At 65.8% G+C, this 50948-nt stretch carries 41 protein-coding genes, 2 tRNA genes and 1 riboswitch; of the genes, 30 read left to right on the top strand and 13 right to left on the bottom strand.

All coding sequences use genetic code 11. The annotated features are described in order from the left end of the window. Positions 1–575 precede the first annotated feature (575 nt). Positions 576–2204 carry a chaperonin GroEL gene (gene groL / locus O3684_RS07785; RefSeq protein ID WP_500062866.1) on the top strand — a complete coding sequence of 543 codons (1629 nt, stop codon included), beginning with the start codon at positions 576–578 and terminating at the stop codon, positions 2202–2204. Positions 2205–2339: 135 nt separating this feature from the next. Here the strand turns inward: groL and O3684_RS07780 are convergent, their stop codons facing one another. From O3684_RS07780 to O3684_RS07765, 4 genes are all read right to left on the bottom strand, one after another. Beyond that, the gene (locus tag O3684_RS07780; RefSeq protein WP_500066130.1) at positions 2340–2633 is read right to left on the bottom strand and encodes a WXG100 family type VII secretion target; all 294 of its coding nucleotides are present in this window, start codon (positions 2631–2633) and stop codon (positions 2340–2342) included. Between the two features lie 509 nt (positions 2634–3142). Further along, entirely contained in the window at positions 3143–4105 is a 963-nt protein-coding gene (locus O3684_RS07775) for an HD domain-containing protein (protein WP_500066128.1), read from the bottom strand. A gap of 176 nt (positions 4106–4281) precedes the next feature. Beyond that, positions 4282–5748: a sensor histidine kinase gene (locus O3684_RS07770; RefSeq protein WP_500066126.1), complete on the bottom strand. Its 1467-nt coding sequence runs from the start codon at positions 5746–5748 to the stop codon at positions 4282–4284. 1 nt (position 5749) lies between these two features. Then, on the bottom strand, positions 5750–6472 hold the full coding sequence (locus tag O3684_RS07765; RefSeq protein ID WP_500066124.1) for a response regulator transcription factor: 723 nt from the start codon (positions 6470–6472) through the stop codon (positions 5750–5752). 129 nt (positions 6473–6601) lie between these two features. On the opposite strand from O3684_RS07765, the gene O3684_RS07760 reads away from it, so the two are divergent. From O3684_RS07760 to O3684_RS07730, 7 genes are all read left to right on the top strand, one after another. Next, on the top strand, positions 6602–7102 hold the full coding sequence (locus O3684_RS07760; RefSeq protein WP_500066122.1) for a PH domain-containing protein: 501 nt from the start codon (positions 6602–6604) through the stop codon (positions 7100–7102). Next, positions 7099–8658, top strand: a complete 1560-nt coding sequence (locus O3684_RS07755) for a PH domain-containing protein (protein WP_500066120.1) — start codon at positions 7099–7101, stop codon at positions 8656–8658. The genes O3684_RS07760 and O3684_RS07755 overlap by 4 nt, the downstream gene beginning before the upstream one ends. Positions 8659–8683: 25 nt before the next feature. Next, a complete protein-coding gene (locus tag O3684_RS07750; RefSeq protein ID WP_500066118.1) occupies positions 8684–9571 on the top strand; it encodes a Rossmann-like and DUF2520 domain-containing protein in 888 nt (295 codons plus the stop codon). Positions 9572–9703: 132 nt separating this feature from the next. Further along, positions 9704–10654 (top strand): pantoate--beta-alanine ligase, encoded by a 951-nt coding sequence (gene panC / locus O3684_RS07745; protein ID WP_500066116.1) that lies wholly within the window; start codon positions 9704–9706, stop codon positions 10652–10654. Further along, positions 10651–11085: an aspartate 1-decarboxylase gene (panD, locus tag O3684_RS07740; protein WP_500066114.1), complete on the top strand. Its 435-nt coding sequence runs from the start codon at positions 10651–10653 to the stop codon at positions 11083–11085. Before panC ends, panD begins: the two co-directional genes overlap by 4 nt. Positions 11086–11464: 379 nt before the next feature. Then, positions 11465–12661 carry an ATP-binding protein gene (locus O3684_RS07735; RefSeq protein WP_500066112.1) on the top strand — a complete coding sequence of 399 codons (1197 nt, stop codon included), beginning with the start codon at positions 11465–11467 and terminating at the stop codon, positions 12659–12661. A 115-nt stretch (positions 12662–12776) separates the two neighbouring features. Continuing rightward, a complete protein-coding gene (locus O3684_RS07730; RefSeq protein WP_500066111.1) occupies positions 12777–14393 on the top strand; it encodes a lysine--tRNA ligase in 1617 nt (538 codons plus the stop codon). An 84-nt stretch (positions 14394–14477) separates the two neighbouring features. On the opposite strand, the gene O3684_RS07725 is transcribed toward O3684_RS07730, so the two are convergent. Then, complete coding sequence (locus O3684_RS07725) at positions 14478–15419, bottom strand: sugar-binding transcriptional regulator (RefSeq protein ID WP_500066134.1); 942 nt, start codon at positions 15417–15419, stop codon at positions 14478–14480. Positions 15420–15733: 314 nt separating this feature from the next. Between O3684_RS07725 and O3684_RS07720 the strand changes: the two genes are divergently transcribed. Continuing rightward, a complete protein-coding gene (locus O3684_RS07720) occupies positions 15734–16519 on the top strand; it encodes an MIP/aquaporin family protein (protein ID WP_500062875.1) in 786 nt (261 codons plus the stop codon). Positions 16520–16671: 152 nt separating this feature from the next. Continuing rightward, complete coding sequence (gene glpK, locus O3684_RS07715) at positions 16672–18192, top strand: glycerol kinase GlpK (protein ID WP_500066109.1); 1521 nt, start codon at positions 16672–16674, stop codon at positions 18190–18192. 76 nt (positions 18193–18268) lie between these two features. Here the strand turns inward: glpK and O3684_RS07710 are convergent, their stop codons facing one another. Next, on the bottom strand, positions 18269–20551 hold the full coding sequence (locus tag O3684_RS07710; protein ID WP_500066107.1) for an FAD-dependent oxidoreductase: 2283 nt from the start codon (positions 20549–20551) through the stop codon (positions 18269–18271). Positions 20552–20642: 91 nt separating this feature from the next. Between O3684_RS07710 and O3684_RS07705 the strand changes: the two genes are divergently transcribed. Continuing rightward, entirely contained in the window at positions 20643–21236 is a 594-nt protein-coding gene (locus tag O3684_RS07705; RefSeq protein WP_500066105.1) for a TetR/AcrR family transcriptional regulator, read from the top strand. A 79-nt stretch (positions 21237–21315) separates the two neighbouring features. Next, complete coding sequence (locus O3684_RS07700; RefSeq protein ID WP_500066103.1) at positions 21316–21888, top strand: NYN domain-containing protein; 573 nt, start codon at positions 21316–21318, stop codon at positions 21886–21888. Positions 21889–21996: 108 nt separating this feature from the next. On the opposite strand, the gene O3684_RS07695 is transcribed toward O3684_RS07700, so the two are convergent. The 4 genes from O3684_RS07695 to O3684_RS07680 form a co-directional block, all read right to left on the bottom strand. Next, positions 21997–22722, bottom strand: a complete 726-nt coding sequence (locus O3684_RS07695; RefSeq protein WP_500062880.1) for a PspA/IM30 family protein — start codon at positions 22720–22722, stop codon at positions 21997–21999. Between the two features lie 135 nt (positions 22723–22857). After that, positions 22858–24492 (bottom strand): TPM domain-containing protein, encoded by a 1635-nt coding sequence (locus O3684_RS07690; protein WP_500066101.1) that lies wholly within the window; start codon positions 24490–24492, stop codon positions 22858–22860. 182 nt (positions 24493–24674) lie between these two features. Further along, positions 24675–26549, bottom strand: a complete 1875-nt coding sequence (locus O3684_RS07685; RefSeq protein ID WP_500066099.1) for a TPM domain-containing protein — start codon at positions 26547–26549, stop codon at positions 24675–24677. A 52-nt stretch (positions 26550–26601) separates the two neighbouring features. Beyond that, positions 26602–28722: a TPM domain-containing protein gene (locus O3684_RS07680; protein WP_500066097.1), complete on the bottom strand. Its 2121-nt coding sequence runs from the start codon at positions 28720–28722 to the stop codon at positions 26602–26604. Positions 28723–28926: 204 nt separating this feature from the next. Between O3684_RS07680 and O3684_RS07675 the strand changes: the two genes are divergently transcribed. The 4 genes from O3684_RS07675 (at position 28927) to O3684_RS07660 (ending at position 33154) form a co-directional block, all read left to right on the top strand. Beyond that, complete coding sequence (locus O3684_RS07675; protein ID WP_016460384.1) at positions 28927–29304, top strand: cold-shock protein; 378 nt, start codon at positions 28927–28929, stop codon at positions 29302–29304. After that, entirely contained in the window at positions 29297–30145 is an 849-nt protein-coding gene (locus tag O3684_RS07670; RefSeq protein ID WP_500066095.1) for a DUF3027 domain-containing protein, read from the top strand. Before O3684_RS07675 ends, O3684_RS07670 begins: the two co-directional genes overlap by 8 nt. 121 nt (positions 30146–30266) lie before the next feature. Then, the gene (locus tag O3684_RS07665) at positions 30267–31718 is read left to right on the top strand and encodes an NCS2 family permease (RefSeq protein WP_500066094.1); all 1452 of its coding nucleotides are present in this window, start codon (positions 30267–30269) and stop codon (positions 31716–31718) included. A 146-nt stretch (positions 31719–31864) separates the two neighbouring features. Next, positions 31865–33154: an MFS transporter gene (locus O3684_RS07660; protein WP_500066092.1), complete on the top strand. Its 1290-nt coding sequence runs from the start codon at positions 31865–31867 to the stop codon at positions 33152–33154. A gap of 18 nt (positions 33155–33172) precedes the next feature. On the opposite strand, the gene serC is transcribed toward O3684_RS07660, so the two are convergent. Further along, positions 33173–34291, bottom strand: coding sequence for a phosphoserine transaminase (serC, locus tag O3684_RS07655; protein WP_500066091.1), 1119 nt, complete (start codon positions 34289–34291; stop codon positions 33173–33175). A gap of 173 nt (positions 34292–34464) precedes the next feature. Between serC and O3684_RS07650 the strand changes: the two genes are divergently transcribed. The 7 genes from O3684_RS07650 (at position 34465) to O3684_RS07620 (ending at position 42960) form a co-directional block, all read left to right on the top strand. Next, on the top strand, positions 34465–35142 hold the full coding sequence (locus O3684_RS07650) for a metal-dependent transcriptional regulator (protein ID WP_500066090.1): 678 nt from the start codon (positions 34465–34467) through the stop codon (positions 35140–35142). A gap of 241 nt (positions 35143–35383) precedes the next feature. Further along, positions 35384–35520: riboswitch (cyclic di-AMP (ydaO/yuaA leader) on the top strand. Positions 35521–35522: 2 nt separating this feature from the next. Then, entirely contained in the window at positions 35523–36275 is a 753-nt protein-coding gene (locus O3684_RS07645) for a C40 family peptidase (protein WP_500066088.1), read from the top strand. Positions 36276–36408: 133 nt separating this feature from the next. After that, the gene (locus tag O3684_RS07640) at positions 36409–37341 is read left to right on the top strand and encodes a universal stress protein (protein WP_500062890.1); all 933 of its coding nucleotides are present in this window, start codon (positions 36409–36411) and stop codon (positions 37339–37341) included. A gap of 152 nt (positions 37342–37493) precedes the next feature. Further along, a tRNA-Arg gene (locus tag O3684_RS07635) sits at positions 37494–37566 on the top strand. A 16-nt stretch (positions 37567–37582) separates the two neighbouring features. Next, complete coding sequence (locus O3684_RS07630; protein WP_500066086.1) at positions 37583–38497, top strand: DMT family transporter; 915 nt, start codon at positions 37583–37585, stop codon at positions 38495–38497. A 28-nt stretch (positions 38498–38525) separates the two neighbouring features. Then, positions 38526–42746, top strand: a complete 4221-nt coding sequence (locus O3684_RS07625) for a PDDEXK-like endonuclease domain-containing protein (RefSeq protein WP_500066084.1) — start codon at positions 38526–38528, stop codon at positions 42744–42746. Next, positions 42739–42960 (top strand): toxin, encoded by a 222-nt coding sequence (locus O3684_RS07620; protein WP_500066082.1) that lies wholly within the window; start codon positions 42739–42741, stop codon positions 42958–42960. Before O3684_RS07625 ends, O3684_RS07620 begins: the two co-directional genes overlap by 8 nt. Before the next feature lie 269 nt (positions 42961–43229). On the opposite strand, the gene mscL is transcribed toward O3684_RS07620, so the two are convergent. Beyond that, on the bottom strand, positions 43230–43625 hold the full coding sequence (gene mscL / locus O3684_RS07615) for a large conductance mechanosensitive channel protein MscL (protein WP_500066081.1): 396 nt from the start codon (positions 43623–43625) through the stop codon (positions 43230–43232). A 290-nt stretch (positions 43626–43915) separates the two neighbouring features. Beyond that, positions 43916–44506, bottom strand: coding sequence for a 5-formyltetrahydrofolate cyclo-ligase (locus O3684_RS07610; RefSeq protein ID WP_500066079.1), 591 nt, complete (start codon positions 44504–44506; stop codon positions 43916–43918). 139 nt (positions 44507–44645) lie between these two features. Between O3684_RS07610 and O3684_RS07605 the strand changes: the two genes are divergently transcribed. From O3684_RS07605 to O3684_RS07575, 7 genes are all read left to right on the top strand, one after another. Then, entirely contained in the window at positions 44646–45569 is a 924-nt protein-coding gene (locus O3684_RS07605) for a UTP--glucose-1-phosphate uridylyltransferase (RefSeq protein ID WP_500066078.1), read from the top strand. Positions 45570–45574: 5 nt separating this feature from the next. Next, complete coding sequence (locus O3684_RS07600) at positions 45575–46801, top strand: molybdopterin molybdotransferase MoeA (RefSeq protein WP_500066077.1); 1227 nt, start codon at positions 45575–45577, stop codon at positions 46799–46801. Further along, complete coding sequence (locus O3684_RS07595) at positions 46798–47496, top strand: GNAT family N-acetyltransferase (protein WP_048676520.1); 699 nt, start codon at positions 46798–46800, stop codon at positions 47494–47496. The genes O3684_RS07600 and O3684_RS07595 overlap by 4 nt, the downstream gene beginning before the upstream one ends. A 191-nt stretch (positions 47497–47687) precedes the next feature. Then, positions 47688–48668, top strand: a complete 981-nt coding sequence (locus O3684_RS07590) for a hypothetical protein (RefSeq protein ID WP_500066075.1) — start codon at positions 47688–47690, stop codon at positions 48666–48668. A 252-nt stretch (positions 48669–48920) separates the two neighbouring features. Continuing rightward, positions 48921–50222: an ISL3 family transposase gene (locus O3684_RS07585; protein WP_500066132.1), complete on the top strand. Its 1302-nt coding sequence runs from the start codon at positions 48921–48923 to the stop codon at positions 50220–50222. Between the two features lie 130 nt (positions 50223–50352). Beyond that, a tRNA-Ala gene (locus O3684_RS07580) sits at positions 50353–50428 on the top strand. A gap of 218 nt (positions 50429–50646) precedes the next feature. After that, positions 50647–50948, top strand: a 302-nt coding sequence (locus tag O3684_RS07575) for an IS1/IS1595 family N-terminal zinc-binding domain-containing protein (RefSeq protein WP_500066074.1), incomplete at its 3' end; no start/stop codon positions are given.

Here is a 50948-nt window from a genome sequence, read left to right as displayed (position 1 = left end):
GGGAGAGTTTTGTACCGGGTGGGCCGTCGAGCCGGGCGGCTGGGAGAGTTATATGCCGGGTATGGTCCAGCGAGATCGTGCAGGATGAATTCCGGTTCGTCACGCACCTGGGGGAAATTCGTCGATGGTCCTCGCGCATGAGACGTGGAACTCTTGGGTAGCAGATCCGTGCTCCGCGCATCGGCTTCGACGAACTTCCTCGTATTCGATGGGGATGGGGCTCGATGGCGTGTCGTCGCTTCGTCCATATCGTCCTGCGCGCGGTCTGTGTGAGACCTTGTGAACGGACGTAGAGAGGGCCAAGTGTCGCCTCAGTCTGATGCCTCGATCGCGCCCTGATGGGGAGTGTTATGCATGCTTACCCTCGGCCTCATTGTCGCGCGTTACGCCCTGAGCGCATCCGGCTCAAGGTCCGTGACCTCGCCTTGCACTCTGAGGTGTAGAGTGCCAAAATCATAGTTAGCACTCCGACATGGAGAGTGATAAGACCACCGGTTCGATGAGGTCGCCTCACACAAGCGACCGTCCGTCGCGGGCATCGGACCCGATCCGCATCGCGGAAGGACATATTTTCAATGAGCAAGATCATCAAGTTTGATGAGGATGCCCGTCGCGGCATGGAGAACGGCCTCAACCTGCTGGCCGACACCGTCAAGGTGACGCTCGGCCCCAAGGGTCGCAACGTCGTGCTCGACAAGAAGTGGGGCGCCCCCACGATCACCAAGGATGGCGTTTCCGTCGCCAAGGAAATCGACCTGGACGATCCGTTCGAGCGCATCGGCGCCGAGCTGGTGAAGGAAGTTGCCAAGAAGACCGACGATGTCGCGGGTGACGGCACGACCACCGCGACCGTTCTGGCACAGGCACTGGTCCACGAGGGCCTGCGTAACGTTGCCGCCGGCTCCAACCCGATCGCCCTCAAGCGCGGCATCGACCAGGCCGTCGAGGCCATCGTCGCCCAGCTGCACGCCGACGCCAAGCCCGTCGAGACCACCGAGCAGATCGCTGCCACGGCCTCCATCTCCGCCAACGATCCCGCCATCGGCAAGCTCATTGCCGAGGCCTTCGAGAAGGTCGGCGCCGAGGGCGTCGTCACCGTCGAGGAGACCAACTCCTTCGACACCACCCTGGAGACCACAGAGGGTATGCGCTTCGACAAGGGCTACCTGTCGGCCTACTTCGTGACCGATCAGGAGCGTCAGGAAGCCGTCCTCGAGGACGCCTACGTCCTCCTCATGGACTCCAAGATCTCCAACGTCAAGGACATCGTCCCCGTCCTGGAGAAGGTCATGCAGACCGGCAAGCCCCTCGCGATCATCGCCGAGGACGTCGAGGGTGAAGCCCTCGCCACGCTGGTCGTCAACAAGATCCGCGGCACCTTCAAGTCCGTGGCCGTCAAGGCCCCCGGCTTCGGCGAGCGCCGCAAGGCGATGCTGCAGGACATGGCCATCCTGACGGGCGGCCAGGTCATCTCCGAGACCGTCGGCCTCTCCCTCGAGAACGCTGACCTCGAGCTGCTTGGCCGCGCCCGCAAGATCGTCGTCTCCAAGGATGAGACCACCATCGTCGAGGGCGCTGGCGACAAGGACATGCTGGATGCCCGCGTGCGCCAGATTCGCCAGGAGATCGAGAACACCGACTCCGACTACGACCGCGAGAAGCTGCAGGAGCGCCTCGCCAAGCTGGCTGGCGGCGTCGCCGTCATCAAGTCCGGCGCGGCCACCGAGGTCGAGCTCAAGGAGCGCAAGCATCGCATCGAGGACGCCGTTCGTAACGCTCGCGCGGCTTCCGAAGAGGGCCTGGTCGCCGGCGGCGGCGTCGCCCTGATCCAGGCCGCCGCCGTGGCGCTGCCCAAGCTCGACGCTCTCACCGGCGACGAGGCGACCGGCGTGAACATCGTGCGCCTGTCCGTCTCCGCTCCGCTCAAGCAGATCGCTGAGAACGCGGGCGTCGAGGGCGGCGTGGTCGCTGATCGCGTTGCCAACATGGAGCCCGGCCACGGCCTGAACGCCGCGACCGGCGAGTACACCGACCTCATGGCCGCCGGCATCTCCGACCCGGTCAAGGTCACCCGTTCCGCGCTGCAGAACGCTGCGTCGATCGCGGGCATGTTCCTGACGACCGAGGCCGTTGTTGCCGACAAGCCGGAGCCCCCGGCCGCCGGTGGCGACGATGCAGCTGCTGGCATGGGCGGCATGTACTGAGCCGCTCAGCGTTAAGCTGATCCGCCTGGGGGCGGGGCCTGTGAGGGTCCCGCCCCCAGGCGTCTGTCTACCAGCCCGAGGCATTGGCACGAGGCGTAGGAGCCTTGGCCGGAATTGCTGCCCCGAGCGGGCGGCTTAGGCTCCGGCGAAGAGGGCGGCGGAGTGTGCCTCCGCATCGGAGTAGGTGGCGGCGGCTGCCTGTAGTTGCGTGGAGATGCCGTCGAGGGCGTCGTGTGTCTGCGCTTGGACGGCTTGCCACTGCGTGATGGATGCTTGGAAGTTCACCTGAGCGCCGCCGGTCCATGAGTCCTGCAGCGCTAAGAGTTGGGCCATCATCGTATCGACCTCGGTGCGGATGGTGGATGCGGTTGCGCAAGCCTGGGCGGCTGCGGCGGAAATCTGTTCGGCGTCGACGGCGTATGCGGTCATGATGTCACTCCTTTGTGGGACCCCGGGTGGGTCCGTCAACATCGACGCTACGCGCGTGACAGCGCGTGATCCAGGCAGAATCAGAGCCCTGTGGATAACTGTCTGATAGGAAAAGTGCCTGTGGATAACCCCGAGGTATGCCTGTATCGATGACGGCTAAGTTGCCGAGGGCTTGGCTGCGGCGCCCGTGGGTGGCGGCGGGGCCTGCCCTCCGAAAAGTCGCATGCAATTCGATTCGGTGAAGTTTCAACAAAGTCTGGAAACGTTGCAATTCCAACGTTGTGAATTCAAGGTTTGAAATAGTCGTGGGGGAATTGCATGCGGAATTGGGTGTGGGCTCGGCAATGACGTGCGTGATGGCTGGGTGCGAGGCCTGGGCCGCCGCCCATGGGCGCTTCGAGCCTGAACATGCGTGGCAAAGTGATGGAGCCGCCCCCCGTGTGGAGAGGGCGGCTCCATTGGTCGACGCGTCAGACGACCTGAGCAAGTACGACCAGCCCGCGGCCTCGTCAGTCGGCGGTCGGAAGGTCCAGGGATTCGACGGCCGATTCGAGGGAGGAGGTGGTCTCCACGTCCTCGTCGGAATCCGTGTTTTCCTCGATCTTGCGAGGCAGAACACCGGTTGATGTGGCCTCGTCGTCCGGGGTGGCGACGGGCACGCGCTTCTTGATTGAGCGCCGCTTGATGATCAGGGTGCCGGTCGTGGTCGTGGAGTCTTCCACGACCTCGTCGGTGTCATCCGCGTCGTCGCTGTCGTCCGTGTCCTCGGTCTGGGCGGCCTGGCACAGTTGGGCTTTCTCGCGTTCGAGCCGGGTCAGTTCGACCTCGAGGTTCGCGCGGGCGGTGTCTTCCCAGGTGGAGCCGAGAGGGGATTGGTAGATCGTCTCGTAGCTGAGGAGCTTCTTGACGAGCGCCATGCGTGCTTTGACGAATTGCAGGTCGTCGAGTTCACTGAGTTCGGCGCGCAGTGAGCACCGCAGCTTCTTGTAGTCCTGGGGGCTGCACGACAGGCAGGCCAGGTCGGCGTCGACGAGTACCTGCGCGTCAAAATCGGTGCGTGGCGCGCGGTGACGCGTCAGGAAGGCGATGAGTTCGTCGACGCGGACGACGACCTCCTCGGGCACGCCGAGATTGGTGAGGCGGTTGTGCGCGTGATCGATGCAGCGGGTGGACGCGAAGTTCGCCTGGAAACCCCCGAGTTTGATCTCGAGGGCCTTGTTGAGGAAGGCTCCGTGGTACCACGCGGCGACGCGCAGGATGTCGGGATCGTGCGCGGACGAGGAAATTTCATCGATGTGGGTGAGCGTGTTCATGAGCCGACGCAGATTGTGCATCTGGCGTTCCGGCGCGCTCCAGCGCTGTGCGAGGTCGATGCCCTCGTGTTCGAGGTCCGACTGGCTCGCGGTTGCGCCGATTTGCTGCATGGCGTCAACGAAAGACGTCAGCAGCCACTGAGGTGCTTGAGCACCCATGGGCCACTCTCCTTGTTGAGGAATACCTGAGCCATGCTAGTGCGCTTTTGAGCGCAGGTCACGTTCGTTGGCAAAAAATCGGGGGAAATCCCGATCGTTTCGCATGAACTGTCGTGCTGGAAAACGCGAAAATTGAGCGGAAAACTCGGCGGTGTGAGTTCTGCTCGTTATGTCGTTCACGTCGTGGGGAGTTCGATGCGGACGGTGAGTCCGCCGCCTTTCGTCTTGGTGAGTGACGCGTTTCCCCTGTGGGCTGCGAGGATGCCCGAGACGATGGCGAGGCCGAGGCCGGATCCGCCGGATTTGCGGTTGCGTGAGCTGTCGGCACGGTAGAAGCGTTCGAAGACGCGTCCGCGGTCGGTTTCGTCGATGCCGGGCCCGTGGTCGCGCAGTTCGACGATGGCGGTGTCGCCGCTGCGTCCGAGGGCGATTTCGACGGGGGAGCCTTCGGGCGTGTATCGCACGATGTTGCCGATGAGGTTGGTGAAGACCTGTGAGAGCCGGTCGCGGTCGCCGGGGACGATGAGCGTCATGGGGGGTGTGCGTCCGCTGATGCCGGTAAGCCCGACTGTGCGCGTGGGGTCGAGTGCTTGGAGGTCGAAGACCGCGTTGTCGGCGAGTTTGACGAGGTCGATGTCGGTGATGTCGAGGGGGCGTCCCTCGTCGAGGCGAGCGAGGGTGAGGAGGTCTTCGACGAGGGTGGCCATGCGTGATGATTCGGAGGCGATGCGGCCCATGACTTCGTCGGTGCGTTCGGCGGGGACGCCGCCCATGGCGTAAAGCTCGCAGTATCCGGAGATGGCGGCCAGCGGGGTGCGTAGCTCGTGGGAGGCGTCGGAGACGAAGCGCTTGATTTTTTGTTCCGAGGCTTGGCGGGCTTCGAAGGATTGCTCGACCTGGGTGAGCATGGTGTTGAGCGAGAGGGCGAGGGAGCCGACTTCGGTGGTGACGGGGTGGGGGGTGACGCGCTTCGTGAGGTCTCCGGCGGCGATTTTGCCTGCGGTGGATTCGATGGAACGCAGGGGGAGGAGGGCGCGTCGCACGAGGACGCGGCCCGTCCATGCTCCGATCGCGACGATGATTGAGCCGGCGACCGCGAAGTAGGAGGCCGTCGTGCGCAGCGTGTGCTGCAGGTCGGATAGGGGCAGGGCGATGGTCATGTATCCGGAGAACTGCCCGGAGTCCTGGTCGTATACGGGCACGACGAGGGCGCGCCACCCGAGGCCAACTTTCGACGAGGAGACGGTGACGGGCAGGGTGCTGAACGAGGAGACGGGGGCCGAGGAGGTGTCGACGAGGTCGGGAAGGTTGGGTTTACCCGATACTTTGAGGGTGTCGTCGGAGTAGAAGTAGCGGTCGGTTCCGTCGGTGTTGCGGATGTGGATGTAGTAGAGGGTGGGGATGCCGCCTTGGCCGTCGCTGGAGAAGGTGGCTGTCGAGGCGGTGATCTGCAGCGTGTGGGCGGTTGCGATGAGCTGGTCGTCGATTTGGGAGGTGAGGTGGCGCTGCAACAGGCCGATCATGACCGTTCCGGATAGCGAGAGGCCGACGGCGAGTAGGGAGGTGATGAGCGTGACGAGCTGGGAGGAAAGGGGTTTGGAATCCCACCAGGCTTCGATGCGTTGGGCGAGGCCGGGGCGCACGTCAGTCCTCAGCGCGCAGGATGTAGCCGACGCCGCGCTTGGTGTGGATCAGTTCGCCGGAGGCTCCTTCGACGGCGAGCTTGCGTCGCAGGTAGGAGATGTAGGACTCGACGATGGCGACTTCGCCGTCCCAGTCGTATTCCCACACGTGGTCAAGGATCTGCATCTTGGAGACGACGCGTCCGGCGTTGATGACGAGGTAGCGTAGGAGCTTGAACTCGGTGGGGGACAGGTCGATGGGGACGCCGGCGCGTGTGACTTCGTGGGCGTCCTCGTCGATGACGAGGTCTCCGACGCGCAGGAGGGCATCGTCTTCTTCGGAGCCCATGGTGCGGCGCAGGATGGCGCGGATGCGGGCGACGACCTCTTCGAGGCCGAAGGGCTTGGTGACGTAGTCGTCGCCGCCGACGGTCAGGCCCTGAATCTTGTCGCGCATGTCGTCGCGCGCGGTGAGGAAGAGGACGGGGGTGGTGATTCCGGCGTCGCGCAGGCGCCGCGTGACGGTGAAGCCGTCCATGTCGGGCAGCATGACGTCGAGGACGATGAGGTCGGGGCGCGAGGCCTGGGCTTCGTGGAATGCGCCGCTGCCGTCTTCGGCGGTAACGACGTCGAAGCCGGCAAAGCGGAGGGAGGAGGCGAGGAGGTCGCGGATGTTAGGTTCGTCGTCGACGACGAGGAGTTTTGCTTCGGTTCCCGGGGTGCTCATACGACTAGTGTCGCCCATGTGTCTGAATGTTTCCTGTGAGGTAGATGGGAGCGATGGGTGCGACTCTGATGTGGTGTATCACCCGGGTTGATCTTGCGGGGATAAAGGGCTTGGAAAGGCACGGAAAAGATGTGCAAGAATTGAAGCATGTCATCCCGCAGCTCAGTGGACGTCCTCTCGCCCGAAGGCGTCGAATTCCAGCACGTGTCCACCAAACTCGCCACCCTGCGCCTCGGCAACGCCCTCGCGGCCTGCGGTGCCCTGTGCGGAGCGATCTCCGGCCTCGTCCTCATCGTCGACATCCCGGCGCTGTGGTGGCTCACGGCCGTGCCCGCCGCCATCGCACTGGTGTGCCTCTGGCTCGTGCCCGCCCAGGTGCGAGCACTGCGCTACGCATTGGCCGAGACGGACTTCGTGATCCGCCGCGGCGTTCTCAAGCGCTCGATGACCCTCGTGCCCTACGGACGCATCCAGTACGTCGACATCTATCAGGGTCCCGTGCTGCGCATCCTCGGCATCTCCACGATCAAGCTCTCGACGGCGAGCGCGCACACCGACGCGACGCTTGGCGGCGTGCCGGTCGCGGACGCGGCCCGCCTGCGCGACGTCCTGGCGGAGCGCGGCTCGGCGGAGCTGATGGGCCTATGAGCGCGGACCTCTCCTCCGACGGCATCGCCCCCGAGGACTGGAAGCCGCTTCACCCGCTCACCTACCTTCCGCGCGTGGTGGGAAGCGTCATGGGTGTCGTCGGTGCGGTGTCCCTGAGCAACGCCTCCGCGATCGGGCGCATGCTCAACGGTGAGACGCCGGCGTGGCTCGCAACCACCGGCATCTTCCTCGGTCTTGCGATGATTGCGGGCGTTGTTCTCGCCATCGCGGGCGCGTACTGCTACCTGTCGTGGACGAAGACCCGCTACGCGGTGAGCAACACGGCGATCTGGTACCGCGCCGGCATCCTCAAGCGCACGCAGCGCCACGCGAGGCTGACGCGCATCCAGACGATCAACGTGTCCTACTCGCTCGTGGGGCGCATCCTGGGTCTGGGCTATCTGGACATTGAGGTCGCGGGCGGTGGGGATTCGAGCATCAAGCTCGGTCTGCTCAATTCTCGTCGCCTCGAGGAGCTGCGCGCCCTCCTCCTTGCGCTCGCTTCGGGTGCGATTGACGAGGCCGTGGATCCGGCTGACCTTTCCCCGGCCTCGGCCCGCGTGGCGACGGCGAAAACACCGCTGGAGGCCCCCGAGCGCCCCGTGTTTAAGGTTGGGTTCGTCAAGCTCCTGGCGTCCATGTTGGCGACCATCGACAAAGCGATCGCCCTGTTCTTCGGCGTCTTCCTCCTGGGTCTCAACGGTTTCCTCGTGGGTGTCGTCGGGGTGACGTCGATCATGAGTTTCCTGGGCATCCTGGCGGGCGCGTTCAGCCTCCTGGCGGGCGTCTGGGCGCGTTTCGATCGAGAGTTCGGTTTCACCGCGGCGATCGCTGCCGATGGCGTGCGTATTAACCGCGGCCTGACGGCTCGCCGTCACGTGACGATCCCTCCGGGGCGCATCCACGCCATCGAGGTGACGCAGCCGCTGATCTGGCGACTGTTTGGCTGGTATCGCGTGGAGATCACGCAGGCCGGCAACGCGGCGCACACGTCGGACGAGAAGAACAAGGGCATGCAGGTCGATGTGGCCTCCGACGTGCTGCTTCCCGTCGGCAGCCGCACGGAGGTCATCCAGGCGATCGCGATGGCGATCCCGGACCTGGGGGTGGAGGATCCTGACGGCTTCCTTGAGTCCCTCCGCGTCGGCACGGGCGAGGATCGCTGGATGACACCGATCCCGCCCAGCGCGAGGATCCTGGATCCTTTGGTGCACAAGCGCCGCGCCTTCGGCCTCACCGACGCCGTGTTCGCGATCCGCGACGGCTTTTTCAACCTGCGTTTCTCGATCATCCCTCTGACGCGCATCCAGTCGGTGTCGCTGCATCAGGGCCCCATTCAGCGCTGGCGCCGCGTCGCCTCGGTGCGCGCCGCGCTGGTCCCCGGACCGGTGGCATCCATGGCCGAGCATGTCGAGGCGGGCCGCTGCCTGGAGCTGTGGTCGCAGCTGTCGCAGGCCTCGAAGGTCCGCCGCGAGGCCGAGGCTCCCGAGCGCTGGCTCTCCCGCGTCACCGCGATCGTCGAGGCGACCTCGCCGCGCGCGCAGGACGACAAGTAGAGCGGCGATCGGCGACAATGGAGCCATGAGCACCCCCGGACGCCTCGGAATCGGCATCATCGGCATGGGCCACGTCGGCCCCGTCATCGGCTCCGCCCTGCGCGCGGTCGGGCATCAGATCGTCGCCGTTTCAGCGTCATCGCAGGCCTCCCGCGAGCGCGCGGATGCGATGCTCCCCGGCGTTCCGATTGCGACGCCCGAGGAGGTCGTGCGCCGTTCCGAGGTGGTCATCGTGGCCGTTCCCGACGACCAGATCGGCCCCCTCGTGAGAGGCCTGGCCGACCTGGGGGCCTGGCAGAACGGGCACATCGTCATTCACCTGTCGGGTGCCTCCGGCGTCGGGCTGCTCGACGCCGCCGCGGGCTCGGGGGCAATCCCGCTGGCGATCCACCCGGCGATGACGTTCACGGGGACCAGCGTCGACGTGGCGCGCCTCGTCGGCACGCCCTTCGCGGTGACGGCGGCGGCCCCCTTCCTGCCGATCGCCCAGGCCCTCGTCGTCGAGATGGGCGGCGAACCCGTCGTCGTCGCCGAGGAGGACCGTCCCCTCTATCACGCCGGTCTCGCCCACGGTGCCAACTTCATCGCGGGTATTACCGTGCAGACGACGCGGATTCTCGCGCAGGCGGGCATCGAGAATCCCGCCCTCTACGTGCGTCCCCTCCTCGAAGCTGCCCTCGACCGCGCGCTCACCGAGGGGGTCGCCGGCATCTCTGGACCCGCCGCCCGCGGGGATGCGGGAACGATCGCGGCGCACACCCGCTGCCTCGGTGCCCGCGAGGGCCTCGCGGGGGAGCGGGACACCTACGCGGACATGACCCGTGCCCTGACCCGCCTGCTGCGCGACGCGCGTCTCCTCGACGAACGGTCCGCCACCAGCGTTGAGGCTGCCCTGCTCGATCCGGGCGCCTGACGTCTCCAGACCTCGTTCCCCTCACGCGCACCTGCGAGCGCGCTCTCAACCCCGGCCTCGTCGCGGAGATAGAAGGCGTGAGGAAAGCGACTCGATTGCGCACCGGCGGGCCGAAGTTGCAAGAATAGGACTATGACCCATCGTTCTGTCCTCACCCACACGCGTGCCGAGCTGGCTGACGCTCTGTCGCACCTGCACGGCACGAAGGCCCTCGTGATGACCATGGGTGCCCTCCACGCCGGGCACCTGCAGCTCGTGCGCGAAGCCCGCGAACTGGCCGATCACGTGATCGTCACGATCTTCGTGAACCCGACGCAGTTTGCGCCTGGTGAGGATTACGACGCCTACCCGCGCACCCTGGATGCGGACATGGACGCGCTCGAGACGGTGGGTGCGGACCTCGTGTGGGCGCCCGCGCCGCAGGACGTCTACCCCACGCCCGCGACCGTGTCGATTGATCCGGGCCCGATCGCGCGTGTCCTCGAGGGCGAGACGCGCCCCACGCACTTCGCGGGCGTCGCCCTGGTGTGCACGAAGGTCGTCAACCTCGTGCGCCCCGACGTGGCGCTGTACGGGCAGAAGGACGCTCAGCAGCTGGCCGTCCTGCGTACCGTTTTCTCGCAGCTGGACATCCCCGTGCGCGTCCACCCCGTGCCGATCGTGCGCGCCGAGGACGGCGTCGCCCTGTCCAGCCGCAACCAGTACCTGAGCGATGAGGAACGCATCCGCGCCCGTGCGCTCTCGCGCGCGCTTCGTCGCGGTGCCGAGGCCGCCGAGGCCGGGGCGCAGCCTGCGGACATCGTGTCCGAATGCCGCTCGGTCATCGAGGCCGAGGGCGGCATTGACCTGGACTACATCGCGCTCGTGGACGCGGGGACCTTCGAAATCCTTGCGGGCACCGAGTCCGTGCCCGTCGGCGAGGGGGCTGCTGCTCCCACGATCCTGTCCGACGGCTCGCGCGAGGGACGCATCCTCATCGCCGCCAAGGTGGGCACGACCCGCCTCATCGACAACATGGAGGTGCCGCTGCGCGGTGCCTCCACACCCGTCGGCCTCGCCGAGCGTGCGGGGGACCTCGCATGATGGAAATGACCCGCGAGATGGCGATCGGCAAGATCCACCGCGCCGTCGTCACCGGCGCCGACCTGCATTACGTCGGGTCGATCACGGTGGACGAGGACCTACTGGACGCCGCGAACATCGTTTCCGGGCAGAAGGTCGACATCGTCGACGTCAACAACGGCGAGCGCCTCTCGACCTACACGATCGCGGGTGAGCGAGGCAGCGGCACGATTCAGCTCAACGGCGCGGCCGCCCACAAGGTGACCGTGGGCGATCTGGTCATCATCATGGCTTACGCCCAGGTGCCCGAATCGCTCGTGCGCCGGGTCAAGCCGTCCGTCGTCTTCGTCGACGGCTCCAACAGGATCGTCAGCGCCGGCGACCATGCGGGCACGGTTCCGGAGGACTCGCAGCGGGCTCGCGAACTGGGCTTGAAGAGCTCCGGCGTCTGACCAACGCTTGACAGCACGGGCAAGCGCCCACTGGTGACAGTGGGTGCTTCGTGTATCTGGGGCCCTTTTATGTGCGCGTTAACCCAAGTGGAGGCGGTGTGGGTGCCCTGCCTCCGTTGCCACCAGTGGGGCCCAGCTGCCGTGAAGAGGTGACGCCAGAGCCGAGGCAGGCACAACATGCGCAACTTTACGTCCGAAACGCGCGCTAGAATGAAGCCAAAACATGCGCTAATGTCTGTCCAAAACATGCGCTGAAATGTGGCCAAAACATGCGCTACAACAGCTTCATGTGCTACTTTTTGCTTGAAAGAGAGGGAAAATGTACCGGTCGCGTATTCTTGATCATAGCGTCGAATCTGCATTGCGAACCTCGGGTGGTGTGCTGATCGATGGTGTCCGTGCGTCCGGCAAGACGCAGACGGGGCGCCACCACGCCGAATCGGTCGTGATCCTCGATGATGGTTCGCCTAGTGTTGCAGCTGCTCTCCAGGTGGATCCGCGCTTGCTGCTCGAGGGCGAGACTCCGCGCCTCGTTGATGAGTGGCAGCTGGCACCCGAGCTGTGGAATACGGCCAGGCATGAGATCGATCGGCGTGGCATGAAGGGCCAGTTCATTTTCACCGGGTCATCGGTTCCCGCTCAGGATGCGATGCGACACTCCGGTGCACACAGATTCGTGCGTCTGCGGATGCGCCCTATGACTCTCGAAGAGCGTGGGCTAGGAGTTGGAACCGTCTCGCTCGGGGGCCTCTTCGACGGTGATTTGCCCACCCCTGCTCTCACCTCGCCGATGGATGTTCCCACAATGCTCTCTGCCCTCGTGCATGGAGGGTGGCCAGCAGACCTTGATTTGGCAGAGAAGGACGCCCAGCGTAATCTGCGCGCGTACCTTGAGGATGTTGCTGTCAGTGACATTGCGCGCCTGGATGATGAACCGCGCCGTAACCCACGAACAGTGACAGCTTTGCTGCGCTCGCTGGCGCGCAACCTGTCGTCCGAGCTGAAGCTGACAACGATCGCGGCGGATATGCGAGGCGTCGGTGATATTCAGCCGCGTACCGTTAGCGGGTACATCGGTTCGTTGGAACGTATCTTCCTTGTCGAGGAACAAGACGCGTGGTCTCCACAGATACGCTCGAAGACTGCTATTCGCTCCGCCTCTAAGGTTCACTTTGTTGATCCGGCGCTGGCTGCTGCGGCCTTGGGAGCATCCTCGCGTAAGCTGCTCGCGGACTTGAACACGGCGGGACTCTGGTTCGAATCGATGGTCGTCCAGCACCTGCGCACCTACATGCAGGAGCTTGGGGGGCAGGTCATGCACTACCGAGATAAGGCGGGACGAGAGGTCGATGTGATTGCCGAGCTCCCTGATGGTCGATGGGGAGCGATTGAGGTCAAGCTCGGGCAACCCGCGATACCTGCTGGAGCCAAGAGTCTGATGCGATTCCTTGAGGTGGTTGACGATGAGCGCATGGGGGAGCCTTCCTTTGCTGCTGTCGTGACGGCTGATGGTCCAACGATGACGCTCGAGGGCGGGGTTACCACGTTCTCACTGGCCGCTCTCACCGCCTCATGAACGAACGTCGGGGAGTCCCACTGACAGCGCGAGAAGGAAACGGGCCGAACGCTTCGTGATCTGCCCAACCGGGCCCCTGCCTCGTCGCGGGGCCAAATCCCGGTACGATAGGCGCATGACCGATTCTTCTACGCCCACGCAAGCACCCGCAGACGACACCCCCGAGCAGGTCAAGGTTCGCGCGGCCAAGCGCGCCCGCCTCATGGAGGCCGGCATTCCCGCCTACCCCGTGCGCCTGCCGATCACCACCACCATCAAGGCGGTGCGCGAGAAGTACGCTCACCTCGAGGCCGGCGAAGAGACCGAGGACTACGTGGGCCTGGCGGGCCGCGTCATCCTCGCGCGCAACGGCGGCAAGCTGTGCTTCGCGACCCTCATGGACGGTGAGGGCAACAAGATTCAGGTCATGCTCTCCGCCGCCTCCGTCGGTGCCGAGTCCCTGGCCGCCTACAAGAACGACGTCGACCTGGGCGATCACCTCTTCGTCCACGGCCGCGTCATCTCCTCGCGCCGCGGCGAGCTGTCGATCTTCGCGACCCCCGCAGAGGTCACGCCCGAGGCACAGGCCGCCTACGACGCCGCGCCCACCGCGCTGCCCGCCCCCGATGCCTCGTGGGCCATCGCCTCCAAGGCGATCCGCCCCCTGCCCAAGACCTGGACCACCGAGGACGGCGAAGAGATCACCCTGTCCGAGGACCAGCGCATCCGCCGCCGCGAGCTTGACCTGATCACGCGCCCCGCCGCGCGCGACATGATCCGCATTCGCGCGGCCGTCAATCGTTCGATCCGCGAGAACTTCTTCCGCCGCGACTACATCGAGCTCGAGACGCCGATGCTGCAGGCGATCCACGGCGGTGCTGCCGCGCGTCCCTTCGTCACGCACATGAACGCGCTCGACACCGATCTCTACCTGCGCATCGCGACGGAGATCTACCTCAAGCGCGCGGTCGTCGGCGGCGTGGACCGCGTCTTCGAGATGAACCGCAACTTCCGCAACGAGGGCATGGACTCCTCCCACAGCCCCGAGTTCACGTCTCTGGAGGCCTACGAGGCCTACTCGGACTACAACGGCATGGCCGAGCTGACGCGTGACCTCATCCAGCAGGCTGCGCGCGACGCGTTCGACCTGTCTGAGGGCGAGGAGATCGTCCGCCTGGCCGACGGCACCGAGTACGACTTGTCGGGGCAGTGGGATCGTATCGACCTGTACGGTTCCACCTCCGAGGCCCTGGGCGAGGAGATCACGGTGGAGACGCCGCGCGAGACCCTCGTCAAGTACGCCGAGCGCATCGGCCTGGAGGTCGACGACTACGCGGTCTCCGGCAAGATCGTCGAAGACATCTTCGAGGAGCTCGTCGCCTCCAAGCTGTGGGCGCCGACCTTCGTCTACGACTTCCCGGAGGACACCTCCCCGCTGACCCGCTACCACCGCTCGCGCCCCGGCCTGACCGAAAAGTGGGACCTGTACGTGCGCGGCTTCGAGACGGGCACCGCCTACTCCGAGCTGGCTGACCCGGTCGTCCAGCGCGAGCGCTTCGAGGCGCAGGCACTTGCGGCCGCCAACGGCGACCCCGAGGCCATGGTCATGGACGAGGACTTCCTCGTCGCCATGGAGCAGGGCTTCCCGCCGTGCGGCGGCATGGGCATGGGCATCGACCGCCTGCTGATGGTGCTGACCGGCCAGGGCATCCGCGAGACGATCCCGTTCCCGCTGGTCAAGCGCCTGGGCTGACGTTAGACGCGAGAGGGCCCCGGCCTCGTTCCCTGTAGGAGGGACGAGGCCGGGGCCACTTCGTGCGTTCGCGCGGTCGCGGGCTTAGACGAAGGAACGCCGGGACGACATGCGCGTGTGGACGAGGTCGAGGAGCTCGTGCGCGGCGCCGTCGTCGAGGACGAGGTCGGTGGCGACCCCCGCGCGCAGGGCTCCCAGCAGCGGGAGTGCCTTGGAGGTGCCGGAGACGACGCACAGGCGGCGCGGGATCTTCTTGAGCGTGGATGGGCATGGGCCGGACGCGCGGTCGTTGAGGTGCATGTTCGTGGAGCCGTCCTCGCGGATGAGGACGGTGCACACGTCGCCGACGACGCCGTCGTTTTGCGCTGCGGCGATCTCGTTGGGGTCGAGGAATCCGCCCGAGTAGACGTGGGAGGGTAGGCGTGCGGACATTGATCCCACGCCGAACAGGGCGACGTCGGCGCTGTCGATCGTGTTGAGGACCGACTGGACGGAGCGCTCGCGCCAGAGCGCTTCCTTCGTGTCCGCGTAGTCGAAGAAGGCGGGGACGGGGAAGTTGACGATGCGCCCGCCGATGGCCTTAGCGGCTCGGGCGATGATGGCCTCGGCGTAGGGCATGCCCGACTCGGTGGCCGTTGCCGCGCCGTTGAGCTGGACGACGGTGGAGCCCGGGAAGGACACGTGGGGCATTGCGCGCGTGACCTCGGCGGTCGTGTTTCCCCAGGCGATGCCGAGGGTGACGCCGGGGAAGAGCATGTCGACGAGGTGTTCGGCGGCGACCAGTGCAACGTTGTGCAGGCGGTTGACCTCGGTGTGCACGTCGTGAACGGGGACGACCGAGACCTGGACTCCGAACAGGTCGGCGATCTGGCCGGCGAGGGTGCCTTTCAGGCCGGGGGATGCGGACACGGAAATGCGTACGAGGCCGACTTCTCGCGCGTGGGCGAGGAGTCGCGAGACCGAGGATCGCGATATCTGCAGGTGGTGGGCGATTGTTTCCATCGTCTGGCCCTGGAGGTAGTACATCGAGGCGGCCTCGTGAGCCTGTTCGTCACGTATTGTCACGTTTTCTAGTGTGCCATGCACAGGCGTGCAGGTGTGTGACTTTCGAGATCAGATAGAGTGTCGGCCAATCTGGAACGATGCGTGGCAGATGACCAGGGTCACACCTGTAGGCTTGCACGGATGTGCACTCGGTTTGGGCTAACGTGCATCAAGTGCCATACTGTGACGTGACCCGCGAATCATATCCGAGCGGATACCGTTCGACGGTACACAGTTAGCGGTGGTACAACACCGGTGACCCGGTGCGAAGACGCGCCGGAGAAAGATAGGGAAACATGCTCACAACACTGCTCCCGGCAGCCGCCGATATGGCTGCCCCGACCACGGGCCAGCTTTTCTGGTCTGAGTTCCTCGGCACTGCCGTCCTCCTGCTCCTCGGTGGCGGCGTCGTCGCCACGAACCTCCTGCCCAAGTCCAAGGGCAAGGGCGGCGGCTGGCTGCTCATCAACTGGGGATGGGGCCTGGCGGTCTTCGCCGGCGTCTATGTTGCCTTCCGCTCTGGCGGCCACCTGAACCCCGCCGTCACTATTGCCAAGGCTGTCGGACACGCCTTCGACTCCTCCGTTGAGCTCGCCCCCGGCGTTGCGGTCAACACCACCAACATTCTCGTCTACATCGTTGCTCAGTTCCTCGGCGCCTTCGTCGGTGCGGTCCTGTGCTGGCTGACCTTCAAGAAGCACTTCGACGAGGATTGCGACCCCGCCCTCAAGCTGGGCGTCTTCTCCACCGGCCCCGAGATCCGCTCCTACGGTTGGAACTGCCTCACTGAGGCCATCGGCACCGCCGTCCTGATCCTGTGGGTCTACGTCTCCGGCTACACCGAAACTGCGATCGGCCCGCTCGGCGTCGCCCTCATCATCGTCGTCATCGGTAACTCGCTCGGTGGCCCCACCGGTTACGCCATCAACCCGGCCCGTGACCTCGGCCCGCGTATCGCTCACGCGATCCTGCCGATCAAGGGCAAGGGCGGCTCCGACTGGGGTTACTCCTGGGTTCCCGTCGTCGGCCCGATCATCGGCGCCATCGTCGGCACCGTCATCTACTTCCTCGCTCTCGCCTGAGAGTGAGTGCGCGGGCGAGGCCGGCGTGGCCTCGCCCGCGTGGAACCCCACCGCCGGGGTGACATTTTCTGGGACTGGGAAGTCCCAACAGCCGCGCAGGTGGCTAGGCGCGGCATACACAACGATGTGACAACGCCACCGAAAGGACACTCATGACCACCGAAAAGTTCGTTCTCGCCATCGATCAGGGCACCACTTCGACCCGCGCGATTATCTTCAACCACTCCGGCGAGATCGTCTCCGTCGGCCAGAAGGAATTCACGCAGATCTTCCCGAACCCGGGCTGGGTCGAGCACAACCCCATCGAGATCTGGGACACCACTCGTACCGTCGTCGCGGAGGCTCTGCAGAAGGCGGAGATCAACCGTCACCAGCTGGCGGCCGTGGGCATTACTAACCAGCGCGAGACCACCGTCGTGTGGGATAAGAACACCGGCGAGCCCGTGTACAACGCGATCGTCTGGCAGGACATGCGTACCTCCGACATCGTCAAGGAGCTCGAGGGCGACGAGGGCCCGGATCGCTTCCGCCAGATCTGCGGCCTGGGTCTGTCCCCGTACTTCTCGGGCTCCAAGATCAAGTGGATCCTGGACAACGTCGAGGGTGCACGTGAGCGCGCCGAGGCCGGGGACCTGCTCTTCGGCAACACCGACTGCTGGGTCCTGTGGAACCTGACGGGCGGCGTCAACGGCGGCGTTCACTGCACCGACGTCACCAACGCCTCGCGCACCATGCTGATGGATATCCGCACGCTCTCCTGGCGTGAGGACGTCTGCGAGATCTTCGGCATTCCGATGTCGATGCTCCCCGAGATCAAGTCCTCCTCCGAGATCTACGGCTACGGCCGCAAGAACGGTCTGCTCGTCGATACCCCGATCGCGGGCATTCTCGGCGACCAGCAGGCGGCCACCTTCGGCCAGGCCTGCTTCGAGAAGGGCATGGCGAAGAACACCTACGGCACCGGCTGCTTCATGCTCATGAACACCGGCACGGAGCCCGTCTTCTCCAACAACGGTCTGCTCACCACGGTGGCCTACAAGATCGGCGAGCAGCCGGCCGTGTACGCCCTCGAAGGCTCGATCGCCGTCGCCGGCTCGCTGGTCCAGTGGCTGCGCGATAACCTCGGCATGATCGTCAAGTCTTCGGACATCGGCGAGCTGGCCAGCACGGTCGAGGACAACGGCGGCGTCTACTTCGTCCCCGCCTTCTCCGGCTTGTTCGCCCCCTACTGGCGTTCGGACGCTCGCGGCGCGATCGTGGGCCTGACCCGGTACGTCAACAAGGGCCACATCGCCCGCGCCGTCGAGGAGTCGACCGCGTTCCAGAGCGCCGAGGTCCTCGACGCGATGAACGCCGACGCCGGCGTGCCGCTCAAGGAGCTCAAGGTTGACGGTGGCATGACGCACGACGACCTGGTCATGCAGTTCCAGGCCGACCTGTGCGGCGTCGACGTCGTTCGCCCGAAGGTCATTGAGACGACCGCTCTGGGTGCCGCCTACGCAGCCGGTATGGCCGTGGGCTTCTGGTCGGGCACCGACGATGTCGTGGCCAACTGGCAGGAGGGCAAGCGCTGGACGCCGTCCATGGAGCCGGCCGAGCGCGACCGCACCTACCGCCTGTGGAAGAAGGCCGTGACGCGTACGCTCGACTGGGTCGACGACGACGTGTTGTGACAGTCATTCCATAGACACTGACGAGGCCGGGGCTGCGTTGAGCGGTCCCGGCCTCGCCGCGCGCGGGAGGGGCGCGTTAGAACGTCTCGAAGGAGACGCGCGCGCCCCCGGCCTGGATAATGCGCGAAATGTCGCGGACTATGCGGGCGGAGCCGCACACGTAGTACGTGGCCTGGGGGTCGATGCCCTCGGCGTTCAGGTAGTCGGTGATACGCCCGTAAAACGTGCCGGGCGCCGCCTCGCGGCTGACGCATCGAATGAGCGGGGGCAGCGGTGTGCCCGCTCGGCCTGTCAGGTCGTCTTCCGTCCGTGAGTATCCGACGATGAGTATGTCGTCGTCGCGCTTGTCGGCCTCGAACGCTGCGAGGAATGGGGCGATGCCCGTGCCGGTCGCGATGAAAATGCGTCGGTGTGGTGCCTCGGCGTCGGTCGTGCTCCGGTCTGGCGTGACGAGCCAGTGGCCGTAGGGCAGCTCGAGGTCGACGTCGTCGCCGGGTGCGATGGTGCGAGCCCAGGAGGCGCCCGCGCCCTTCGTGCGCACGTCAACGAGGAGCCTGACGGTGCGCCCGGGGGCTGATGCGAGGGAGTACGGTCGCCATTCGAATGGAGAGACCCGAACGAGCGCGTACTGGCCCGCCTCCCACGTCGCGCACTCGGGGAGTGCGAGCGCGATCTCGCGAACTGTGGGGGTGATCCAGCGGGTGCTCTGTGCCGTCGCCCGATAGCGCCTCGCACCGGCGGCGCGTTCAGTTGCGGAGTCGTGGGAGAGTGCGGCGCGACCCTGGGGCCCACCCTGTCCGCTCAGTGAGCGCATGATGCGGGGATATCCGGCGGGCCCGAGCACCTTGCAGGCCGTGGACATGCCAGCCAGGGCGGCGCCCACGATGCCGGGCATTCCGGCGTCCTGCCCGGTCAGGAAAAGACCGTCGATGGGGGTCGAGGGGGAGGTCAGGTCCGCGGTGAAACGCTCGGGCGTGAGGGGTAGTCCGTAGAAGCATCCGCCCTCGTGTGATGTGAAGTGTTCGATCGTGAGCGGGGTGCCAACCTCGACGAAGCGCACACTGTCCTTGAATCCGGGTATGGTCGTGTCCGCGAGGTCGATGAGTCCGCGTGCCATCGCCGACGTTAGGCGTTCGTAGTCCGCCCCGCGCATCCCCGGCCTCGTTCCTGACCATCGGTCGAAGGCCTCCGGTCGGGCGAAGGAGACGATTTCCGCGGTCGCGTGGCGGTCTCCGGCTTTGATTCCCGGGAACGAGATGAAGGCTGATTGAGGGCGTCCCTGGCACAGGTCCTCGGTCATCTGCTCCAGGTCGTCGGGTCCCCGGCCCTTATTGACCCAGACGTTCGAGCCGTCCACGCCGGCGGGGTAGTGGTCGAGTGTGAGGTAGACGGTCACCGCGGAGCCCCCGTGCCCGAGGCGGGCGACGTGTTCGCGGACACATGCAGTGAGCGCGCCGATCGGACCGGTCGCCCGCAGTAGCTGGGTGTAGGTTTCGCGCGCGCCGACGCCGGAAATCACGATGGGAGCACGCTCCTCGTAGGAGATGGGAGCGGGACCGCTGCGATCGGTGACGCGCACACCCACTGCTCGCCCGTCCTCGACGAGGATGTCGTCGACGTCCTGGCACAGGCGAATCTCGCCTCCGGATGCGCGGATCCGCTCCTCGATCATGCGCGCGATCTGCCCGCTTCCGCCGCGTGGGAACCATGCGCCATCCATGTAGTGGCACACGATCATCGCGTGGGCAACGAACGCGCTGCGAGCGGGCTCGACCCCGTAGTCGCCCCAATGCGTGGTGAGGAGGGCGCGCAGGGCCGGGTCGTGGAAGCGGCGCTCCATGTAGTGCTCTGTCCGTTCCAGGGCACATCCTGCCCGCAGGCGCAGCGCGAGGCGAATGGCGGGGGACGCCTGTGGCGGGACCATCTCGGCCATGTAGCGCAGCGACATCCACGAATAGGCGCGCGTCACGTCCCGGCAGTAGCGTCGAATGGCTCTCTTCTCGCGTGGAAACAGGGAGATCAGGAGGCGTTGGTACTCCTCGATACTGGATGGGATTGTGACGTCGAGGCCGTGGTCGGGGAGGACGAAGCGGTCATAGCCCGTCGGCATTCGGTTCCACGTGAGCGCGCCGCCGGTGAGGTAGTCAAACAGCTGGCGTGGGCGGGATCCCGGGTGCATGTCGCCGACGTAGTGCAGCCCGACATCCCAGGAAGCGCCCATCCGGCGGAACGAGTGGGTGAGACCGCCGGGGGTGTGGTGCTTTTCGAGGACGAGCACGCGCGCTCCCGCGGTTCCGGCAAGGAGGCCGGCCGTCGTGAGCGAGCCGATGCCCGAGCCGATAATGATCGCGTCATACATGGAAACTCCCAAAACTAGACAGTGTCTACTTATGACAACATGTGCGCTAGACGCTGTCAAGTTTGGCTGCTGTCTCGGTTACACTGAGTCCATGACGCGCTCTACGAAATCCGAAGGACTGCGCGAGGCGATCCTCGCGATCAGTCGCGATCTCCTCAACGAGGGCGGGCCCTCCTCCCTGTCCATGCGCGAAGTGGCTCGTCGTGCGGGCTGTACGCACCAAGCTCCCTACCACTACTTCCAGGGGCGCGAAGGAATCCTCGTGGCGCTTGTCGAGGAGGGATACCGCTCACTCGAACGGTCGCTGTGCGAGGCCAGGGAGTACAGCGAAGGCGCGTCGCCGCAGGATGTGACACGAGCCGCCGGACACGCCTACCTCACGTGCGCGCTGGCGAACCCCGGGGTCTTCCGGATCATGTTTCGATCGGATATGTACGATGCGGCCGCGCATCCGGGACTAGCGCAAGCCAGCATGGCGGCACGCTCCCAGCTGCGATCGTTGGCGCGCATCGCTTATGGGACCGACGATCCACACGCGGAAGTGACCCTGTGGGCATACATTCACGGCCTCGCCACTCTCGTCCTTGATGGGCCGCCGGCCCTCGGCAGCGGAGGCGACGCGCAGCGCTTCGCCCGCCACACCATCGAATCGCCCTTCTTTATCGACGGAGTGACGGGTGAATGATGGGCCTTGTGCCTATGAGGGGAAATGTCTAGGACCCAAGGCCGATCAGGGCCAGGCAATCGTCGGTTACTCTAATTCCATGGAAAACCCTAATGATCAAACGACATACCTCGTCGTAGATGGCGAGAATATTGATGCGACGCTGGGCCTTTCTGTCCTCGATCGTCGCCCGAATCCCGAGGAGCGCCCCCGCTGGGACCGTGTCCTCGAGAGCGCGCACGGCCGCTGGGGCCAGAAGGCCAAGGGCCTATTCTTCCTGAATGGTTCGTCCGGCTTCCTGCCGATGGGCTTCGTTCAGGCGCTCACGGCCATGGACTACTCGGTAATTCCCCTGGCGGGTCCCGCCGAGATGAAGGTCGTCGACGTTGGCCTCCAGCGCACCATGGACGCGATCGCGCAGCTCGGCACGGGCGACGTCATCCTGGCCAGCCACGACGCAGACTTCCTGCCCCAGATCGAGACCCTCCTCGACCAGGGTCGCCGCGTCGCGGTCATGTGCTTCAAGGAATTCCTCTCCTCCCAGCTCCACGAGCTGGAGGAACGAGGCCTGGAAATCATCGACCTCGAATACGACGTGCACGCCTTCCAGGTGCGCCTGCCCAGGCTCCACATCATCGACATCGACGACTTCGACCCGATGGCCTTCCTGTAAGCCTGAGAGGCGCGCGACGCGCAGCGCAGAGATACCAAACGAGCCGGGCGGCCCCGCGAGGGGCCGCCCGGCTTATCTATGCCTGGATGAGCGACGAGGCCGCGTGGCTCACGCCTGCGTGTTCTTACCCTTGAGGGCGGCCAGGCGAGCCTCGATCTCCACCTGCGAGGAGTCGGTCTGCAGCTCAGCGAACTGGGCATCCAGCGACGATGAGGCCAGTTCCATCTTGCCCTGGGCGAGAGCCTCCTGCTGGCGCACGCGATCCTCGAAACGACCGAGTTCGCTCGTGGGATCCAGGATGTTGATGGAGTTGAGGGCGTCGGTCACCTGTGCCTGCGCCCGCGCGGTCTTCTCGCGGGCGATCAGCTGGTCACGGCGGGTCTTGAGCTCGGAGAGCTTATCCTTCATCTGAGCGAGACCGGTCTTGAGGCGCTCGGCAACATCACGCTGAGAAGCGAGAGCGGGTTCCTCGGTCTTGACCTCGTTCTCGAACTGGATCTGCTTACCGAGAGCGACCTTAGCCAGGTTATCCCACTTATCGGCTCCTGCCTCGTCTCCGGCGGCGCGCAGCGAGTCAGCCTTCGCGGAAGCAGCGGCCGCCTTCTGGCCCCAGTCAGCAGCTGCCTTGACGTCCTCCTCGTAGTCACGCTCCGCCATGCGCAGGTTGCCCAGCGTCTGAGCGATCGCGTTCTCGGCCTCGATGATCGAGTTGGTGTAGTCGCGGATGAGCTGGTCGATCATCTTCTGCGGGTCCTCGGCCTTGTCGAGGAGCGCGTTGATGTTCGCCTTGGCGAGCTGAGCGATGCGGCCCAGGATCGTCTGCTTTTCGGCCATGATGTTCTCCTTTGTGGGGTGGTGCGCATGTGCGCGGGTTGTGCGCGAGGAGAGAGCCTCGCTGGTCTTGGTGGGTGAACTACTGTGAGTCCGAACCGGATGGTGGACCGGTACGTGTCGGGGAGGGCGTCGTCGTCACGGTGTGCGCGTCCCTCCCGATTGGCGCCCGGCGGTGCGCAGCGGATCAAGCGTGGCGTTCAGCTTGGCTTCCGTGGCGCGCGCGTGCTCGAGCGCGTCGAGCGGATTGTCGTTGTGAATAAGGGCCTCCTGTGCCCGTGCGATCGCCGCACGAGCATCGGTGATGAGGGGAGCGAGCAGGGTCTGGTCGGTCTGGAGGTTGTCAGCCTCCTCAATACCCGAAGAGAGGGACGCGATGGTAGCGCCAAGACGATCCTCGATGTTATCCAGATCGAGTTTTGCCGTGAAGATCGCGTTCGTTTCGTGGTAGGCCATGAGGAGTGCTCGTTCGGCAGTATCGACTGCGGAAGCTGCGAGTTCGGCGTCCGTGTCAATGATTGCCTGGGCGGACTCAATGGCGCTGCGCGCAGAGGTGAGCAGCGACGCGGCCTTGTCGGGATTGTCCTCGAGTGCAGCCAGTACCGTGCCGGGGTAAATGCTGGCAATGGTCGCCAGCTCCTCCCTGGAGCGCTCGACGTCAGCCAGCTCTTCGGTCAGGCGCTCCTGGGCTTCAGTCAGGCGAGTGGGCAGAGCGGTGCGCTCGGAACGCTTCGTGCTGAAGGGAGCCTGAGCATCGCGCAGAAGGCCGAGGTGCGTGTCGAGATCGCTGACCATCTGTGACGCTAAGCTCTTCTTAGTCGCTGGGTTGTACGTCGCGTGGCACTGCTTCAGAAGGGCGTCCCCGCGAGAGAGCGCCTCCTTCGCCGCCTTGATGCGGTTACGGAACTGTTCGGTTGCCGCGATACCGAACTGTGCGCGGGCGTAGTCCCATTCCTTTTCGGCGTCGCGTACTTCCTGATCGGCTTGGGACAAGCGATCACTCGCCTGCTGGACCGCCCTGTCGGCATCTCGCTGCGCGGCCTTGTCCTCGCGCTCATCCCTGCGGCGCGATATGCGCCATGCGGCCGTTTCAATTTCTATGGCTTGTTTTTCTTCTTCTCGCTGCTTGGTCCACAGTTCGAAGAAAATGCCGATCACAAAGAGGAAACCCACGCCGAGGAATGCGAGAACGGTCTTGATTTTGTCGTACTTGGTTTCCTTTGTCAGATCCTGGTTATATGCCTCGCGGCGGGAGGCAATTTCCTCGGCCGTGTAGTAGGAGTTGCTAAGGTCGCTGATGAAGGCTGTTGGGCCCGCAGCTGCTTCCTCGGGGGTGAGCGGGGTCGACTTGTATGCCCGACGGGCTGCCGATAGTGCACTCTTAATGTAACCTTCGGTCAACACATTGCCGCGTATCAACCGAGCCATCTCGTTGCCAACGCAGTAGACGTCCGTTCCGTCCTCATATCCGACAACGTAGAGGATGACCTTGTCGTTGTGCTCGATATTGGCGAGGGTGGACTGGCACCACTTCGCCGGTTCCTGGTCGGAAAAGTTGGGGACGATGACGATGTAGACAGGAACGGAATACTTGGAGTCGAGGGATTCTGCGCGGGTCTCGATCTCCGCGCGCTGCTCGTCGCTGAGGAAGCCGTCCGAATCGGTGACGTATCCGCTCGGCGTGAGCGGCTCGGTCGCAAATGCTGGCGCGCCAACGACAAGCATCGCGGCCGTCATAACGGCTGCGATACCCATGCGTCGAATCCGTGGCACGCGATCCTCCTTGGTGAGTGGCGAACAGATAAAAATACATGATTGCGGATGATAATGTCCACATAATCTTGTAGGGTCTGTCACATTATGTCGATCTGTGATGAGTGTATACGACGATCAGGTACGGGTGACAGTTGCGCCTACACGGACGGGGGTAAGCAATGGGTCGTCGAACGCCTCCTCTAGTGTCGCCCTGGCGCTGCAATCGCTCGCTCAGCGAGCGTCGTGGCGCGCGAGGCCGCTGCGCTTGCCTGCAGGGGATCTTCGTCGAGGGCTTCGCGTGCCGCGGTCATCGCTTGCTCGGCCTCGCGCATCAGCTTGTTCACGTCGAATAGAGCCGACCCTTCGTGCCTGTTCAAGTGCTCGCGAGCCCGGGTCAGGGCAGCATCGGCATTGCGGATGTCGCGCTCGGCGGTCTCTCGCGCCCCGCGCTGCGCGCCATCCTGAGTCGTCAGGGGTGCGAGCAGAGCCTCCAGCCGGAGCTCCACATCGCGCAGGCTCTCGAGAGCGCCGAGGGGGTCCTCGTCACTGACCAGCGCGCGCTGGCCCTGGGAGATGGCGGCCTCTGCCTCGTCCAGAAGGGGGCCGAAGGGAGCGGCGGCGGAATCGAGGTTCTTCGCATCCGAGAGGGACTGAGACACGGAACCGATGGAAGCGGCGAGCTTCTCGCGGAATGTATCGAGGTCGGTCTTTGCGGAGAAAATGGCATCCGTCTGCGCGTTTGCCATGGACAGTGCGCGCTGGGCGGTATCCAGTGCGGAGGCTGCGCGGGTGGCGTCGGTGTCGAGATGCGCGCCGGCCGTCTCCAACGCCGCACGAGCGGACTCCAGCAGTTGTTCCGCGCGCTGCGGATTGTCCTGGAGGGAAGCGAGCATGGATGCGGGGTAGAGGCCCGCGATGCTCGTCAGCTCTTCCTTCGCGCGCTCCAGGTCAGCGAGTTCCTCGACGAGGCGCTCGCGGGCATCGGCGACCTGCGCGGGAAGCGATAGCCGCTTCTCGCTCTGTGCGGCGAACTCCTGGCGAGCATCCTGGAGCGGCGGAAGGTTCTTGTCGAGATCCGCCGTGATTGTCGAGGCGAGGCGTCGCTTGGTGTGAGCGTCTGGGGTGAGCTCTATCTGTTCGTAGGTGTCGAAGCCCCGTGCAATCGCATCCTTTGCTGCCTCGAGGCGGTGCCCGTACTGTTCGGTCGCAGCGCTACCGAACTGGGCGCGAGCGTAGTTCCAGTCCTCTTCCGCGCCGCGCACCTGCTCCTCGGCCTCCGACAGGCGCCGCCTGGCCTCCGCAGCGGCCCTCAGGGCGTCGCGCCGCACGGTGTCCACGATCGGGGTGCGATCCTCGGCCTCCGGGGTACGATACGTGGTCTCAGTAGTGGGTTCGTCGTCTCCGTTCAATTTCCGCCCCCACACCCATACGTTGGAGACAATGGCGATCACAATGACCGCAGATATGAGGATGTTAGCGCCGCGCTTCCTCTTCTTTTCTTCCTGCTCTCTTTCTTCCCTCGCCTTTTTCTCTTGTTCCTGGCTCTTGCGGTGGCTGGCAGCTAGATCCGCGCTGAAGTCATATGAGCTGCGTAGGTCGCGAATGAAGGCCTCGGCACCTGCCGCTGCCTCTTCGGGGGGCAATGGCGTTGTTTTGTACTTGCGATGGGCGGCACTGAGCGCGCTGTCCATCATTATCCTGGTGCTGTAATCCGACATCTCCCGAGCCATTTTCGCGTCCGTGCAGAACGCATCCGTGCCATCCTCGTAGGAGACAACGTAGAGGATGCCTTTTTCGCTTGTGCGTGATTGCTTGAGGGTAGCCTCACACCAAGCGGACGGTTTCTGACCAGAGAAATCGGGGACCACGACGACGTCGATGATCGTGTTGTACGTGGTATAGAACGCCTGCGCGGGAGACTCGATCGTTGCGCGTTGCTCGTCGCTCAGGAAAGAGTCCGGATCGGTGACGTGTCCCTCTGTGGTGAGGGGCTCGGTTGCGAATGCGGGCGTGCCGCCGACGAGCAGCGCAACCGCCATGATGGCGACGAGGCCGAGGCGTCGGATCCGTGACACGTTGCCCTCCTGTTCGTCGGGAACTGATAAACGCTCGCTGCGGGTCACGGGGTCAGAAACTGCCGGAGGCCGACGACCATCCGGAGTCGGAGCTCCCGCTGCCCCAATCGGAGCCGCCCGAGCCCCAGTCGGAACCGCCGCCCGAGGCGAAGGACCAGCCGGAGCCGGAGGAGCGCGATCCGCTGCGGAAGGGATCGAAGTCATCGTCGTCGTAGTGGTGATGGTGATAGTGATGGTGAGACCCGGCGTTCGAGAACAGAGTCGACCACAGGAGGAAGTCGCCCAGCGAGGATCCGGTGAAGGATCCGTTGTTGCCCGTGGGCTGTCCCCACGTGCCGCCGACGTTCTGGATCGGCGTCGCCATGACGTTATCGGCGAGGGCGCGCGCGTTTGTTGCATGGGACATCGCAGCATCGGGGTCCTCGTCGAGCGCGTCGCGTGCGCTGCTGAGGGCAGTCTCCGCGTCGTTGAGCGTGGAACGGACATTCAGGTCGATGGCGCCTCGCCGACCCTGCACGTAGCGCTGTGCCTGGGCCACGGCCGAGTCCGCCAGGGAGATTTGCGCCTCCGCGGCGGCGTACGCCTTCTGGTAGGCCTCCTCCTTCGTGCGCAGTGGCTCGAGCGCAGCGTCGAGTGTCGCCTCGGCCATGCGCAGATGCTCGAGAGCGGCGAGCGGATCACCGTTGTTTGCCAGCGCGGCCTGCGCCTCTTTGATTGCGGCCCGCGCGTCGGCCACCATCGGATCGAAGACGGTCGGATCCGTGTCCAGGTTGTCGACGTCTGTGATGTCCGAAGAAATGGAGCTGATCGCGGCGACGAGGCGATCGCGGATGGCGTCCAGGTCGGACTTGGCGGAGAAAATCGCGTCCGTCTGGTGTTTTGCCATCGTCAGGGCGCGCAGGGCGGTGTCGAGGGCGCTTGAAGCCCGTGCACGGTCGGTGGATACCGCCGCGTCGGCGGCGTCGAGTGCACTGCGAGCCGAGGTAAGCAACGCCGAGGCCTGCTCCGGATTGTCCTGGAGGGACGCGAGCATCTGCGTCGGGTACAGGGACGCGATGGAGGCAAGCTCGGCCTTCGCACGTTCGAGGTCCGAGAGCTCTTCGGCGAGGCGTTCGCGTGCTTCGCTGATGCGCTCGGGGAGGGACGCCTGTTCGGCGCGTTTGGCCGCAAACGACGCCTGGATGGCGCTGAGCGGGTTCATGTTGGCCCCCAGGTCGGCCATGATGGCGGTGGCCAGTCGCAGTTGCTCGGCGGGTACGGGCGTCGAGTTCATCTGGGATTGTGCGCTGAAACCGCGGGAGACAGCCGCCTTACCGATGTCGATCGCCTGGGCAAAACTATCGGTGGCGCCGAGGCCGAACTGGGCACGAGCGAAGTCCAATTCGTCTGACGCCGTGCGGATCTGTTCATCGGCAGCCAGGAGTTGGCGGTTCGCTTCCTGGACCGCCCGTGCTGCGGCTTGGGCGTCGACCTGCGCCGCCTGCTGCGCGACGACCCTGTTGCGCTTCGACGAGCGTGACACGGCGAAGCCGATGACACAAAAGCCGGCGACCAGGACGATGAGGAACAGGAAGATGGCGAGGATCGCGCCCATGCCGTCGCTGGAACTGGACTCGGAGGCCCTGGAATTGCTCGACGAACCTGAGCGCGATGGGCTCGAGGAGTTTGCGTTGACGAGAGTGTCGACGAAGGCGTTGACGCCCCTGGCGCCATCGGAGGAAGTGAGCGGCTTCGACGACAGCTGAGCCTCCGAGGCCCTGACCGCGCTTTGGAGCACGGACGGGGAGGTCCCGTTGTAGACGCACGCGGCGTCGTGTCGCTCAGAGTAGGCGATGACGTAGACGATGGTTCCAGCGTTCAACGATGAACGCTGGACGGTCTGCTGGCACCACGTCTGCGCATCCATGCCCGACAAGTTTGCGACAAAGACGACGGAGACGTTCATGCCGTGGGACGCAGCCTTGCTCGTGGCTGACTCGACCGACGAACGGTCGGAGTGAGACAGCCATCCGTCTGGGTCTGTCACGCTTCCGTTGACGCTCAGGGGGGAGGCAGCGAAGGACGGGAGTCCGAGTGCAAGCAGTAGCGTGGTCAGCACAGCGACGAGGCTGAAGCGGCGGATTCGTGACACTGGGTCCTCCTGCGAAGTGGCGAACAGAGAAACATACATCACGCCACACGGTCCTGTCGAGCATGTGACGAAACCAGCGTCGCGTGATTGTTGCCCTGGGGTCAGTCTACGTGAAAGTTGGCTCTTCCTGGGATGAGCGGTGCTGTTCGCTACAGGCGTCGGCCCGTCTCCCACGCGCACGGGGAGAGCGCCCTATGATAGGGGGAGCCCATTGGGCTCACAGACTATTGAGAGAAGGAGGGGACTATGCCCACCGGTAAAGTGAGGTTCTTCGACGCGGATCGCGGTTTCGGTTTCATCGCAGGAGACGACGGGGCGGATGTCTTCCTCCACTCGTCCGCGCTGCCGGCCGACCACCCCAACCCCCGAGTGGGTGCTCGCGTGGAGTATTCGGTCGCCGACGGACGCAAGGGACCGCAGGCCCTGAGCGTGCGCTTCCTGAAGGAGACAGCTTCCGTTGCCCGAGCCAAGCGCCGCAAGCCGCAGGCGATGGTGCCCGTCGTCGAGGACCTGATCAAGCTCCTTGACTCGTCGAGTGCCGCCCTGCGTCGCGGATCGTACCCGGACAACGCGACCAAGATCGCGAAGGTGCTGCGCGCCGTCGCAGAGGAATTTGATGCCTAAAACTGTGGCCCGTGTGCGGGCAGTGAAGAAGGACGCCGTCCTCGAGGGTGCCGTCGACGTCGCGCGCGCTGGCGCCGAGGCCGTGGCCCATCCGCGTCCCGTCGGCGATCACGTCGGCTTCGAGATGGTGTCGGAGCGCCTGGGGACTCACTATTTCGCGTCGACTGACGCGGGGTACGTGGGCTGGTGCTGGGCCGTCACGGTCGCGCGCGTGCCGCGCGGGCGCGTCGCCACCGTGTGCGAGGTCGATATGACTCCTCGCGAGGGTGCGCTTCTCGCCCCCGAGTGGGTGCCGTGGGAGGAACGCCTGCGTCCCTCGGATATTTCCCGTGACGACGTCCTGCCCTACAAGGCGGAGGACGAGCGCCTTGAGCAGGGGTTCGAGGACACGAGCGATGACCCGGATCTGCCGATCGTGCGCGAGCTTGGCCTGGGGCGAGCCCGCGTCCTGTCGCAGGAGGGGCGCGATCAGGCGGCTAAGCGCTGGTACGATTCCGAGCGCGGGCCGAAGTCGGGGCGTCGCCCGCGTAACACCTGCTCTTCGTGCGGCTTCCTCATGAAGATGAGCGGCGACATGCGCACCATGTTCGGCGTGTGCGCGAACGAGTGGGCCACCGACGACGGGGCCGTCGTGTCCCTGGATCACACGTGTGGGTCCCACTCGGAGACCGACGTCCCCAAGAACGGCACGGCATGGCCGGTGCGCCCGTCGCGCATCAACGAGGGGGCGCTCGATGCGGAGCCGATGCCGCGCGTGTCGGAGGAGTCGAAGGCGGACGAGGCCGCGACGGGCGAGGCTGACGAGGCCGGAGCATCGGCGGCTTCCGAACAGGCCGACTGACGCCCGCTTCCGTGATGAACTGAGAGATAGCATCCGAGACCAGGTCTCGGGTGCTTTCTCAACAAGTGGGCATACGGCGATTTTGTTTGCGTGCTCGCCCCCGAAAAGGCACGATTGTTCAGTGAGCACACAAGAAAAAACCGCCCCATCCCACGGCGGCTTCGCACAGTCACTTGATTCGTTCTTCCAGATTTCCAAGCGCGGCTCGACGATCAGTCACGAAATCCGCGGTGGATTTGTCACCTTCTTCGCGATGGCGTACATCCTGGTCGTCAACCCGGCGATCCTGGGCAACGCCGTTCCCAAGGACGGTTCCATTACGACCCAGGGCATCGCTGCTGGCACCGCGCTCGTCGCGGGCATCATGACGATCCTCATGGGTGTCGTCGCGAACTACCCCCTGGCGCTCGCCGCCGGCCTCGGCCTCAACGCGGTCGTCGCCTTCACCCTGGTCCTTGGCGCCGGCCTCAGCTACGGCGAGGCCATGGGCATCATCGCCTGGGAAGGTATCCTCATCTTCCTGCTGGTTCTCACCGGCTTCCGCGAGGCCGTTTTCCGTGCGGTTCCCGCCGCCCTCAAGACCGCCATCACGGTGGGCCTGGGCCTCTTCGTGGCCCTCATTGGCCTCGTGAACGCGGGCATCGTGCGTACCGGCGCGACCCCCGTCCAGTTCGGTATCTCGGGCTCGCTCGACGGCTGGCCGGCCCTCGTCTTCGTGTCCGGCCTGTTCCTCATGATGATCCTCTACGTGCGCAAGGTAAAGGGCGCGGTGCTGATCTCGATCATCGCCTCCACGATCCTCGCAGTCATCGTTCAGGCCTTCACTCACCTCGAGCGTATTTCCGACACCAACCCGACCGGCTGGGGCCAGACCGTCCCCGAGCTCAAGGGTTCCCCGATCGCCGTTCCCGTCTTCGACACGCTCGGCAAGGTGGATCTGTTCGGCGGCTTCGGCAAGCTCGGCGTCGTCTCCGTGATCCTGCTGGTCTTCTCGCTCATGCTCGCGGATTTCTTCGACACGATGGGCACCATGGTGGCCGTCGGCGCCGAGGGTAACCTGCTGGACAAGGACGGCAACCCCCCTAAGACCCGCCAGATCCTGATCGTCGACTCCCTGGCCGCGGTGGCCGGCGGCGTCGGCGGCGTCTCCTCGAACACTTCTTACGTCGAGTCCGCCTCGGGCGTCGCCGAGGGTGCTCGTACAGGCCTGGCCTCCGTGGTCACCGGCATCCTGTTCCTGCTGTCGACCTTCCTGGCGCCCCTCGTCGAGCTGGTTCCGACCGAGGCCGCCTCCACGGCCCTCGTGTTCGTCGGCTTCCTCATGATGACCCAGGTGACCGGCATCGACTGGGATTCGCCGGAGGTTGCGATCCCCGCCTTCATGACCATCGCGTTCATGCCCTTCGGCTACTCCGTCTCCGTCGGCATCGGTGTGGGCTTCGTGACCTACGCGGTTATTCAGCTCGTCAAGGGCCAGGCCCGCAAGGTCCACCCGCTCATGTGGGTGGTCTCCGCTCTGTTCGTCATCTACTTCCTGATAGGTCCGATTCAGCGCCTCCTTGGCGTCGCCTGATTCGTCACCCTTCGCACCCTTCCCGCCCCGCCGGAGCCTTCCTCCGGCGGGGCGGTCGTATCCTGGGAAAATACGCCGAGGAAGGATGAGCGCCGGTGGGCGCCCCGGCCTCGTTCGGTGCCTGCAGTGAGAGAGGGAGGATTGGCGTGTCAGCAACATTCGCGTCCATGCGCTACGTGAACTACCGGTATTGGTTCGTCGCCTCCCTGATTGCCTCGACCGGCGCGTGGCTTCAGCGCGTCGCCCAGGACTGGTACGTGCTGACGGTCCTCACTGATCACGACGCCTCGCAGGTTGGCGTGGTCACCGCCCTGCAGTTCCTGCCGATCATCCTGTTTTCGGCGTGGGCGGGAGTCCTCGCGGATCGCATCCCCGGGCGCCGTCTCCTGCAGTGCACGCAGACGGGGGTCGGCCTCGTCTCCCTCATCATCGGCGTCGTTGTGCTGACGGGGACGGGCGAGCTCTGGCACCAGTACATCCTGGCCTTCATTTCGGGGACGATCTCCGCCATCGATACCCCGGCGCGCCAGGCCTTCGTGGGCGAGCTCGTGCCTCAGGACAAGATGGCGAACGCCGTCGCCCTCAATGCGACCGCCTTCCACACGGCGCGCTTGATTGGCCCGGCATCGGCGGGTTTCTTCATCGACTGGTGGGGTATTGGTCCGGTTTTCGTCATCGACGCGGTCATGTTCCTCGCCCCTGTCATCGCGCTGGCGCTCATGCGAGGCGACCGACTGTATCCGCGCACGCTCGTGCCGCGCGCCCGCGGCCAGCTGCGTGAGTCCGTGATCTACGTGCACAGTCGCACCGACATTCGCATTATTCTCGCGCTGATCTTCGTTGTGAGCGCCCTGGGCATGAACTTCCAGATGACGAGCGCTCTCATGGCCACGACGGTGTTCGGCAAGGCGGCGGGCTCCTTCGGCATTCTTTCGACCTTCATGGCCTTCGGTTCGATTCTCGGATCCACGGGAGCTGCGCGCCGTGCTCCTCGCCTGCGCACGATTCTCATGGGTGCCGCCTTCTACGGGACCGCCGAGATCCTGCTGGGCCTGTCGCCCTCGTACTGGTGGTTTGCCCTCCTGTCGATTCCCACAGGCTTTGGCATGTTGACGATGAATACGAGTGCGAACGCCCTCGTACAGACGCGCACCGATTCCGATAAGCGTGGCCGCGTCATGGCCCTGTATTCGCTCGTTTTCCTGGGTGCGACGCCGATCGGCTCGCCGCTCGTCGGCTGGGTGGGGACGATGTTTGGGGCGCGCTGGTCGATCCTGGTCGGCGGCATCGCATCGCTGGGCATCGCACTGGTGTGCGGCGTATGGGCGATGATCCACTGGAAGGGGCGCGTCGTGCGCCGCCGCTCGTTCCCGTGGGTGGGTATTGAAGCTGATTCCTCGGTGGACGCGCCGAGCCGTTCGATCGACGCCCTCTGACGGGTGCCACTGGGGAGTTTAGAGCACCCGCTCCAGACAGTAGTCGATGCAGGTGAGAAGGGCCTCCACGTCCTCGACCTCCACGCTCGGCCACGTGCCGATGCGCAGCTGGTTGGCGCCGACGCCGCGGTAGGCGCCGATGTCGACGATCCCTCGCGCGCGCAGGTGTGCGGCCAGCTCGGCCGCGCTCACGGCCTCGTCGATCTCGATCGTGGCGGTCACGGGGGAGCGCCACGCCGGGTTCTCCACGAAGGGACGCGCGGCTAGGTTCGCCTCGGCCCAGTCGTAGATGAGGGACGAGGCCTGGGCGCAGTGGGCGCTCACGGCGCTCATGCCGCCGCGGCCGAGGAGCCAGCGCACCTGGGCATCCGCCATGATGATCGTCGCGAGCGCGGGCGTGTTGAGGGTCTGGTCCTTGCGCGAGTTCTGTACCGCCGCGGTGAGCGATAGGAACTGGGGGACCCAGCGCCCGTCCGAGCCCTCCTCGAGGCGATGTGCTCGCTCGATGGCGGCGGGGGAGAGGATGGCGACCCACAGGCCGCCGTCCGAGCCGAGAGCCTTCTGAAGAGAAAAGTAGTAGGCATCAACCTGCGTGAGGTCGACGGGCGCGGCGCCGGCGATCGACGTGCCGTCCACGAGGGTGAGTGCCCCCGGGGCCTCGACGCGGTAGACGGGGGAGGCGACGCCGGTGGAGGTCTCGTTGTGGGGGTAGGCGTAGGTGTCGACGTCATCGCGCGGGGTCACGGTAGCGAGCGAACCAAAGGCGGCCTCGTCGATGAGCGGATCGCTCAGGTGCGGCGCGCGGGTGGCTTCGGTGGCGAACTTCGCGCCGAATGCGCCCCAGGAGCCGAAGGCTGCGCGCGAGGAGATCAGGCAGGCGCAGGCTGCGTCCCAGAACGCGGAGGCGCCGCCGTTACCCAGGACCACCTCGTAGTCGTCGGGGACCGCGAGGAGCGTGCGCAGGCCGTCCTTGAGCGAGGCGACGACGTCTCGCACGGGCATGGCGCGGTGCGAAGTGCCCATCAGGAGCGGGGAGGAGAGCGCCTCGATCTGTGCGCTGCGCACCTTGGAAGGGCCGCAGCCGAAGCGTCCGTCGGAGGGAAGGAGGGCCTGGGGGATGTCGGGAAAAGCCACCATGACGACAGCCTAGTCCCCTGAAGCGAGGTATTTCCATCACGTTCATTAATCGAATTATCGTGAGCATCCACACGTCGACACGCCTGTTTTTCCGCATCAACGCGTCGTTCCACGTGCGCAAACGAAGGTGACCCTATTGTGTGTTTATTACATGCCTGATAAAGGAGGGCGTCATGGCAGACCTGATCGACACCACTGAGATGTATCTCAAGACCATCCTCGAACTCGAGGAGGACGGGGTCACCCCCCTGCGTGCGCGCATCGTCGACCGCCTGGGGCACTCCGGCCCGACGGTCTCGCAGACGGTCGCGCGCATGGAGCGCGACGGGCTCCTGCATGTGATGGGGGACCGCCGCCTCGAACTGACTGAGGCTGGCCGCGCACACGCCACCGAGGTGCTGCGCAAGCATCGCCTGGCCGAGCGTCTCCTCCTCGACGTGATTGGCATGGACTGGGTCCAGGTTCACGACGAGGCCTGCCGCTGGGAGCACGTGATGAGCGATGCCGTCGAGGCGCGCCTGCAGGAGCTGCTGAGCAACACGTCCGTGGACCCCTACGGCAATCCGATGCCTGGCTGTGAGCAGCTGGAGGGTGCTTATTCCGCCGAACTGGCGGTTCGTTCGCTCGAGGCCGGCGTCCTCACGCTGGCGCGCATCGGCGAGCCGATCCAGGCGGACGCGGAACTGCTGGCCTCCTTCGATGAGCTGCGTCTGCGTCCTGGCGCTCGCGTGGAGCTGTCGGCGCACGGCGACGTCGTGCGCGTCGCGGCCCTCGACGAGGCCGGGAACGTCCGCGGCTACCTGACGATGCCGATGGCGTTGGCGGCTCATCTCTTCGTGCGCGGTGAGTGAGCGCTCTTCGTTGACGAGGCCGGGGCGATAAGCCCCGGCTTTTGTCGTCTACGGGGTGTGTCTCGAATCGCGAAACGTGTGAGGGGGCGGGGTTTTTCCCGAGATTGCGGGACGCAAATGTCACGGAATGGTAACGATGAGGAGGGTCACTGTTACCAGAACGTGACATTGGCCGGTTGGTCAGGCTATAGTGAATACCGGTCATCAGACCACCCGCCTATCCGGCACCCGAAGTGAGACGACGGATAGAGCGGAAATTTCGTCTCACGCGGGGAACCCAACCGCGGCTCCTCGGAGCCTAGGGGTGAAGCTCGCCAGCCGAGCCGGACTTCCCGTCCGAACCCGACAGCTAACCTCGCAGGGAAACAGGGAGAACATGAGTGAAGACTTCTAAGCCTGCTCCGCGTCACCGCCTGGCACGTCGCCCGCTGACCGACACCATGGTCGAGGGCCTCAACGCCTCCACCGCAGCTCGTCCGATCGCCTTCGCGTCGGCAGCCGGTGTTGCGCTGACCGCGATCGCCGCCGGCGTTGCGAACGCCGCCCCGGCGACCCCTCAGTCTGAGCCGCAGAGCGCGGACCTGAACACCACGACCGTCGCGGTCGATGCTGTGACCACGGTTGAGGTTCCCGACATCGCATGGACCGCCGAGGAGGACGCGACCGCGTCCGCCACTGCCGAGGCCCCCGCACCGGCACCGGCTGCTACCACCGCGACTGAGCAGTCGTCCGATTCCGCTGCTTCCCGTTCGGAGTCCCGTTCCGACGCCACCTCGGGCGATATCTCCGCTCGTCAGGCCGCCGTGAACGCCTCGGGTTCGGATATCGTGTCAGTCGCCCTGGGCCTGACCGGCATCCCCTACGTCTACGGCGGCGAGTCCCTCGCGGGCCTCGACTGCTCCGGCCTGGTCAAGTACGCGTACGCGGCTGCCGGCATCAACCTGCCGCACTCCTCGTCCGCCCAGGCCGCCGGTGGCACCATCGTCTCTGACCCGCAGCCCGGCGACATCGTGTCCTACCCCGGCCACGTCGCCATCTACATCGGCGGCGGCCAGATGGTTGAGGCCACGGTGCCCGGTCGTCTCTCCCAGATCTCGCCGGTTCGCGCTGGCGCCACCTACGTGCGCTACTGAGCCTGCGATAGACAGCTGGTGATCCCCGCAGCCCGCATGGGCTGCGGGGATCAGTGCGTCGAGGCAGGTTGGGCTTTCGCTGGCTGTCAAAATGCGGCACAATATAAGTGACTGCCACCACGAGGAGGACACCATGAGTTCTACCGAAGTCATTCTGGTCGGTGTCGATGGCTCGACGGAGAGCCTTGCCGCCGTCACCTGGGCCGCTGATCGCGGCGCGCGCACCGGAGCGCGCATTCATTGCCTGTGCACATACGCGCTGGCCTCCTACTCAGCCGCCGCCCTGGACGGCGGTTACGCCGTGCTCGACGACGAGGCCTTGAAAGCAGGGGCTGAACAGGTCGTCGAGGAAGCCAAGGCCGTGGCACGTGAGCACGGCGCCACGCATGTGTCCGGCTCGACCGAACCGGGAGATCCGGCCGGCGTCCTCATTGACTTCTCCGCCGAGGTCGACATGATCGTCGTCGGTTCCCGCGGCGGCGGTGGATTCGCTGATCGCCTGCTCGGCACCGTCTCCTCGGCCCTCCCCGCGCACTCCAAGTGCCCCGTTGTCGTCGTCCCGCGCCACACCTCGGGCAAGAACTTCACGCCCGTCGAACGCATCGTCGTCGGCGTGGACGGCACCGACCAGCCGTCGTGCGCCCTCAAGCGCGCGATTGGCGAGGCGGACCTGTGGGACGCGCGCGTGACAGCCGTGTCCGCCGTCCCGATCGCGGTCGGCCCCTCCGTCATGACGTGGACGCCTACCGGCGTCGACCACTCCGCCCTCCTCGCGCAGGTACGCGAGGGCATGGATGCGGCCATCACGGCTGCTCTCGATGGCAAGGACGTGCACGTCGCACGCCACGCCCTCGATGGCTCCGCGGCGTCCCTGCTCATCGAATTCTCGACCGCCGTCGACCTCGTCGTCGTCGGCACACGCGGGCGCGGAGGCCTCGCCGGGGTACTCCTCGGCTCGACCTCCCAGACGGTACTTGGACACTCGACCTGCCCGGTCATGATCGTTCCCTCCGCCCACCTGGGAGAAGGGACAACCGCGGTGCACACCGAGTGGGAGCGCCGCTAACCCCACGTCGGCACGAGGCCGGGGACCGCGCGTGGATGCCCCGGCCTCGTTCGTTTTATTGGCGAGCCACGGCCCGCTGCACCGGTGTACGCGGCCGGTGAGGGGGCAACGCCGCGCGCACTTTGCTACAGTGGGCGCGGACAACTTGTCACGCCCTCGTAGCTCAGGGGATAGAGCACCGCTCTCCTAAAGCGGGTGTCGGACGTTCGAATCGTCTCGGGGGCACACATAAGGGAACGTTATGCGTCATCCAATGGGGTATGCGGTCACCGTCGTCGCCGCACTGTGCTGGGGTGCCTCCGGTGTCTCTGCTGAGTACCTCATGAGCCGCCATGGCATCGAGCTCACTCTCATCAGCTTTTTCCGTATGTTCGTCGGTGGCCTTCTCACCCTCGCCTGCGTTCTTCTCCGTTCGCGCGGGGTCTCGGCCCCGCATCGTGATCTCGTCCGTGCGCCACGCAACTGGCGAGTCCTCGTGATCTACGCAATTTTTGGGCTCGCGGCCTGCCAGATCACCTACATGGGGGCGATCCGGGAGTCGAACGCGGGCACCGGCACCGTCCTCCAGTACCTGGGCCTGATCCTCATCGTCGTCTGGGTGTGTCTCACCCACAGGCGATGGCCGCGTGCCTCCGAGGTGATTGCCATCGTCCTCGCCGTGAGCGGTACCTTCCTGCTGTGCACGCACGGGGTGCTGGACTCCCTCGTCATTACACCCACTGCCCTCGCCTGGGGAGCCGTTGCTGCGCTCACGCTCGCGACATACACGCTGCTTCCCGCTCGGCTCATTGCGGCCTACGGTGCGGACGTCGTCGTGGCATACGGCCTGCTGATCGCGGGTGTGTGCGTCGGCCTGGTCGGTCGAGTGTGGCGATTCGACATCACCTGGACGCTCGACGTCGTGCTCGCCATGTTCATCACCGTCGTCCTCGGTACCACCGTCGCCTTCACCGCCTACCTGTGGGGCGTGGGTCGCATCGGCCCCGTCAGGGCGTCGCTCATCGGGAGCCTCGAGCCCATCGCCGCAACCGCCTTTTCCGCCCTCGTCATGGGTACCTCCTACACGGGCGTCGACATCGTTGGCATGGCACTTATCGTCGGTGCCGTTGTGACCATTTCCGTTGTCGACCTCCTCCGGGCGCGCCGCGTCACATAAGAGGGCGGTGCTGCCGTAGGGTTAAAACGTGGTTCCTAGTATCTTTTCGCGACGTTCCGCCCCCGAACCCGAGGCCACCTCGGCCTCGTCGACCTCGACGCACCCGACCACCCTCGTGGCTCAGGCGCGCGATCAGTGGCGCGCGCGCCTCGACCGTGACATCGCCGCCGACAGGCCGTCGCTGCCGACGCTGTCCCTCTCCGGCGCGCACCCCGGAGGCCTCGCCCAGCTGTACACGGAACACCCCGTCCGCCTGAGCCTGCTCATCCGCGAACCCATCGCCCTCGGTCGCGCCCTCGATCGGGCGCGAGCACTCATCGCCCGCTCCGAGCAGCGTGCGTCCGCGCACGGCACCGGCCCCATCCACCTGGGCATCGGCACCGCCACGTGGGGCAGCGGCATGGACGCGATCACCGTCCCCGCCCTGCTGCGCCCTGTGCGCCTCGTGCGACGCGACGACGACGTCCTCATCGCCCTGGGACGAGGCGCGATCCTCGCCCCCGAACTGGCCGACGCGCTGCGCGAGCACGGAGTCGACGCAGACGGTGAGACCGTGCTGGCCACAGCCAGCGGAACCCACGGTTTCTCCTCCTCGCAGGCGATGAACGCCCTGCGCGAGCTGTGCTCCGCCCTGCCGCGCTTCGAGATCCGTGACGAGCTCGTCATCGGCCTCTTCTGCCACCCCGCCACCGCCCTCGCCGCCAGCCTGAGCGAGGACGTCACCGCCCTCGAAGACTCCCAGGTGATCCGCGCGCTCGCGGGAGACCAAGACGCACGCAACGACCTGGTCACGCAGGCGCACGAACCGAACCCGGCAGACCGTGACCCGTGGGCGGAAAAGGGCGTCGGCGATCTCATCCCCGTCCAGCAGGACGCCGTCGAAGCAGCCTCCGACGGACACAGTGTTTTCGTTGATATTCCAGCCCACAGTGACGACGCCTCGGTCGTGGCAGCGATCCTGGCTGACGCTGCGGCGACCGGCCGTTCCGTCCTGCACGTGTCGACGTCGCCGTCGCGCTCAATCGCCGCATATTCGCGTCTCTCCGACCTCGGGTTGGCCGACATCGTCGCGAACATCGATGGCTACTCGGATGCGCGTCGCACCCTCGCGGCCCGAGTCTCCTCCGCCATGGAGGACACCGCTCCGGTCGTCGACCAGGAGAGCGTCGACGCCATGCGCACACGCCTGCGTCAGGTTCGCGCTGCCCTGTCGTCCTACGCCGTTGCACTCCACCAGCCGTACGGCCGCTTCGGCGTCTGCGCGGCCGATGCGCTGCGGGCCCTGACCGACCTGACGAGCGGCGACAACGCGCCCACGACGCGCGTGCGCCTGTCCGAGGACACTCTGTACGAGATCGCCGTCGACCAGGGCGAGAGCGCCCGGGCCCTCCTGCGCGAAGCCCTCGCGTCGGACACCCTCTCGGGCGGCTCATCCTCCGCGTGGAGCAACGCGGTCCTCACCTCCGACGAGCAGGCCTCCGACGTGCTGCTGCGCGTCGATCGCCTCTCCAAGACGCTGCCCGAGCTGCGCGTCCACATCGCCTCCGTCGCGGGCGAGGCCGGCATCAAGCCCGCCGGTACGCTCGCCCAGTGGGATCGCCAACTCGCCATGTTCGACGGCATCGCGGACGTCCTCGACGTGTTCCAGCCCCGCGTGTTCGAACGCAGCGCAGCCGACATGGTGATCGCGACCGCCCCCAAGCAGTGGCGCAAGGACCACGACATCTCGATGGGCCGCTCGGAGCGCAACCGCCTCGTCAAGCAGGCCCAGGACCTCGTGCGCCCCGGCGTGCACGTGCCCGACCTGCACCGCGCCCTCATCCGCGTCCAGGAGCGCCGCGACGCATGGTGTGCGGTGTGCGGCGAAGACTCGTGGCCGATCCTGCCCTCGAAGATCGGCGAGATCTCGGCGCTCACCGATGCCGTGCGCGACGACCTCGACGCGATCGCACCCGTCTTCGTGGCGGAGGAACCGGACCTGGTGGGCACCCACCTGCAGCGCCTGACGACCCTCATCGAGCGGTGGGCAGGCGACACCTCGGCGGCGCGCGAGGTCCCGGCCCGCCTGGCGATGCGTGAACGCCTCGCCGCCCGAGGCCTCGACAAGCTGGCCCAGGACCTCGCGGATCGCCACGTCGAGGACAGTGCGATCGACACCGAGCTCGACCTCGCGTGGTGGGCCTCGCTGCTGCGCGCCATGCTCGCCGCGCAGCCTGCACTCGGCGGCGTCGATCCCGGCGCGCTTGAGGACCTGGCCCGCGGGGGCCGAGAGCTGGACGAGGAACAGGTGGCCTCGCTCATCCCGCAGGCCATCACCGGCGTGCGTAGGATCCGCACGAACGCCCTCGCGGCGCGTCCGAGCCAGTACGAGGAGCTGCGCGAACTCCTCGCCGATGGGAAAGCACCCAGCGACCTGGATCTGCTGGTCACCTACCCCCTCGTGCGACACCTGCTACCCGTGTTGATGACGGTTCCCTCGATGGTTCCCACCCTGGCTCCCACGGGACGCACCGTCGACCTCGTCGTCCTCGACGGTGCGGACGGGCTGCCCCTGGCCGAGCTCGCGCCGATTATCGCCCGCGGCCACCAGCTGGTCGTCATCGACGATCTGGCGGCGGCCTCGGAGGGTGGCGCGACCCGCGACCTTGCGAGCATCCTGCCGGTCCTGCACGTCGAGCCCGGCCCGCGCCGCCTCAACGACCAGGTCGCCCTGCTGCTGGCCCGCTACGGCTACGAGCACGCGGGCGTTCCTGTCCCGTGGACGGCCGCGAACGCGCCCGTGAGCGCCCGCTGGGTCGAGGCGACGGGCATGCCCGCCCCCGGCGCGCACGCCATCGAATCGACAGCCGCCGAGGTGCGTGCCGTCGTCGACGCCGTCATCGAACACGCGGTGGAATCGCCCGAACGCTCCCTCGCCGTCGTCGCCCTGTCCGACCGCCACGCCGGGCGCATCCGCGACGCCCTGGAGACGGTGCGCGCCGAGGAACCCGGCCTGGCCTCGTTCTTTGACCCGGCGACGCCCGAACCCTTCGTGGTCGTCGGCCCCTCGCAGGCCGTGGGCCTCACCCGCGAGTCCCTCATCGTGTCCGTGGGCTTCGCGAAGACGCCACACGGGCGCGTCATCCACGACTTCGGCGTCCTCTCTAGCGAGGCCGGTGCCGACACGCTGGCTGAGATCCTGCGCGCCGTGCGCGGCGACCTCACCCTCGTCTGCTCGCTTCACAGCGAGGAGATCGACCGCGATCGCCTGGCACACGAGGGGTCGCGGATGCTCGTCGACCTCATCGAGATCGCCGAGGGACACGCCGGAGAAGGAATGGACGCGTGGCCGGTCCTGGCCGGCGAGCCGGACCGCCTGCTCGTCGACCTCGCCGAGCACCTGTATTCGCGCGGGCTCGAGGTCGTCGCCAACGTCGGTATCCCCGGCGGCATGCGCATCCCCCTGGCCATCGGGCACCCGGACTCCCCGGGACGCCTACTGCTCGCCGTCCTCACCGACGACGAGGAGTATTTGGCCGAGCCCAGCCAGCGCGTGCGTGACCGCGCCCGTCCCCGCTGGCTCGAAGCCCAGGGCTGGGCCGTCTACACGGCCCTGTCGATGGCGCTGTTCATCGACCCCGAGAAGGAAGCCTCGGCGATCGTGGATAGCGTCCTCAACGCCCTCGAGAAGCTGCATGCCACCCAGGATGAGCCCGTCGTGGCCATTCCTGAGCGCGTCGTCGACGACGAGGCCGCAGAGGAGCGCGTGGAAGAGGCATCCGCGGCCACGGCTTCGTTGGGCTCGGATGAATCCGATGACGACTCGGAGGACGACTCCGAGGAACCCGTCGCCCCGCGCATGCCGATGCTGGATGACGGCCTCGACGAGGAATCCAAGCGTCGCAAGAAGGCCGACGAGGACACGACCGGCATGCTGCTGGCCATCAAGCGCAAGGAGCGCGCCTCCGAGGAGAATCGCGGGCCACGCCCGGCGATCGCCAAGGGGCTGCCTCTGGCTGCCTACTCCGACGACCAGCTCGACGAGATGGCCGCCTGGGTACGTTCCGACGGTGTTGAGCGCACCGATCTGGAGACCGCCGAAGAGCTGCGCGAGGCCCTGGGCATCACGCGCCGTGGCTTCCAGTCCGACGCGGTCCTCGGCAACGTCGTGCGCCGCACGAAGCCTGCGGCCGCGCGGGAGGCCGGTGAGGCCTCGGCCTCCGAGGATGCCCAGGCGGAGTCCTCTGATGCTGAGGGCACCGATGAGTGAGGCGGTGCCGCGTAAGCGCCGTCGCGTCGCGCGCTACGTGTCTGACGTGGACCGCCACCTCATCGAGGAGGGGCTGCCGCCCTCCTGGGAGGATCGCGTGCGCCCCGAAGACACGCGGCCCGGATCGATGGCCGACGCCCCCGACCGGGGGGACGGGGCCAACGACGCGCGCCTACTGGCCAACGTGCCGCCGCATTCCCAGGCGCGGGCGTAGGGGCGTCGGTGCCGCGAGCCGCACCGGGGCGTCGATCCGATGCGTAATTTCCCGGTAATGTCGCATGCAATTTCCCTGTCAACTTTTCATGCTTTGAAATATAGGCGTTGCAATTTCAACGTTTGTCGGGGTGGCTGAAAGTTCGGGTCGCCGAATTGCATGCGAAATTAGGGGCGCGTCGTCGCGCAGGACCGCGGGGATGCAACAAGGCGGGGCCGATGCAGTTGCATCGGCCCCGCCTTCGTCCCTCAGGAAGAGGGATCAGATGCTCAGTGGCGCGGCGTGCCCTGGGCGAGGGCATCGCGGATCTCGGTGAGGAGCTTGACCTCGTCGGAGACCTCCTTGGGGGCCTCATCCTCGGCCTTCTTCGTGCGCTTGGCAAGGTAGTTCATGGGCAGGACAAGGAAGAAGTAGAGGGCGAATGCCATGATCAGGAAGTTGATGACGGCGGTCAGCAGAACACCAAACGTAATATCGGTGCCGTGGAACGTGACGATGAAGGCTTTCGAGAAGTCTGGCTTGCCGACGAAGGCAGCGATGAGAGGGTTGATAACACCGTTAACGAGGGCGTCGACGATGTTTTTAAAGGCGGCACCGATGATGACACCGACGGCCAGCTCGATGACGTTGCCGCGAGAGATGAATTCCTTGAATCCCTTGAGCATGGGTTCTCCTGTAGTGAAAGGGGTCGGCTAGGCCGACAAGTCTGAATCGCCGAAGTGTCTCGGCGTGGCGGTCTGTTGCCGCCGGGGCGAGCGCGTGTTTGGCGCACCTTTACCGTGGAAAACACTAGTGGGGACTTTCGTCTTACGGACAGTGCTTAGAGGGTAAGGTTCGTCGCACTTTTTGCAATTCGGTCAGCGAACTGCGATTTTCTGCCGAAAACTCAGCCGTGAAAGGTGTGTGACAAACGACTGTTAGTGTCGCAGAAGACAGTAAACGCTCGGAAAAGGCGCTATCGAACGGTCGTAGCGATCGTGCGTGTCGGCGTGATGATCGCGTCGATTGGAACGTCGTGAGCCTCCGTGGGAATTTCTCCGGGGGCGAGCACTTCGTCGTCGAAAATCACTGCGACCACTGGAACGTCGGGGGAGCGGTGCATGAGCGCACGGTCGTACCAGCCGCCGCCCTGCCCGAGGCGTGCTCCGTCCGTGGATGCAGCCAGCGCAGGAATGACGATGAGATCCGCCTCTGTGAGCGACTCCGCCCCCATTGCCTCACCGCGCGGCTGAGCGGGAGGTCGCCCGAGCGTTACCAACGCCTGCCCCGCCTCCCACAGGCCCCAGCGAGGGGAGCGGTAGGGGGTGCCGGCCTCGTCGAGGAGGATGGGCAGGAGCGCGCGATCGAAGGCCCCGAGCGTCAGGGACAAGTCGGGCTCGAGGGGGGTGGGCACGAAGAGCGCGGGCAGCGTGACTCCGCCCATTGACGAGGCCAGGGCGCGAATCTGGAGCGCGATCCCTTCCGCTTCGGCGCGGTTGCGCACGGGAACGGGGGAGGGGATGGCTTCCGGGAATAGTGGGGACTCGGATTTAGTGGGTGCTGTCATGGGGGACGGTGCTGTGTGGGATCCGAGCGTGGGGGCCTCGGCGCGCCGGGTGCGGCGCCTGCTACGCACCTCCGCGCGGAGAGTTGTTTTTGTGGCCATCGTCTCCCTCTCGGACGGTTTCTTCGCTACTCTGTGAAGTATGTCAGATAAAAACCAGCCAGTAGTGCACGCTGTCGTTCCCTCGGCCGGTCGCGGAACCCGCTTCCTGCCCATCACGAAGTCCGTGCCCAAGGAAATGTTGCCCGTCGTCGACCGCCCCTCGATCGAGTACATCGTTCGCGAGGCCACGGATGCCGGCATCGAAGATATCCTGTTCGTCACCCGCGCCGGTAAGCAGTCAATCGAAGACTACTTCGACGCCGAACCCGGCCTCGAGGCCGACCTGGAGAAGGCCGGCAAGGAAAAGGCCCTCGAGTACGTCAACGAGTACAAGAAGTACGCGCGCGTCCATTCCGTGCGCCAGGGCCACCCCCTCGGCCTCGGCCACGCGATCCTCCAGGCCAAGTCCCACGTGGGCGACGCCCCCTTCGCCGTCCTGCTGCCCGACGACCTCATGGAGCCCGGCTCGCAGCTGCTGCGCAAGATGATCCAGGTGCGAGGCGCCCTGGGCGGCACCGTCGTCGCCCTGCTCAAGGTCACCCCCGAGCAGGCCACCGCCTACGCGTCGACCGCCGTCGAGGTTCTGCCGATTCCCGAGGGCGTCGACCTCGAAGAAGGCCAGCTCATGCGCATCACCGACGTCACCGAGAAGCCCCCGCTCGAAGAGGTCAAGTCCGAGTACGCGGTCGTCGGCCGCTACCTGCTCGACCCGGCCGTGTTCACGGCCCTCGAGAATATCGAACCGGGCGCCGGCGGTGAGTATCAGCTCACAGATGGGTACGCGCGTATGATCGACCTCCCCGAAGAAGAGGGTGGAGGGTTGTACGGTGTAGTCATCGACGAGCGACGCTTCGACACCGGGGACAAACTCGGCTACCTCGAAGCCAACGTGACGCTCGCCCTTGAGGACCCGGCGCTTGGAGCGGAACTCAAGGAGTTCCTGCGCTCCAAGCTCGAGGACTAACAACTATGCGAAGCGTTGCCGACTTCTACCAGGACTGCATGGCCGTTGCCCACGCGCTGCCGCCGCTCGACGTTCAGCTCGCTGACGCGGTCAGCTGCGTGCTCGCAGAGGACGTGCAGGCTCCCTTCAACCTCCCGGTCGCCGACCTGTCGGCGTGCGACGGATACGCGGTTCGCGTTCGCGACTGCGAGGGAGCGACCCTGGAGACGCCGGTGACGCTTCCCGTCACCGAGGAGATCCGCGCCGGCGCGGTCGACCCGGCCGCCCTCGTGCCCGGCACGGCGATTCGGATCGCGTCCGGCGCACCCATGCCCACGGGTGCTGAGGCCGTGGTCTCCCTCGAGTTCACGGACCACGGCATCGCCCAGGTCGCCCTGCGCACCGCCCCTGCCAGTGGCGAGAATATTCGTCGCCGCGCGGAGGATGTCGCGCAGGGTGACACGGTCCTGCGCGCCGGCACACGCATTGGTGCCCGCCAGATGGCGCTCCTCGCAGGCGTGGGCCGTGACCGCGTCCTGGTCCACCCGCGCCCGCGCGTCGTCATCATCTCGATCGGCGACGAGATCGTCGAGCCCGGCGGCGAGGCCCGTCCCGGCACCGTCTTCGACGCGAACGGCCACGCACTGTCGACCGCCGTCGCGGACGCTGGCGCCCAGACCTTCCGCGTCGCCGCCGTGCCGGACGAGCGCGCCCGCCTGCGCGAGACAATCGAGGATCAGCTGGTGCGCGCGGACCTGATCCTGACGACCGGCGGCATCTCCTACGGCAGCGGCGATACTGTCCGCGAGGTCCTTGGTGCGCTCGGCACCGTCCGCTTCGACAACGTCGCCGCATGGCCCGGCCACATCATGGGTGTGGGCACCGTTGGTGCCGAGGACGGCCAGCCCGGCACTCCCATCGTCTGCCTGCCCGGCGACCCGGTCTCCGCCCAGGTCTGCTTCGAGGTCTTCGTCCGCCCCGCGCTGCGACACATGCAGGGCTGGACCGCCGTCAACCGCCCCGTCGTACGCGCCGCCATCGACCGCTCCTGGTACTCCCCGCGCGGACGCCGCGAGTTCGTGCGCGTGCGCCTCACCGGCTCGCCCCGCTCCGGCTACAACGCCGCCGTCATGGGCACCCCGGCCTCGTTGCTGCTGTCCGCGCTCGCGGACTCCAACGCTCTCGCGGTCGTGCCCGAGGACGTGACCACCGTGCGAGCAGGGGACAGCCTCCAGTGCCTGGTCCTCGAATGAGGTGTTTCTTCCGTCGCCGCACGTGCGTGTGGGGGCGCGACATTGAGATGCTCACGCTGCGCGTTCCCGACCCGGTCGGTCGCGGCTTCCTGCGCTCTGGGCCCGAGTCGAATCCTCGGCCGCGCGAACTCGTCGTACGTCCCGTGCGCGGCGAGGAGCACCGCGCCCTCGATACCGTGCGCCGTACCGACGGGCATTGGTTGCGCCCGTGGGAAGCGACCCTGCCGCCGGACACGCTCGAGCATATCCCGACGTTCTCACAGTACGTGCATCGCGCCGACCGCGATCAGCGCCTCGGCAACGCGCTGATTTTCGGCGTGCAGATCGACGGGCGTTACGTGGGTCAATTCTCGATCTCGAACGTCCATTGGGGTGCGATGTCATCGGGCATGCTCGGCTACTGGATCGTCTCGGAGTGGGCGGGCCGAGGCCTGGGTTCCCTCGTCGCTGCCCTCGTCTTGGACCTCGTCGTCGGGGAGCTTGGTCTGCATCGCGTCGAAGTGTGCGTGCGTCCCGAGAATGAGCGATCCCTGGGGGTGTGCCGAGGCCTCGGCCTCGTGGAGGAGGGGCTACGCCCCCGGTTTATGCACATCGGTGGGCAGTGGGCGGACCATATCGCCTTCTTCATCGACGCCGAGTCCCTGCCCGAGGGCGGGCTCGTGCAGCGGCGGTGGGGGCGCAGCGCGATCGACTGACGAGCTCGCCTGCGCGTGGGCTGATGCGCTGGTCGGGACCGTGTCCCCCGTGTTGGCCTACGTGGTGCGAATGATGCTGGTGTTACAAGTGTGACACCTGGGGATACTTCTCTTTTTACCGAAAGGTTTGAGAGCCCGACACGCGCCCACCGCACAGGCCCTCGCGCGTCAAACGCCCGTACGTTGAGAGGGTGGAGATCGGTGGACTCGTCATCGTCGCGGTATTCGTCGCGCTTTTTGCGACCGTACCGTCACTCGTCGCGCGCCGAACAGCTATCGTCCAGTCTCGCGAAATCGACCGTTTTTCGCCGAAACTGCGCATCATCCACGCGAATGAGACAGAATTAGAGACGTGCGACCACGCCAGCGGAACCATCCTGGCCGAGTGCGCACTCACGAGCGGAGGCAGCATGCACCAAGGCACCACGGGACGTAGCCGCCCCGTCATCGACCGACGCAACAACAAGGCGGTCCGTGATATCGCCAAGCTGCGCGCCCGCCGCGCCGCACGCATCGCCGCCGAAAATGCCGCCGCACGCCGCCGCATGGTCATCACCGGCATCTGTGCCCTCGCGACCGTCGGACTCGGCATCGTGATCGCCGCGACCTCCATCGCGTGGGCCTGGATCGCCATCCCGGCCGTCGCGCTCGTGGGCTCGCTCGGGGCCTCTCGTGTCGCCGCCGTCCGCTCCCAGCAGGCATCTGAACGAGAGCTCGAACTGCTCACCAAGCTTCGTGGGGACGTCCGTGGCGCCGGTCGGCCCACCGCTGCGTCTCCCGTTTCCGTTCCCGCCGAGCGCGCCTCTTCTTCATCCGACGAAGCTGGGGAGGAAACTGCGGCGTCCGATGCTGCGCCTCAGACCGGATCCGTTCCCTCCCTCGTCTTCAACGTCGACGTCCCCGAGATCGTCGAGGTCGCCGACACTCCCGCACGCGCCTGGACCGTCGTCCCCGTTCCCGCGCCGACCTACGCGTCGCGCGAGCGTGTTCGCGGCCGCATGGTCCACGCCGACACTGACCTGCGTGGCATCCCGCGCATCGGCGCGGCCGTTCCGGCACGCCCGATCGCCCAGACCGCCCAGGTGGGTGCCCGCACCACCGCCGAGGTCGTCGCCGACCAGGCCGTCGCCCTCGACCTGGATGCCGTCCTCGACGCGCGCCGCGCCCAGTAATAGCCGAATCGTTGTGATGCCGCGCCGCGGGCCTTCGGGCTCGCGGCGCGGTCGCATCTGGGGGCCGCTGGAACGGTTGGCTCGGATGTGCGCGTTTAGAGGGCTGGTGGTGTCTTCCCTCGTGGAGTGTTCGCGGCGGCGCACTCGTTAACGGGCTCTTCGCATTTTGGGGTGTGGGGGTGGTGTTGGCATGGGGTCGGGGCCTGCCCGATGATTGAGGTTGCGACACTTCAAACGCTGGGAGGCCCCGACATGTCTCATGCTACCTTTTCCACTCCGGATATGACGGCCTATTGCGGGTTGGAGGAGCTGGGCTTAGTGGCTGTGGGGATGCGCTGCCAGGGGGGCGGGTTCGTCCTGAAGTGCCGTGCCGCTAGTCCTGCTCGGCTGTGTCCAGGGTGTGGGCGCCCGGGGTATTCGCTGGGGTCGCGTACCCGGCGCTTAGCGCACGAACCGCGGGGGCATCAGCCCACAACGCTGGCGGTGTATGTGGGACGTTACCGATGTCGCGCGTGTTCTCGCTCCTGGTGTGATGACATCAGCCAGGTGGCTCCCCCACGCCCCAAACTCTCCTTTGGGGCCTTGCGCTGGGGACTTGTGTGCTTGATCGCTGACAATATGTCCATGAATCGGATCGCCGCTCACCTGGCGGTAGCCTGGCATACCGCCAACGAGGCGATACTGGCCTATGGGGAAGAACTCCTGCTGGCGGATTCGACTCGTTTTGAAGGCGTGCGCGTCATTGGGGTTGATGAGCATGTGTGGCGTCATCGGGGTGGGGACAAGTACGCCACGGTGATCGTGGACTTGACCCCTGTACGCGACCATACTGGCCCGGCCCGCCTCCTGGACGTGGTGCAAGGCCGCTCCACACGCGTCTTGTCTTCCTGGCTGGCCGCGTGCCCCCAAGAATGGAAGGACAACATCGAGATCGTGGCGATGGATGGGTTCAGTGGCTTCAAAAGCGCAGCAGTCAGCCAGCTTCCAGGGGCGGTGGCGGTGATGGATCCCTTCCACGTTGTTCATATCGCTATCGACGCCCTAGAGCAGTGCCGCCAGCGCGTCCAGCAAGAAACCCTGGGGCATCGCGGCCGCAAGGGCGACCCCTTGTACGCGGCCCGCAAAACGCTCCTGACCGGTACCGACATCCTCACCGACACATCCCAAGCGCGCTTGGATGCCTTATTCGCCTGCCCCGACCACGCTGACGTGCACGCCACCTGGAGAATCTACCAGGACCTCTTAGCGGCCTACCGTGATCGTGACCCCAGGCGCGGCAAAAACACCCTCCACCAGCTCATCACGACGATCACCCGCCCGGACTTGCCACACACATGCATCGAACTAGCCCGCATGGGCAGAACCTTCAAACGCAGAGCCAGGGACATCCTGGCCTACTTCGACCACCCCCACACCAGCAACGGCCCCACCGAAGCCATCAACGGACGCCTCGAACACCTCCGCGGCATCGCCCAAGGATTCATCAACCACCGAAACTACCGCCTACGCTGCCTCCTCCACTCCGGGGGATTCCACCACCTCCTACACCCTTAAATGCGAAGAGCCCGTTAACGTCGCGCTGTCTGCGCGGCTCCCTTGTCCGTTCCATCTCCGTGTCATGTCGCACGCGACGGTGGTCGGCTTGCAAGGCTGATAAGCATGGTGCTAAGCTGTGTGAGTCCTTGGGGCTATGGCGCAGTTGGTAGCGCGTCTCGTTCGCAATGAGAAGGTCGGGGGTTCGAATCCCCCTAGCTCCACCACAGGCCGACATCCGATCCGGATGTCGGTTTTTTGGGGTTATAGGACACTACGTGTTGCTGCTAGGGTGATGTTTCGGCTTTCTGGTGCGGGAAAGTCGGTATTTTAGTTGGTTGGGGCCAACTATGAGGATGGACAAATCGTGTTGCTGGAGGGGTGACTTTTCGGCTTTGTTGCGCGGGAAAGTAGCTTTTTAGTTGGTTGTGTTTGCCTCGTTCCTGTGAATACTGCATCGTGCCCTGTGTGTGGTTGCCCAATGATCCGTCACGGTAGGACTTCATCAGGTCGTCAGCGGTGGCGGTGTAAACCCTGTCAAATCACGATGCTGAACGAAATTGACTCCACGGCCAAGCACCTTGATGAGTTCGTGGCCTGGCTGCTGGGTCGACGTCGTCAGGTGGATTTGCCTGGTGGGGGACGCTCGTTTCGTAGGCGTTGTGAGCCATTGTGGCAGTTATGGCCGTTTAGCCCGATCGTCGATGAGGTTCATGAGGTCATCTTCGTTGACGGTATCCACCTGGG

Source organism: Pauljensenia sp. 20925_1_27 (assembly GCF_041432835.1).
GTDB lineage: Bacteria > Actinomycetota > Actinomycetes > Actinomycetales > Actinomycetaceae > Pauljensenia.
The sequence above is the reverse complement of the archived record's forward strand: the minus strand, read 5'-3'. Positions and strand labels throughout refer to the sequence as shown.

Bases quoted from the DNA above. Each gene is read 5' to 3' on its own strand.
- O3684_RS07630 (WP_500066086.1), top strand. From the start codon at position 37,583: ATGCGTCATCCAATGGGGTATGCGGTCACCGTCGTCGCCGCACTGTGC.
- O3684_RS07700 (WP_500066103.1), top strand. From the start codon at position 21,316: ATGGAAAACCCTAATGATCAAACGACATACCTCGTCGTAGATGGCGAG.
- O3684_RS07695 (WP_500062880.1), bottom strand. From the start codon at position 22,722: ATGGCCGAAAAGCAGACGATCCTGGGCCGCATCGCTCAGCTCGCCAAG.
- mscL (WP_500066081.1), bottom strand. From the start codon at position 43,625: ATGCTCAAGGGATTCAAGGAATTCATCTCTCGCGGCAACGTCATCGAG.
- O3684_RS07710 (WP_500066107.1), bottom strand. From the start codon at position 20,551: ATGTATGACGCGATCATTATCGGCTCGGGCATCGGCTCGCTCACGACG.
- O3684_RS07620 (WP_500066082.1), top strand. From the start codon at position 42,739: ATGAGTGAGGCGGTGCCGCGTAAGCGCCGTCGCGTCGCGCGCTACGTG.
- O3684_RS07705 (WP_500066105.1), top strand. From the start codon at position 20,643: ATGACGCGCTCTACGAAATCCGAAGGACTGCGCGAGGCGATCCTCGCG.
- O3684_RS07595 (WP_048676520.1), top strand. From the start codon at position 46,798: ATGAGGTGTTTCTTCCGTCGCCGCACGTGCGTGTGGGGGCGCGACATT.
- panC (WP_500066116.1), top strand. From the start codon at position 9,704: ATGACCCATCGTTCTGTCCTCACCCACACGCGTGCCGAGCTGGCTGAC.
- O3684_RS07760 (WP_500066122.1), top strand. From the start codon at position 6,602: ATGTCATCCCGCAGCTCAGTGGACGTCCTCTCGCCCGAAGGCGTCGAA.
- O3684_RS07725 (WP_500066134.1), bottom strand. From the start codon at position 15,419: ATGTACTACCTCCAGGGCCAGACGATGGAAACAATCGCCCACCACCTG.
- panD (WP_500066114.1), top strand. From the start codon at position 10,651: ATGATGGAAATGACCCGCGAGATGGCGATCGGCAAGATCCACCGCGCC.
- O3684_RS07750 (WP_500066118.1), top strand. From the start codon at position 8,684: ATGAGCACCCCCGGACGCCTCGGAATCGGCATCATCGGCATGGGCCAC.
- O3684_RS07600 (WP_500066077.1), top strand. From the start codon at position 45,575: ATGCGAAGCGTTGCCGACTTCTACCAGGACTGCATGGCCGTTGCCCAC.
- O3684_RS07755 (WP_500066120.1), top strand. From the start codon at position 7,099: ATGAGCGCGGACCTCTCCTCCGACGGCATCGCCCCCGAGGACTGGAAG.
- O3684_RS07730 (WP_500066111.1), top strand. From the start codon at position 12,777: ATGACCGATTCTTCTACGCCCACGCAAGCACCCGCAGACGACACCCCC.
- O3684_RS07610 (WP_500066079.1), bottom strand. From the start codon at position 44,506: ATGACAGCACCCACTAAATCCGAGTCCCCACTATTCCCGGAAGCCATC.
- serC (WP_500066091.1), bottom strand. From the start codon at position 34,291: ATGGTGGCTTTTCCCGACATCCCCCAGGCCCTCCTTCCCTCCGACGGA.
- glpK (WP_500066109.1), top strand. From the start codon at position 16,672: ATGACCACCGAAAAGTTCGTTCTCGCCATCGATCAGGGCACCACTTCG.
- O3684_RS07650 (WP_500066090.1), top strand. From the start codon at position 34,465: ATGGCAGACCTGATCGACACCACTGAGATGTATCTCAAGACCATCCTC.
- O3684_RS07775 (WP_500066128.1), bottom strand. From the start codon at position 4,105: ATGGGTGCTCAAGCACCTCAGTGGCTGCTGACGTCTTTCGTTGACGCC.
- O3684_RS07585 (WP_500066132.1), top strand. From the start codon at position 48,921: ATGTCTCATGCTACCTTTTCCACTCCGGATATGACGGCCTATTGCGGG.
- O3684_RS07605 (WP_500066078.1), top strand. From the start codon at position 44,646: ATGTCAGATAAAAACCAGCCAGTAGTGCACGCTGTCGTTCCCTCGGCC.
- O3684_RS07670 (WP_500066095.1), top strand. From the start codon at position 29,297: ATGCCTAAAACTGTGGCCCGTGTGCGGGCAGTGAAGAAGGACGCCGTC.
- O3684_RS07675 (WP_016460384.1), top strand. From the start codon at position 28,927: ATGCCCACCGGTAAAGTGAGGTTCTTCGACGCGGATCGCGGTTTCGGT.
- O3684_RS07765 (WP_500066124.1), bottom strand. From the start codon at position 6,472: ATGGGCGACACTAGTCGTATGAGCACCCCGGGAACCGAAGCAAAACTC.
- O3684_RS07640 (WP_500062890.1), top strand. From the start codon at position 36,409: ATGAGTTCTACCGAAGTCATTCTGGTCGGTGTCGATGGCTCGACGGAG.
- groL (WP_500062866.1), top strand. From the start codon at position 576: ATGAGCAAGATCATCAAGTTTGATGAGGATGCCCGTCGCGGCATGGAG.
- O3684_RS07720 (WP_500062875.1), top strand. From the start codon at position 15,734: ATGCTCACAACACTGCTCCCGGCAGCCGCCGATATGGCTGCCCCGACC.
- O3684_RS07780 (WP_500066130.1), bottom strand. From the start codon at position 2,633: ATGACCGCATACGCCGTCGACGCCGAACAGATTTCCGCCGCAGCCGCC.